The organism is Mastigocoleus testarum BC008 (assembly GCF_001456025.1).
GTDB lineage: Bacteria > Cyanobacteriota > Cyanobacteriia > Cyanobacteriales > Nostocaceae > Mastigocoleus > Mastigocoleus testarum.
The window spans coordinates 1-57,671 of the sequence record NZ_LMTZ01000141.1 but is presented as its reverse complement, the minus strand read 5'-3'; the positions used below and the strand labels follow the sequence as shown (position 1 = coordinate 57,671).

Annotated in this window: 51 protein-coding genes (1 of these 51 running past the window's edge); 29 read left to right on the top strand and 22 right to left on the bottom strand. The window is 38.1% G+C overall.

All coding sequences use genetic code 11. The annotated features are described in order from the left end of the window. Positions 1-378 carry the 5' portion of an AAA family ATPase gene (locus BC008_RS38130; protein WP_058184527.1) on the bottom strand. The gene continues 1,839 nt to the left of window position 1, outside the view, so the window shows 378 of its 2,217 coding nt (coding positions 1-378); its start codon is at positions 376-378; the stop codon falls past the left edge of the window. A gap of 712 nt (positions 379-1,090) precedes the next feature. On the opposite strand from BC008_RS38130, the gene BC008_RS38125 reads away from it, so the two are divergent. Then, a complete protein-coding gene (locus BC008_RS38125) occupies positions 1,091-1,972 on the top strand; it encodes an acyl-CoA desaturase (RefSeq protein WP_082650725.1) in 882 nt (293 codons plus the stop codon). A 268-nt stretch (positions 1,973-2,240) separates the two neighbouring features. Then, positions 2,241-3,533, top strand: coding sequence for a class I SAM-dependent methyltransferase (locus tag BC008_RS38120; RefSeq protein WP_027845189.1), 1,293 nt, complete (start codon positions 2,241-2,243; stop codon positions 3,531-3,533). 274 nt (positions 3,534-3,807) lie between these two features. Here BC008_RS38120 and BC008_RS38115 read toward each other — a convergent pair whose 3' ends face one another. Further along, positions 3,808-4,245, bottom strand: coding sequence for a hypothetical protein (locus tag BC008_RS38115; protein ID WP_058184525.1), 438 nt, complete (start codon positions 4,243-4,245; stop codon positions 3,808-3,810). Between the two features lie 57 nt (positions 4,246-4,302). Continuing rightward, entirely contained in the window at positions 4,303-4,851 is a 549-nt protein-coding gene (gene cobU, locus BC008_RS38110) for a bifunctional adenosylcobinamide kinase/adenosylcobinamide-phosphate guanylyltransferase (protein WP_027846620.1), read from the bottom strand. Positions 4,852-5,061: 210 nt separating this feature from the next. Between cobU and BC008_RS38105 the strand changes: the two genes are divergently transcribed. The 3 genes from BC008_RS38105 (at position 5,062) to BC008_RS38095 (ending at position 8,103) form a co-directional block, all read left to right on the top strand. Next, a complete protein-coding gene (locus tag BC008_RS38105; RefSeq protein ID WP_027846621.1) occupies positions 5,062-5,847 on the top strand; it encodes a hypothetical protein in 786 nt (261 codons plus the stop codon). Positions 5,848-6,152: 305 nt separating this feature from the next. Then, entirely contained in the window at positions 6,153-7,082 is a 930-nt protein-coding gene (locus tag BC008_RS38100; RefSeq protein ID WP_027846622.1) for a glycosyltransferase, read from the top strand. A 73-nt stretch (positions 7,083-7,155) separates the two neighbouring features. Then, a complete protein-coding gene (locus tag BC008_RS38095) occupies positions 7,156-8,103 on the top strand; it encodes a glycosyltransferase family 2 protein (RefSeq protein WP_027846623.1) in 948 nt (315 codons plus the stop codon). On the opposite strand, the gene BC008_RS50030 is transcribed toward BC008_RS38095, so the two are convergent. Next, the gene (locus tag BC008_RS50030; protein WP_161938213.1) at positions 8,100-8,258 is read right to left on the bottom strand and encodes a hypothetical protein; all 159 of its coding nucleotides are present in this window, start codon (positions 8,256-8,258) and stop codon (positions 8,100-8,102) included. The genes BC008_RS38095 and BC008_RS50030 overlap by 4 nt on opposite strands. A gap of 36 nt (positions 8,259-8,294) precedes the next feature. On the opposite strand from BC008_RS50030, the gene hpsU reads away from it, so the two are divergent. The 3 genes from hpsU to petJ all read left to right on the top strand — a co-directional run bounded on the left by hpsU (position 8,295) and on the right by petJ (position 10,064). Then, positions 8,295-8,882 carry a hormogonium polysaccharide biosynthesis acetyltransferase HpsU gene (hpsU, locus tag BC008_RS38090; protein ID WP_058184523.1) on the top strand — a complete coding sequence of 196 codons (588 nt, stop codon included), beginning with the start codon at positions 8,295-8,297 and terminating at the stop codon, positions 8,880-8,882. Between the two features lie 163 nt (positions 8,883-9,045). Beyond that, positions 9,046-9,573, top strand: coding sequence for a DUF3122 domain-containing protein (locus BC008_RS38085; protein WP_058184521.1), 528 nt, complete (start codon positions 9,046-9,048; stop codon positions 9,571-9,573). A 107-nt stretch (positions 9,574-9,680) separates the two neighbouring features. After that, complete coding sequence (petJ, locus tag BC008_RS38080) at positions 9,681-10,064, top strand: cytochrome c6 PetJ (RefSeq protein ID WP_058184520.1); 384 nt, start codon at positions 9,681-9,683, stop codon at positions 10,062-10,064. A 122-nt stretch (positions 10,065-10,186) separates the two neighbouring features. On the opposite strand, the gene dcd is transcribed toward petJ, so the two are convergent. Together dcd and BC008_RS38070 are read right to left on the bottom strand one after the other, a co-directional pair. Further along, complete coding sequence (gene dcd, locus BC008_RS38075; protein WP_027845871.1) at positions 10,187-10,783, bottom strand: dCTP deaminase; 597 nt, start codon at positions 10,781-10,783, stop codon at positions 10,187-10,189. Between the two features lie 174 nt (positions 10,784-10,957). Continuing rightward, positions 10,958-11,494: a P-loop NTPase family protein gene (locus BC008_RS38070; RefSeq protein ID WP_027845872.1), complete on the bottom strand. Its 537-nt coding sequence runs from the start codon at positions 11,492-11,494 to the stop codon at positions 10,958-10,960. A gap of 382 nt (positions 11,495-11,876) precedes the next feature. Here BC008_RS38070 and BC008_RS38065 point away from each other — a divergent pair, with 382 nt between their 5' ends. From BC008_RS38065 to rph, 3 genes are all read left to right on the top strand, one after another. Beyond that, entirely contained in the window at positions 11,877-12,422 is a 546-nt protein-coding gene (locus BC008_RS38065; RefSeq protein ID WP_027845873.1) for an adenylate kinase family protein, read from the top strand. 1,242 nt (positions 12,423-13,664) lie between these two features. Further along, positions 13,665-14,993 (top strand): GAF domain-containing sensor histidine kinase, encoded by a 1,329-nt coding sequence (locus tag BC008_RS38060; protein WP_058184518.1) that lies wholly within the window; start codon positions 13,665-13,667, stop codon positions 14,991-14,993. A gap of 123 nt (positions 14,994-15,116) precedes the next feature. Continuing rightward, positions 15,117-15,857, top strand: coding sequence for a ribonuclease PH (gene rph, locus BC008_RS38055; RefSeq protein WP_027845874.1), 741 nt, complete (start codon positions 15,117-15,119; stop codon positions 15,855-15,857). Positions 15,858-15,871: 14 nt separating this feature from the next. Here the strand turns inward: rph and BC008_RS52350 are convergent, their stop codons facing one another. Then, complete coding sequence (locus BC008_RS52350) at positions 15,872-16,003, bottom strand: hypothetical protein (RefSeq protein ID WP_268768278.1); 132 nt, start codon at positions 16,001-16,003, stop codon at positions 15,872-15,874. Positions 16,004-16,247: 244 nt separating this feature from the next. Here BC008_RS52350 and BC008_RS38050 point away from each other — a divergent pair, with 244 nt between their 5' ends. The 6 genes from BC008_RS38050 to BC008_RS38025 all read left to right on the top strand — a co-directional run bounded on the left by BC008_RS38050 (position 16,248) and on the right by BC008_RS38025 (position 21,510). Then, entirely contained in the window at positions 16,248-16,661 is a 414-nt protein-coding gene (locus BC008_RS38050; protein WP_036268658.1) for a MerR family transcriptional regulator, read from the top strand. Continuing rightward, positions 16,615-17,037 (top strand): carboxymuconolactone decarboxylase family protein, encoded by a 423-nt coding sequence (locus tag BC008_RS38045; RefSeq protein WP_058184516.1) that lies wholly within the window; start codon positions 16,615-16,617, stop codon positions 17,035-17,037. Before BC008_RS38050 ends, BC008_RS38045 begins: the two co-directional genes overlap by 47 nt. Positions 17,038-17,179: 142 nt before the next feature. Then, positions 17,180-18,301 (top strand): alkene reductase, encoded by a 1,122-nt coding sequence (locus BC008_RS38040; RefSeq protein WP_058184515.1) that lies wholly within the window; start codon positions 17,180-17,182, stop codon positions 18,299-18,301. A gap of 228 nt (positions 18,302-18,529) precedes the next feature. Next, positions 18,530-19,258 (top strand): 6-phosphogluconolactonase, encoded by a 729-nt coding sequence (pgl, locus tag BC008_RS38035; RefSeq protein WP_027846603.1) that lies wholly within the window; start codon positions 18,530-18,532, stop codon positions 19,256-19,258. A 208-nt stretch (positions 19,259-19,466) separates the two neighbouring features. Beyond that, positions 19,467-20,453 carry an FHA domain-containing protein gene (locus BC008_RS38030; RefSeq protein ID WP_058184513.1) on the top strand — a complete coding sequence of 329 codons (987 nt, stop codon included), beginning with the start codon at positions 19,467-19,469 and terminating at the stop codon, positions 20,451-20,453. A 310-nt stretch (positions 20,454-20,763) separates the two neighbouring features. Further along, positions 20,764-21,510 carry a M50 family metallopeptidase gene (locus BC008_RS38025; protein ID WP_027843781.1) on the top strand — a complete coding sequence of 249 codons (747 nt, stop codon included), beginning with the start codon at positions 20,764-20,766 and terminating at the stop codon, positions 21,508-21,510. Between the two features lie 81 nt (positions 21,511-21,591). Here BC008_RS38025 and BC008_RS38020 read toward each other — a convergent pair whose 3' ends face one another. From BC008_RS38020 to BC008_RS38010, 3 genes are all read right to left on the bottom strand, one after another. After that, a complete protein-coding gene (locus BC008_RS38020; protein ID WP_027843782.1) occupies positions 21,592-22,182 on the bottom strand; it encodes a hypothetical protein in 591 nt (196 codons plus the stop codon). Between the two features lie 199 nt (positions 22,183-22,381). Beyond that, positions 22,382-24,259, bottom strand: a complete 1,878-nt coding sequence (locus BC008_RS38015; protein ID WP_027843783.1) for a bifunctional serine/threonine-protein kinase/formylglycine-generating enzyme family protein — start codon at positions 24,257-24,259, stop codon at positions 22,382-22,384. A 167-nt stretch (positions 24,260-24,426) separates the two neighbouring features. Next, entirely contained in the window at positions 24,427-24,915 is a 489-nt protein-coding gene (locus BC008_RS38010) for a gluconokinase (RefSeq protein ID WP_027843784.1), read from the bottom strand. Between the two features lie 14 nt (positions 24,916-24,929). Here BC008_RS38010 and BC008_RS52345 point away from each other — a divergent pair, with 14 nt between their 5' ends. Continuing rightward, entirely contained in the window at positions 24,930-25,061 is a 132-nt protein-coding gene (locus tag BC008_RS52345) for a hypothetical protein (RefSeq protein ID WP_072207808.1), read from the top strand. A 42-nt stretch (positions 25,062-25,103) separates the two neighbouring features. Here the strand turns inward: BC008_RS52345 and BC008_RS38005 are convergent, their stop codons facing one another. Next, complete coding sequence (locus BC008_RS38005) at positions 25,104-27,059, bottom strand: S9 family peptidase (protein ID WP_027843785.1); 1,956 nt, start codon at positions 27,057-27,059, stop codon at positions 25,104-25,106. 203 nt (positions 27,060-27,262) lie between these two features. Between BC008_RS38005 and BC008_RS38000 the strand changes: the two genes are divergently transcribed. After that, positions 27,263-27,910 carry an HAD-IB family phosphatase gene (locus BC008_RS38000; protein WP_027843786.1) on the top strand — a complete coding sequence of 216 codons (648 nt, stop codon included), beginning with the start codon at positions 27,263-27,265 and terminating at the stop codon, positions 27,908-27,910. A 74-nt stretch (positions 27,911-27,984) separates the two neighbouring features. Here the strand turns inward: BC008_RS38000 and BC008_RS37995 are convergent, their stop codons facing one another. Then, a complete protein-coding gene (locus BC008_RS37995; RefSeq protein WP_058184511.1) occupies positions 27,985-28,284 on the bottom strand; it encodes a hypothetical protein in 300 nt (99 codons plus the stop codon). A 154-nt stretch (positions 28,285-28,438) separates the two neighbouring features. Then, positions 28,439-29,560 carry a magnesium chelatase ATPase subunit I gene (bchI, locus tag BC008_RS37990; RefSeq protein WP_027843787.1) on the bottom strand — a complete coding sequence of 374 codons (1,122 nt, stop codon included), beginning with the start codon at positions 29,558-29,560 and terminating at the stop codon, positions 28,439-28,441. A gap of 160 nt (positions 29,561-29,720) precedes the next feature. On the opposite strand from bchI, the gene BC008_RS37985 reads away from it, so the two are divergent. Next, entirely contained in the window at positions 29,721-30,368 is a 648-nt protein-coding gene (locus BC008_RS37985; protein ID WP_027843788.1) for a response regulator, read from the top strand. A 187-nt stretch (positions 30,369-30,555) separates the two neighbouring features. Here the strand turns inward: BC008_RS37985 and BC008_RS37980 are convergent, their stop codons facing one another. Continuing rightward, the gene (locus tag BC008_RS37980; protein WP_058184508.1) at positions 30,556-31,923 is read right to left on the bottom strand and encodes a sensor histidine kinase; all 1,368 of its coding nucleotides are present in this window, start codon (positions 31,921-31,923) and stop codon (positions 30,556-30,558) included. Positions 31,924-32,294: 371 nt separating this feature from the next. Here BC008_RS37980 and BC008_RS37975 point away from each other — a divergent pair, with 371 nt between their 5' ends. After that, positions 32,295-33,707, top strand: a complete 1,413-nt coding sequence (locus BC008_RS37975) for a serine hydrolase domain-containing protein (protein ID WP_058184506.1) — start codon at positions 32,295-32,297, stop codon at positions 33,705-33,707. A gap of 193 nt (positions 33,708-33,900) precedes the next feature. On the opposite strand, the gene BC008_RS50895 is transcribed toward BC008_RS37975, so the two are convergent. From BC008_RS50895 to codA, 4 genes are all read right to left on the bottom strand, one after another. Continuing rightward, entirely contained in the window at positions 33,901-34,005 is a 105-nt protein-coding gene (locus BC008_RS50895; RefSeq protein WP_201026220.1) for a hypothetical protein, read from the bottom strand. 149 nt (positions 34,006-34,154) lie between these two features. Beyond that, complete coding sequence (locus BC008_RS37970) at positions 34,155-37,343, bottom strand: efflux RND transporter permease subunit (RefSeq protein ID WP_027843789.1); 3,189 nt, start codon at positions 37,341-37,343, stop codon at positions 34,155-34,157. Between the two features lie 143 nt (positions 37,344-37,486). Then, positions 37,487-38,803 carry an efflux RND transporter periplasmic adaptor subunit gene (locus BC008_RS37965; RefSeq protein ID WP_027843790.1) on the bottom strand — a complete coding sequence of 439 codons (1,317 nt, stop codon included), beginning with the start codon at positions 38,801-38,803 and terminating at the stop codon, positions 37,487-37,489. Positions 38,804-39,230: 427 nt separating this feature from the next. Then, on the bottom strand, positions 39,231-40,508 hold the full coding sequence (gene codA, locus BC008_RS37960; protein ID WP_027843791.1) for a cytosine deaminase: 1,278 nt from the start codon (positions 40,506-40,508) through the stop codon (positions 39,231-39,233). A 1,140-nt stretch (positions 40,509-41,648) separates the two neighbouring features. Here codA and BC008_RS37955 point away from each other — a divergent pair. From BC008_RS37955 to BC008_RS37920, 8 genes are all read left to right on the top strand, one after another. Next, positions 41,649-42,131, top strand: coding sequence for a hypothetical protein (locus tag BC008_RS37955; protein ID WP_201026219.1), 483 nt, complete (start codon positions 41,649-41,651; stop codon positions 42,129-42,131). A gap of 82 nt (positions 42,132-42,213) precedes the next feature. Then, on the top strand, positions 42,214-42,696 hold the full coding sequence (locus BC008_RS37950) for a hypothetical protein (RefSeq protein ID WP_058184501.1): 483 nt from the start codon (positions 42,214-42,216) through the stop codon (positions 42,694-42,696). Positions 42,697-42,730: 34 nt separating this feature from the next. After that, on the top strand, positions 42,731-44,107 hold the full coding sequence (locus BC008_RS37945; RefSeq protein ID WP_027845440.1) for a hypothetical protein: 1,377 nt from the start codon (positions 42,731-42,733) through the stop codon (positions 44,105-44,107). Between the two features lie 70 nt (positions 44,108-44,177). Next, a complete protein-coding gene (locus BC008_RS37940) occupies positions 44,178-45,659 on the top strand; it encodes a vWA domain-containing protein (RefSeq protein WP_036267328.1) in 1,482 nt (493 codons plus the stop codon). Between the two features lie 233 nt (positions 45,660-45,892). Beyond that, the gene (locus BC008_RS37935; protein WP_235596005.1) at positions 45,893-47,068 is read left to right on the top strand and encodes an ATP-binding protein; all 1,176 of its coding nucleotides are present in this window, start codon (positions 45,893-45,895) and stop codon (positions 47,066-47,068) included. A gap of 218 nt (positions 47,069-47,286) precedes the next feature. After that, positions 47,287-50,193, top strand: a complete 2,907-nt coding sequence (locus BC008_RS37930; protein WP_058184499.1) for a DUF5682 family protein — start codon at positions 47,287-47,289, stop codon at positions 50,191-50,193. Between the two features lie 21 nt (positions 50,194-50,214). Next, a complete protein-coding gene (locus BC008_RS37925; protein ID WP_027845443.1) occupies positions 50,215-50,826 on the top strand; it encodes a hypothetical protein in 612 nt (203 codons plus the stop codon). A gap of 527 nt (positions 50,827-51,353) precedes the next feature. Then, positions 51,354-51,608, top strand: coding sequence for a DUF7219 family protein (locus tag BC008_RS37920; protein ID WP_027844180.1), 255 nt, complete (start codon positions 51,354-51,356; stop codon positions 51,606-51,608). Between the two features lie 202 nt (positions 51,609-51,810). Here BC008_RS37920 and BC008_RS37915 read toward each other — a convergent pair whose 3' ends face one another. From BC008_RS37915 to BC008_RS50020, 4 genes are all read right to left on the bottom strand, one after another. Then, positions 51,811-52,191: a response regulator gene (locus BC008_RS37915; RefSeq protein WP_027844181.1), complete on the bottom strand. Its 381-nt coding sequence runs from the start codon at positions 52,189-52,191 to the stop codon at positions 51,811-51,813. A 156-nt stretch (positions 52,192-52,347) separates the two neighbouring features. Beyond that, positions 52,348-54,471 carry a PAS domain S-box protein gene (locus tag BC008_RS37910; protein WP_058184497.1) on the bottom strand — a complete coding sequence of 708 codons (2,124 nt, stop codon included), beginning with the start codon at positions 54,469-54,471 and terminating at the stop codon, positions 52,348-52,350. A gap of 410 nt (positions 54,472-54,881) precedes the next feature. Next, positions 54,882-57,257 (bottom strand): response regulator, encoded by a 2,376-nt coding sequence (locus BC008_RS37905; protein ID WP_027844182.1) that lies wholly within the window; start codon positions 57,255-57,257, stop codon positions 54,882-54,884. A gap of 183 nt (positions 57,258-57,440) precedes the next feature. Then, positions 57,441-57,671 (bottom strand): hypothetical protein (locus BC008_RS50020; protein WP_201026222.1); only part of this gene is annotated, 231 nt, incomplete at its 5' end.

Genomic DNA, 57,671 nt, shown 5'->3' with positions numbered 1-57,671 from the left:
GGGAATATATTGAGCGATCGCAGTAGCTTGTATTTGCGAATAACAACCATCTAGTAATACACAATCCACCCGATCAGCAAATAATTTAAATAGATTTGCTAAAATCTCAGCACTCACTACACTGGTTTTTCCAGTTTCATCTTCAAGGGCTAAACCCTCTTCTGCACCATGTCCCAAAAAATGCACAATCTGAGGTTCGCGATCCAATAAACCGCGAAATAAATCATCAGTCCGCACTGCCCATGTGGAGGTAATTTCAAATCCCTGGCGACGTTTACTACGTCTCAAACCTTCCTGAATTTCCCGTATCTCCTCATCTAAAAGTAGCCGCGTTGCATCCTTAGGATTTGCTGCCAAAATTAAGATTTTTTGCACCATTCACTTAAAACTCATAAGGTTTTCTTACTCAATAGGTTTTGCCAGTCACCAGAACACCTAATTTGGCAATATATTTTTACTACTCACTTACCTTAGTTTCTTGAACTCGTTACCTTCCAGCCATTGACCAATCAATTCAGTTACTGCTTAACTCATTTTTGCTATGTAACGTTTAATCAGCATTTAAATGTTTCTTCTGTAACTTCAATAGCATGGATAAATATTACACTTTATCAGGATTTAATAGCTAATTATACTGAAACAAAACTACAAATGCACAAAATCTGATTCCGGACTATCTTATATTTCACGCATATTAATATTTTATTGTCCGAACTGTGCCGTATGTTATCTGCAAAGTATAAACCTTACCAATAATTTTATTTTTCATAAACGCTGTTTAACTTATTTCTGATAGACAGCTTGAAATTGAAGTTGATAATATTACCCAATCGCAAATCCCTAATCCCCAATCCCCAATCCCTAGTCGCCATATGCCGCTTGCGGCGGCACGCAGTGCTATCCCCAATCCCCCAAACGTACAGCAGTTGTCAGAGGTAATTCCTAAACAAAGCTATACTTAATACCGACTCCCGCTCCTAAACATAAACGTAACCCCCTACAAACGGTAGGGAACAATTATGCTTAGGTTTTTAGTCCGTGTCAGAAGTGGGAAGAACTCCAATTTGGTGTAGGGTGAAAAAATAACTTCATGAATAGTAATTTATCTCAAGCTTCTTTATCTCAAGCTTCTTTATCTCAAGATAATTCACCTTCTCCTCGACCGGCGGTGATTATTTTTACTAGTGTACTTCATCTAGCAGTACTATTGGTATTCCTACCCCACACTTTTAGCTGGGCTGCTGTAGGGGTCGCAGTCTTATTACACTGGATGACAATAGGTCTGGGAATTTCCTTTGGCTTTCATCGTTTAGCAACCCACCGCAGCTTACAGACTCCCAAATGGTTAGAGTACTTCCTGATTCTTTGTGGTACTTTAGCCCTGCAAGGAGGTGTGTTTGGCTGGGTTGGATACCATCGACTACATCATCTGCATTCTGACCAACAAGGAGACCCCCATAACTCCCGAGAAGGTTTTTGGTGGAGTCACATCAACTGGTTAATGCACACTGTTCCCAGCAAAAATGAATATCCACGTTTTATCAAAGATATAGCTGATGACCCGTTCTATCGTTTTTGTCATCGGTATTATATTGAACTTCAGGTAGCATTAGCAATTATCTTATATTTTCTTGGTGGCTGGTCTTTTGTTATTTGGGGAATATTTGTACGCTTATTTGTCGGACTTCACTCTACTATGTTCGTCAACAGCGCTTGCCATATGGTAGGGTATCGCAGTCATGATTCAAACGATACTTCTACTAACTGTTGGTGGGTTGCTTTCCTAACCTTCGGTGAAGGCTGGCATAATAACCATCATGCTTTTCAGTATTCTGCGCGTCATGGTTTGAAATGGTGGGAAATTGACATTACTTGGATGACCATTCGATTATTGCAAATCCTTGGATTAGCTACCAATGTCAAAGTTGCACAAAAGTCATCAAGTACAAGCGACCGCAAATTAGCAGATTAAAAGGGAATGGAGAAGGGAGAACACAGAAAAGAAACCCGATCCAAAATACTCTAGTTAATAAATAAATCCGTAGCTTTTTTGCTTCCCTAAACCCTTTAAAAGCGATAAAACTAGCTCAAAGTCCCCCTTCCTAAGGGGGTTTTCAAATAATTTTGTCTTTCAAACATGCTGCACTTACACCATCTTTCCTTTACAATTAGCAACTAAAAAACAATTCCCTTCTATCTCCTGCTCAAACTTCCCTTCTCAATCAAAGGATATTGAATATATGACCCCAACCCAAGCACCAGAAAAAAAAGAACAAGAAATCATTACTCCTTCTAGCCCTAATTGGAGCGATCGCATTTCTCATCTACCAACCGGAGAACGCTATCTTTACCAACTTTTTAGCTTGATTAAAGAAGGTAATTTAACAGTAATTAACCCAGCAGGTAAAGTTTTCCATTTTGGTCGGACAGATATTTTACCAGCCCTACGTTTGCGGGTTCGTAACCCCGGTACCTACGATCGCGTCTTGGCTTTCGGTGCGCTTGGGTTTGGTGAAGCGTATATGGAAGGTTGGTGGGATGAGGAAAACGATAATCTCATTGAACTTCTTGGTTTGTTTTATCGTAGTAACGTATACGCAAAAGCGAACCAAAGAGTAACAATTCCCCTATTGTTCAAAGTATTAACACAACGTCTGCGCACATTACCCACTCAAATTCAAAATAGTCGTAAAAACGTACAATATCACTACGACTTAGGAAACGATTTCTATCAACTTTTTCTCGACCCAACATTAACCTATTCCTGTGGTTATCGGATTCAAGAAACCGATTCCATAGAGCAAATGCAGCTGCAAAAATATGAATTAATTTGTAAGAAACTAGCGCTAAAACCCGGAGAATCCCTAATTGATATCGGTTGTGGATGGGGTGGAATGCTGATCTACGCTGCTGAAAATTATGGCGTTACTGGAACGGGTATTACTCTGAGTGACGAACAAGCAGCACTAGCAAAAGAAAGAATTAAAGCAAAAGGTCTGAGCGACAAAATAAAAATCGAGATTGCTGATTACCGAGAAATAAAAGGACAGTACGATAAATTTGTCAGCATCGGGATGTTTGAACATGTTGGTAAAGATAGTTTTGCAACCTTCATGGAAAAAACATCAGAATTATTAACTCCCGATGGAGTAGGTCTGTTGCACACAATTGGGACCGAAGGTAATGAACGAATCGGTACTTGGACTGCTAAATATATTTTTCCTGGTGGTTACATTCCACAGCTTCGGGAATTGACGCAAGAACTTTGGGGCGCTAAGCTATCTGTTGCCCATTGTGAAAATCTCAGACCTCACTACGCAGAAACTCTAAAATATTGGGCTGAAAATTTTACTGAAAATAGGGAAAAAATTGCATTGTTGGGAGAAACATATAATGAAAAATTCCTACGTATGTGGTATCTCTATCTACAATCTTCCGAATCTTCTTTTAGGTATGGTAGCTTACATGTTTATCAGCTACTTTTTTATAAGGGTAAGCAATGGAAGTTAGATTATCCTTTAAGGTTTAGTTAAAAGCTAATTGGTAATTGGTAATTGGTAATTGAAGATTTCTCAATACCTGTATAAGTTGCAGATTTAGGAATGTATCGATAACAGTCAGCAACGAATTAAAGGTATTTTGTTACATTTAATTGAATAATACCAAATAAAAATTAAGAATAGGTTCTGACTTTTGTTTAGCTTCATCATTGCCAATTACCCATTACCCATTACCCATTACCCATTACCCATTACCCATTACCCATTACCAATTACCCATTACCCATAAAGCTCTAGATAAGGAGTATTAATCAATACATCCTTTTCTTGACCCTTGTGATTTTGCAACTTTGCTACAAATTTCTTGGAGTTTCTCCTGAGAGTTTACCGGAATACGTGGTTGTGGTAAGTCAGTGTTAGGCCAGTTCCCTAAATCGTGACAAGGACATATATGTGATGATACACCCGCATCAACTATTGCAACTGGCATAGAACAGCGGGCGCAAGAAACTATCTTCCAAGAGGGTTGGAGCAATTGAGAAATAGTTTGCTCCGTTGTTTCTAAATGCCATTCATCACTCTCAGAAGACATGATTAAATTCCAACAGTTCTCAAATTCCTGACTGTAGCCACGATCACTAAAAATCTGACTAGGTAATAAAACTTGAGAATCACTACTTATAACTCGCTTATTTAGTTGAAACCAACAAGCAAGATATTGTTTAACTTCATTTGTATTTGCCATATACTAATTTTAATTTTGTCAGCCAATGATTTGGAGCAATCAAATCGGAATTTTAAGTTAAGATTTGGAGTTTGGCAGGGGATAACCGAGTAAGCTCAAGTTAAGAACATGGCCTCCAGTAACTAAATATACATCTTCAGATACGGTGCCTAATTTTCGCACCAAAGAACCGAGACGATCGCGAAAAATCCGACCAACAGGGTAAGCTGGTATGACACCCCAACCTGTTTCCTCGGCAACAAAAATCATCTGGGCTGCAACTAAATCAACAGTATCTAAGAAATCTTCAACGATTCTTTCCCAGGTAGATTCATCTTCCTCAAGAAGATTGGCGACCCAGGTTCCCAAAGAATCTATCAACACACAGGTGTTGGCTGTCGCATCTGCAAGAGATGCTGGGAGATCCTCCGGTACTTCCAAGGTAGACCATTCTGGTGGACGACGTTTTTGATGTTTTTCAATGCGTTCATGCCATTCTTTGTCGTCCAGATTATTAGTTGCTGTTGCGATATAAACAACGGGTTTCTTCGACTGTATGGCTAACATTTCTGCCCACTCACTTTTTCCTGAGCGACAGGGTCCGGTCACAAGAATGACTTTACTCAAAGTTATTTCCTTAGTATCTTAAATAAGCTGGGATTGTATTTTTTATTTTCCCTCTTTAGGGTTAAGAATATATTTGTCCGATAACTGTTAAAAAGTAAAACGATCGCCGGTATCTTTGATGTACTTGTCTGGCACATACCAAAAATCCCATCAAAACAATCAAATCATCACCAAGCAAGATCTAGAACTGCAAATATTTGGGATGTAATTATGAACGCAAGGTTAAAACGGATTGAGGCAACTTTACATAATTTAGATGACACGGAGAACAATAAAGTGTCTGAAGTTACACAGAATCCCCAACAATCCTTTTCGTTTACAATTGACACCTCTGTCCCTACAGAAGCAGATGTCACTCGAGATTCTTCAGTCTCTCCAGAACAAACTGTAGAAGAAAATATGTTTGTTGAGAATAACGGAGTACAGGCATTTAGTACAAACAAACACGATTTTCCCATGCCCAACCTCCCCAAATTCAAGACTCCTAACTTTACTAGTCACCACAATAGCGCTAATCCTGCATTAGCTACCAATATCCTACAAGAGATACAGCAAATGGCTAGCTCCTGGCAAGCAGAATTACAACAAATAGTCCGCCAAATTCAAGATCTTTATTTGCAGGGACCGATCATAAATGGCTGGTTAGAATCAGACGTCAAAGAAAAGCCAAAAGGTTCTAGCAGCGAAGGGAAAGCAAAACTACGTCATGGTGATGTCGATCAACTAATGGACTATGTGGAGAAAATTTGCGCTGCACAAACAGAAGCATTAAATAAAGGACCTACCACCGGCTACCGCCTGTGCGGTTTAGATTCCTCCGGTAAAGTTTGGTCTCGTCCTTGTCCTGCAGAACAGATTCCCAGCATCAGTATGGGAATTGCCAGGTATAAAAAACTAAGGCAAATGTTAGGGCGCAAACAGTACTTAGAAAATCGCCTGAATCAATTAGCTCAAACATTAGTAGTTTTGCACGGTCATCTTAAGTCTGAGGCGTAATAGATCGCTTGTTATTTACCTTGCATTTGTTCTGATGGATTAAACCGTATCTTTCAGGATTCCTCAGCGCGCTCGCGTAATATAAATTCTGCTTATTCTTTATCCTCCTTAATATTTATTCCATTGTATTCCCTATTACCTCTAGTCTTATTTTTGACAAATACATAATTTCCGAAAAAACTCGGTTGGTAGGTATGTATCTTCTGGTTTAGATTAGCTCTGAGCAAGCAGTTACTGGTTAATTATTTTGTCACTGACTCAGAATATTTATCGGTAATTATACTAGCATTAAAAGTATTTAGCTTATGCCAGACACGCAAATCTCTGCCATTATCTGCACTCACAATCGAGATACTTATTTAGGAGCAGCGATTGACAGCCTACTAGCGCAAAACTTTGCTGCTGGCTTTGAGGTGGTAGTTGTCGACAACAAATCTAGCGATCGCACTCGTGAAGTTGTCGAGAGAAAATTATCTGATCCCCGTCTCAAATACGTATATGAGCCACAAATAGGTTTGTCCGTTGCTCGAAATACGGGTGCTAAAGTTTCTTGTGGGAAAATACTAGCATATCTTGATGATGATGCTGTAGCTAGCGAAAGTTGGCTGCAGATTTTATATTTAGCCTACGAACAAAACCCAAAGCTAGCAATTGCTGGTGGTAAGGTGACATTATTATGGCCCCCAGGAAAGCAAGCACCTGTATGGCTGTCAGCTAGCTTAGCTGGAAATTTAGGAGCATACGACCTGGGTGAAAGCACTGTTTACATTAACAATCCCGGTTTAACTCCCAGAGGTTTAAATTATTCAATTCGTCGCTGTTTTCTGGATGAAATTGGCGGTTTCGATCCCAATCTCGGTCGAGTAGGTAAAAATTTACTATCCAATGAAGAATTACAAATGACGGAGTTAGCCCTTAGTAAGGGTTGGGAAGTGGCATATCTACCTGATGCTTTAGTTGCACATAATGTCTCTGAAGAACGAATCAAGCGTTCCTGGTTTTTCCGTAGAGGTTGGTGGCAAGGTATTAGCGAATGTTATCGAGAGCAATTGGCTGGAACTGCTGGTGTCGGTCAACTGGTACGTGGTAGTGAAAGATTTTTGCGCGGTCTATATAAAGCATTGCAATGTATTTGGAACCCAGCAGAACGCTTTGACAAAATTGTTTATACCTATGGTCAAATTGGTTATTTGAATGCAGCTGTTCGGGGTCTCGTCTCAAAAAATAAACACTAAAGAGAAATTTACAACTTAAGAAATACTAACTAAGAAATAACAACACAAAGATAAAATAAAAAATAATTATATTATGTCTAACAAAATTCCCGTTTCTGTCTTAATCCCAGCCAAAAATGAAGAAGCGAATTTACCTGCTTGTTTAGAGAGCCTGCAAAAAGCTGACGAAATCTTTGTTGTTGATTCCCAAAGCGACGATAAAAGTGTTGAAATATGCGAAAGCTATGGAGCAAAGGTTGTCCAATTTCACTTTAATGGACGCTGGCCAAAGAAGAAAAATTGGTCTTTAGAAAATATAGAATTTCGTAACGAATGGGTATTAATTGTTGACTGTGATGAACGGATTACTCCCGAATTATGGCAAGAAATTGCTTACTCAATTAATAATCCTGAATTCAATGGTTATTACCTCAATCGTCGCGTCTTTTTCTTAGGTAAATGGATTCGCTTCGGTGGTAAATATCCCGATTGGAATTTGCGATTATTTAAACATAAACTAGGTCGCTACGAAAACCTAAATACAGAAGATATTCGCAACACAGGTGATAACGAAGTTCACGAACATGTAATTTTAAATGGGAAGGTGGGCTATCTCAAAAACGATATGCTTCATGAAGACTTCCGGGATTTATACCATTGGTTAGCGCGACATAATCGTTATTCCAACTGGGAAGCTCGCGTATATTACAACTTACTTACAGGTAAAGGTGATAGCGGTACAATCGGCGCGAGTTTGTTTGGCGATGCAGTTCAACGCAAACGATTTTTGAAGAAAATTTGGGTGAGATTACCGTTTAAACCATTGCTCCGCTTTATTTTGTTCTACATTCTTCAGGGTGGTTTTTTAGATGGGAAAGCCGGATATATCTACGGCAGACTTTTGAGTCAATATGAATATCAAATCGGCGTCAAACTCTTCGAATTACGTAACTGTGACGGTCAACTCAATACCGGAAATAAAACAGTCAATCGCGATCGCTCATCATCCCTGACTCAAAAAATCGAACAAACTGCTACTTAGGAATGTGGATTAAATAAAGACAAAAGTAGGGTGCTGTTAGCATCGCGTAACGCACCATTCCAAATTTCAGAATTACTATTACCATCCCAAAATCGCCATTCACCGTAAGGTGCGGGCTCACCCCAGTCGCCAGTCGCCATATGCCGCGGCGGCACGCGGTGCTATCCCTAATCCCTAATCCCTAATCCCCAATGAATACTGCACCATTCTCAGTTAGTGATACAAAACCTTTTGTAGATCTGCGTAAATACGACCAATCTTGGTTCGACCGAGGGCGTCCCGGTTGGTTTGTATTGTTGTGGTGGTTTGTACAAGCAATTGCTTTTCCCTTGACACCCCATCCCATGAATGGTTTACGCTGTGCTATTTTACGGTTATTTGGCGCTCGTATTGGTAAGGGAGTACTGATTCGACCTACAGCACGTTTTACTTATCCTTGGAAAGTTACTATTGGTGATTACAGTTGGATTGGCGATGACGTTGTTTTATATAGTTTTGAAGCAATAAATATCGGTAATCATAGTATTGTATCCCAAAAAAGTTATCTGTGTACTGGTAGCCACGATATTCACGATCCAGCTTTTGGATTAAAAACTGCAGGTATTACCATTGGTGATGGAGCATGGATTGCTACTGATTGTTTTATTGCTCCGGGAGTAGAGATTGGTGCTAACGCTGTAATTGGTGCTCGGAGTAGCGTTTTTACAAAAATACCTGCAGGACAAGTTTGTTGGGGAAGTCCTTGTCGTCCTCAATATCCGCGAAAAAACATTGGTTAAAATTCTACCAAAATAATATTTAATAGCTGACTGTAGGGGCGCACCGAAGTGCGCCCTTAATTTTGGTATTATTTTTGATCGCTGCAATGGGTGACTTATTCTTCTTCGTGAATGACATGATTTTTGGTACTGTACTATTGGAGCAGAGCAAAAGATAAATATAATGATAGGAAGTCGCAATTGGGACAATTTCTGGCGACTTTGGCATTACTGGTTAATTGTTTTATTTCTAATAGTAATTAACTTAGTATCAATGCCAGGAGAAGCATTAGCATTACTACGCCAGCATCATGAAACACCTGGGGTTTTACGGTATCATTCCCAAGTTTCGATTAAAGATGATTCGGGAATGGCTTGGCAAGTGGTACTTTATAAAAAAAACAATCCTGGCGCTGCAGAAAATATTAACCTGCGTTTAGTAGGCTTTCCAGGTGTGGTAGAAATTTCTCATCCCCAATCCTTGGAAATATTAACTAGGAATGGGAAATTACTCAGTGCGATTGATGTTTACGCCAAAACCTCTCCTGCGCCCAACGTGGGGGAATACAGACTGACAAATATATTAAGTCAGTTATCCACAACAGATTCTTTAGAGCTTCATATCCCATTGCAATTTCAGGAAAATCTTACTTTGAAAATTCCTAGCAACGTAGTTACAGAATGGCAGTGGTTATTAACTGATTTTGATTGAATTACAACAGGAGCCAGAAGTCAGAATGTAAGAGTCCAATGCTATATAAAATCTATTTATGTTAAAGTCCAAAATCTGCGAACGAAAAATCTGCAAGTAAAAAATTTATGTATTCACTCAAGCAATTATGGAAATCGATAAAGCCTTTAAAGTTACTCTATATTTTGTTTTTTCTCCTATTACTTTCCAACACAGTTTTCCTCCCCAGCGCTTCAGCAATGAATATCCCAGCAGATATAACCAATGGCGAGAAGATTTTTAAAGCTAATTGTGCTGGTTGTCATATCAACGGTGGAAACATTATTAGGCGGGGAAAAAATTTAAAATTAAGGGCGTTGAAAAGATACAAAATGGATTCAGTAGAAGCAATTTCTGCGATTGTGGCAAATGGCAAGAATAATATGTCAGCCTACAAAGACCGTTTGAGTGTAACAGAAATTAGAGATGTTGCAGCTTATGTCCTAGGAAAAGCTGAAACTGGATGGAAGTAAGTTTTCACTATCAATTTTGTCACTATCAATTATTTACTATCAATTTCCAACTATTCGTCATACAAAACCAAAGCCCTGGTCATGGAACCTGTATAGGGCATTGGAAACTTCTTATTTAAATTTTAAACTCTTGGGAGTACAACTTGATGAGGTTGGTCTTGATATTTTCCTAAACGATCCTCATAGGTGACATCACAAGGTTCTCCCTCAAAAAATAATAGTTGAGCAATACCTTCGTTTGCATAAACTCGACAATCTGCGCTGGAACTATTACTTAATTCCAAAGTTAAATTGCCGCGCCAACAAGCTTCAGCAGGAGTAGCATTGAGAATAATAGAACATCTTGCATATGTTGACTTACCAAGACATATGATGGTGATGTTCGGCGGTACAATTAATTTTTCTAGGGCAATTCCTAGTCCATAGGAATGTGCCGGAATAATAAAATAATCTCCATTTTCATCATGATGTAAAGGTACAGATTCTAAATTATCTGGATTAAATTTTTTTGGATCTACTACCGTACCTGGAATATGTCTAAAAATTAAAAACTGCTTGGGACTTAAACGAATATCATATCCGTAGGATGAAGAACCATAGCTTAAAACTTTTCTAAATTTTTTATCTGGTAATTCTATTTCACGTACTAAAGAAGATTCAAAGGGTTCAATCATGCCTGTCTTGGCTTGCTCAATAATCCATCTGTCATTTTTCAACATATATATTCTTTTTTGTTAACAAACACAGTTTCTAATCGTATCTCAAAAATTTTTGCGATGGAACAGAGCTTTTAAGTTAATGAGAGTTTAAGAGTCTTCTTTTTTCGGTAAAGTGGGCATTGCCCACACTACACCTTAGTTAACTCCACGTACTATGGAACTTGTCAAGCAGTTTTATGATTCATGAGTGCGTCGAATTTCTGTAATTTGGTCTGCTAAATCTAAAATTGATTTAGGCATTTGAGCACCTGTAAGTATGATGTCCACATGTGGCGGACGCTTTGCCAAAAATTCTAAAACCTCTGCTTCAGGAATTAAACCAAAGTGAATTGCTAAACTTAACTCATCTAAAACAACGAGAGAATACTTACCCTCCCGTACTACTTTTTGTGTATGTTGCCACAATTGATGTAACGATTCAGTTTCAGCCTCATCTAAATGGGGTGTGTCAATACAACGGGGTAGATCGCAACGAATCCAATCTAACTTTTGTCCTAATCGAGTCGGCTTTTCATAGCCTTGTCGTATACCACCTTTGAGAAACTGGACTATTAATACTGAAGTTCCTTGACCAGCTATCCTCAGTGATTGAGCGATGACGCTTGTAAAAAAACTACGATGATTACTAGTGAAAACTTGTAGTAAACCTTCTACTGAATATGGTAAGCTGTTGGTTAAATTTACGTTTGGACTTTCCAGTTGGGCGACCATGATTCCCTGTTAAAAAATTACTAGAGAGTAAAGAGAATTTACTGATATCTATTGTTCTAAATATGCTTGTTTAAGCAAGCTATATCTAGTTATCTGTAGTTGATTGTGCTTACAGTGCATTATTAGTCAAACACTTGCTTTGCTGTTAAGTCAAGGTCTTTCAAAATTTGTATGAGTTATTATCGTTAAAGGTTTTTAGTAAAAATTTAAACATTATTACAGCAGTACAAATTAATTCAAAATAATTAGGAATATGACATTAGTATTTTGATTTCTTGTGTTTTGCAAATCCTAACGAGATATAAATGTTAAATTTATCGTTTATTTGGGAAAAACTAATTTAGATAGCTGTTAATGTAACATTTGATAGGAGCACTTTGTTGTGAAATTGGTAATTTTAGGAGGTTCGGGTTCTGGTAAAAGTACGCAAGCAGAGATGCTTTGTACGAATTTGAATGTTCCTATAATTTCCACAGGTGAGGTTTTACGGAAAGCAATTTCTAATTCTTCTAATTTAGGAATTCGCGCTCAACCATATTTAGAAGCTGGGGAGTTAGTACCGGATGAAATGATGATTGAGTTTATTAAAAATCACCTCAAAGAACCAGAATTCCAGGGTGGTTGGTTATTAGAAGGTTATCCTCGTACAGCTTTTCAAGCAGAAGAACTGGATTTTTTGTTGGAAGAATTGGGACAACAACTGAATTGGGTTATTTATTTGCAGGTAACGCAAGACGCAATGATCGCTCGTTGTTTGGACCGTTCGCTTCCGGATGACCAACCAGAAATAATTCAACGTCGCATTGAATTATTTTACGAGCGTACTATTCCTATTCTTGAATATTATGACCGGCGTTGTCGTTTGTTGAAGATTGACGGTGATCGAAGCTCTGAAGAAGTGCAGCAAAGTATCAAGAATTTGATTTAAATCTATTTGATTTTATTTTCATAATGCCTCAAGCATTGATCCATAAAGCATTTAGGCTTATTTTATGAGTTTTATATAATGATTGCATCAAAAAATCAAATTATGAACATACGGTAGTTGATGATTTCTATATCAAAAGATAAATGTACACAATTCTTACCAAAAGAAAGACCTTGAAGTATTTTTGATCTCAATTAAAACTTTTCTTAACTTATTTATTTGCTGAAGTGTGTTTGGCTGAAGTGTGTTTGAGAGATAAACTGCTTTTCCAAACATCAAAATATAAGCTGCAAAATATCGACTTAAAATATTGACTTAAAAATATAATATTCAAAAGATATTCAGACGTAATAATACATTGATATATAAAATATATAGTTAATTTTTTTTGTAAGTATTCTGAGTATTTACATTCATCAAGGTTACCAAAAGATTAACAAGCAATAAATGACATCAAATAATTTTAGATATAATTCACTTATTTAAGTATATTCAAACTAAGCTACAAAATGTTGAGTTTAGTAACAAAAATAGCTATGAAATTAATCTATAATTGGATTGTAAGCTTGTCAAGTCACTTACATTCTTGGCATTTTACTTTTTAGCGCAGCTAAAAATCGTTGTTTCTTCAAGAGTTAAATAAATTTAAGAATTATTTTAGCTAATTTTATTGAGAAATCCTCTTGGATGTGTAGTAATATTTATAACGCAATTTAATTTGTTAACTCATAAATCAACAAATTAATTACTATCATTGCAATGGATAAAGATTTAAGACATTAATTGTAACCTACTTACATATTGGAATAAAAAGGGTAAATCGATATATACACTTAGAGATACAAGAGAAAGACAATTGTAGACAAAAGTCAGAATTTTAGAAAATTATAAGTTTTTATCGATGGGAAAAGCTTTAAAGTTTTAATACAGAGAAACTAATTTTTATACACAATCTTCCAATTAAGTAAATATCCATTGTTCTTACTAACGATCATTGGGTGCGTTAATAAAAGTTTTGAAAGTTATTAGAACTTTTTAATCGCTATAAATAGAATCAAGTCTCAAAGATGTCTTAAATATATTTAGGTAGTATTTCTCACGGCACTGTCAGAAAATATGAATAAAGTGAAAATATTTTAACTGGGAGGATTTAATTACTTAGGGAGGAGGAGAATGAAAAAGAAACAGTTATAAATTAGTCATTTTTAGTCTGTACCCAAACTAACTTAACACTACAAAAAAATGCGTCGATGTCTTACAGTGAAAAATCGGAACGAACTCCAGGATAAACTTCAGGTTCGCGAACAAGTTACATCTCAAATCCAGGAAAAAACTTGTCCATTACAACAAGCACTCAATTTTGAGGCATCAATCAGACGGATTACTGAAAAAATTCGTGATAGTTTAGATGAAAGTCAGATTTTACAAACAGCGACTGAAGAATTAGCCAGAGTACTTCATATTGAGAGTTGTCATATTGAGCTTTACGATCAATATCATACAACTGCGATTGTTGCTTATGAATGCAGTAATATAGTATCTAAATCCCAGGGAATCAGTATAAGGATTGCAGACTTTCCTGAAGTTTATCAACAATTATTACAAAAAAAATCTTTACAATTTGTTGAAAATATTCCAGATTTAAATCATAAAGTAATTCAATCAGCTTGCTTAGCTTGCCCTATTTTTGAAAATCACGGAGTGGAGGGTATTTTAGGTAATCTATGGTTGCTCAGACCTAGAGAAGAAATATTTAAAGATGTTGAAGTGCGTTTGGTACAACAAATCGCTTCCCAGTGTGCGATCGCTATTCGCCAAGCACGACTTTATAAAGCTTCACAAATACAAGTTGAGGAATTAGCAAAACTGAATCGTCTTAAAGATGATTTTCTCAAAAGTGTTTCCCATGAGTTACGAACACCTATGAGTAGCATTCAACTTTCTATCCAAACTTTAGATAAGTTATTCGAAGCAGAAACTAATATCAAAAAATCACCTAAACTAGCAAAAGTTATAGATATATTTCATCACGCTTCCCAAAGGTACAATAAGTTAATTGATGACTTACTCACAGTGTGTCATATAGATGCAGAAGCTGAAAGTTTGACTTCTGAATTTATCGATTTAAATATTTTGATTCCGGAAATTGTGGAACCATTTTTTCCGGTAAGTAAAAATCAACAACAAGAATTAATAATTGACATAGAAGATAAATTACCTTTGTTAAAATCTGACGTTTCTATGTTGAAGCGGATTTTACATGAATTACTAAGCAATGCTTGCAAGTATACGCCAAATGGAGAAAGAATAATTATTATTGCTAAGTCAAATTTTTCAAAATTAGAGATTAGCGTTTTTAATAGTGGTGTAGAAATACCCCCCTCAGAGATAGAACATATTTTTGATAAATTTTACCGAGTTCCCAAAAATGACCCCTGGCGTTATGGTGGAACAGGTTTAGGGTTAACACTTGTCAAAAAAATGGTAGAACTTTTAGGTGGCGAAATTAATGTAGAAAGTCAAGATCGCCAAACAAAATTTTCTGTTTGCTTCCCTAGGGATATAACTTAATTTAGTTAAAAGCGATGTATAGTAATAAACCTTGTAACAAAAATGCTTGAATAGTTTACAGAGATTTTTGTGAAAAGATTGTCTTTTCGTTGTACCTTGTATTAAGTTTTTGAGGCATCTCAAATGGTTTGGCAGCGTCCGGACAATCGGCAACCCTATCAACTTCGTCCAGTTAATTTTGAAAAAGGTTTTACTCGTTTTGCTCCCGGTTCTGTGCTAGCAAAATGTGGTGATACTAAAGTCCTTTGTACTGTCAGCGTTAATGAAGGAGTTCCCAAGTTTCTTGCAAATACAGGGAAAGGTTGGTTGACAGCAGAGTATCGCATGCTACCTTCTGCAACTTCACAAAGACAAGCAAGGGAATTTTTAAAGCTATCTGGACGGACACAAGAAATTCAACGTTTGATTGGACGTAGTTTAAGAGCGGCGATTAATTTAGAAGCTTTAGGAGAGCGAACTTTAATAGTTGATGCAGATGTATTGCAAGCTGATGCAGGAACTAGAACCACAGCAATTACAGGTGGTTTTGTAGCATTAGCAGATGCAATTTCTTATTTGCTAAAACAAGGAATTTTAGAAAAATCTCCACTTGTCGGACAGGTCGCAGCAATATCTGTAGGTTTGTTGGAGGGAGAACCTTTTTTAGATCTCAATTATGAGGAAGATGTGGCTGCTAGCGTTGATTTTAACGTAGTCATGAACCAAAATTTGGGAATTATTGAAGTTCAGGGAACTGCTGAAGAAGGGTCTTTTAGTCGCAAACAATTAGGTGGACTTTTGGACTTTGCAGAAAAAGGTATTCAGCAATTATTAATTGCTCAGCAAGATGCTATCCCTGATTGGAATAACATTTATCAAGTTTAGTTTTTTAATTGGAATTAGTAATTGGAATTGGTAATTGGTAATTGGTAATGGGTAATGGGTAATGGGTAATTGGTAATGGGTAATGGGTAATGGGTAATGGCTAATTGGTGATTACCAAAACGGCTGTTGCTCTTTTTGCATTTCAATACACTGATGAATCTTCCTATTGCGATCGAGATAATATGCGTTCGAGATAATAATACCAAATCCGATTTTTAAAATCCCTTTATATTTTTTGGGATTTCCCCCCACACTTTCCACTCCCCCACACTTCTCTCTCTGATTCTAAAAGGGGTAATTAACCCGGACTTAGTATAATTTATTAATTTACTTCATCTCTATTTTTTTACCCTTGACTTAGAGTGTACTCTAAGTTGCAAACTAAGTTTTATGGATGCAGAATTGACCATTCAACAAGTTGCAGCCCTAACTCAACTGAGTACCTATACCTTGCGCTATTACGAGCAAATTGGGTTGCTAGATCGGATAAGCCGCGCTCCAAGCGGTCACCGTCGTTATTCTAAGCAGGATATCGCCTGGATAAATTTTCTTACCAAGCTCAGAGCTACAGGTATGTCGATTGTTAAAATGCAGCAATTTGCTAAACTTAGACGACAGGGAGATAGTACAATTCCTGAGCGAAGATTTTTGCTGGAAGTTCATCAGCAAGAGGTGCAAGAACAGTTGAATCGGCTCAATCAAAATTTAGCACTCATTCAAGACAAGATTAAACTCTACAAAAAAATGGAGTTGGATTATGACGACACAGGATCATCTGAAGAAAGCGGAAAAGAGCCGTTATGAGCGCGGTTGGGAAAAACTGTTAGAAATTGATGGTGATGCAGGAGAAAGTGTTATCAAAAGTCTGAAAAACATCGCACCCGATTTGGGACGCTACATAATTGAATTTGGATTTGGAGATGTTTACTCGCGATCGGGATTGGATTTACAGAAGAGAGAAATTGCGACAATTGCAGCATTAACAGCACTGGGTAATGCTCAACCCCAACTCAAAGTTCATATTAACGCTGCATTAAATGTCGGTTGTAGTCGCGAAGAAATTATTGAAGTAATTATCCAAATGGCTATTTATGCAGGTTTCCCCGCAGCATTAAACGCAATGTTTGTCGCCAAAGATGCTTTTTTCGAAAGAGATAGAAATAATATTACCTCTGCTTAATTATGCGGTAATGAAATTCTAACTACATCAACGCTTGTTGCATATGGATCCTAATTGCGATATATTTCTTTTATTCGGTATTATCGAATAAATATTGAGAACAAACTTCTTATCAATGCCATAAATATATTGGAGATCCATTATGTCATCAGTTGTACCAGTAGTAGATAATAAAGTTGCCTCGTTGTTCCAGCCCTGGGAACTAGGTGCAATCCGTTTGCAAAATCGAATTGTGATGGCACCTCTAACGCGAGGTAGAACTGGTGTTGAGAGAGTCCCCAATGACTTGATGTTAGAGTATTATACTCAACGTGTAGACGCAGGTTTGATTATTACGGAAGCAGCACAAATATCGGAACAAGGTATAGGTTGGATTGATACACCAGGAATTCATACCGCGGAGCAAGTGAAAGGCTGGCAAAAAATTACTGATGGAGTTCACAAGCAAGGTGGAAAAATTTTCTTGCAACTATGGCACACTGGTAGAGCTTCACATCCAGATTTTCAACCTGATGGTGCAATACCAGTTTCAGCCTCAGCAGTAAAGCCTGCGGGTGAAGTCCATGTTCCTGGAGGTAAAAAACCTTATGTAACTCCTCGTCCTCTGAAAACCGAAGAAATACCCTCAGTTGTACAGCAATATGTTGATGCAACAAAAAGAGCCCAAGAAGCTGGGTTTGATGGTGTAGAGATTCACGCAGCTAATGGTTACTTAATAGATCAATTTTTACGAGACTCTACTAATCAGAGAACAGATGCTTATGGTGGGAGTATTGAAAATCGTGCTCGATTTATGTTGGAAGTAACAGAAGCCGTAGTGGATGCTTGGAGTTCGGACAGAGTAGGTATTAGATTATCGCCAACAAACGCCTTTAATGATATAAGCGATCGCGACCCTATTGCCCTATTCACTTATGCGACCGAAGTGCTCAACCAATTCAATTTAGCTTATCTTCACGTTCTGGAAGCATTACCAGGTCACGTGTTAGCAAATGATATTGGAGAACGCGTAGCTCCTCATATGCGACGAGCATTTAAGGGTACATTTATGATTAACGGTGGTTATGATGCTCTCATGGGTGCTGAAGCGATTGACAATAGTAAAACAGACTTAGTCGCCTACGGCGTTCCTTTCATTGCAAATCCAGACCTAGTGGAACGCTTTCGCCGCAGTGCGCCGCTAAACCAGCCCGATCCTTCTACATTCTATAGTCCAGGTACTAAAGGTTATACAGATTATCCAGTGTTATCAGTTGTCAGTTAACAGTTATTATTTTATGGCTTACGCCATACCCTTACCGACTAGAACTCCTTATCCCCATATGCCGCTTGCGGCGGCGGCACGCAGTGCTTATGGGTAACGCCACGCTTCCGCTAACACCAGTCGCCAATCCCCCACTTTCCTTAAAAGTTTCAAAAAGTAAAGCACATACCATAATAATTTCGCTATCGTATTGCCAGAAGAGAAGTCGGCAATATAATGACAATAGCGATGAACAAAAAGATCGAAGTTTTATCAGACAAACCAGCATTAGTAAACAGAGCCCTGGAACTAATTTTGTCTAAGATAGAGCCAGCTATTCAACAAAGAGGTCAATTCACCATCGCCCTGTCTGGTGGTAGTACACCCAAGCCGTTGTACGAAGCGATCGCAAATCAAAAACTACCATGGGATAAAATTCATGTGTTTTGGGGAGATGAGAGATATGTTTCCCCAGAACATCAAGATAGCAATCAATTGATGGCTCGCCGTGCGTGGCTAGACAAAGTGGAAATAAGCGAAAGTAATATTCATCCAATGCCTACCGATGCAGCACAACCAAGTCAAGCAGCTGTAAAATATGAGGAACACTTACAAAAATTTTTCCAAGTATCTCCTGGAGAGTTTCCAGCTTTAGATGTTAATTTGTTAGGGATGGGCGACGATGCTCACACAGCTTCTTTATTTCCCCATACAGAAGCACTCGCAGTAAAAGATCGCCTAGTAACAGTAGGTAATAAAGATGGAAATTCTCGCCTCACCTTTACATACCCATTTATTAATGCTGCCAGGTGCGTAATTTTTTTAGTTGCTGGTGAAAATAAAAAACCGGCGTTAGCACAGGTCTTCGCTCCCCAAGCTGACTCGTCCACCTATCCGTCTCGCTTAATCCAACCCCAAGGCGAACTTTGGTGGTTATTCGATCAAGCAGCAGGCAGTGAAGTCGCCCACCAAAAATAGGGTTTGATCCGCGCAATTTAAGCGTAAAGTTTATTTTGTGAATATGAGTCATGCTAGCGTTTCCTGCAGGGTGTATTAGCCCATAGTTTTGCGAGCATAGCATGACCCTAATTGTTATGTTTGGAGTTATGAGTATCGAAAGCTAAAATTGCTCAATACTGTGCTTGCACAACTTTAAGATTAAGATGATGAATAAGGGCTTAATTCCATGATTGTCTGTCCAAATTGCAGCCATCCCAACCCAGATGGTGCAGTGCAATGCGAAGCTTGTTATACTCCTTTACCAATGACAACAAGTTGTCCTAACTGTGGAGCAACAGTTCAGGCTGATGCTTCCTTCTGTGGTCAATGTGGTTATAACCTTCGTTCGGCTGCTAGCGCTAATGCTGCACCCACAATTGCTCCCGATATTCCTCCTTTAGAAGTACCGCCTTTGGTATCTCCCGATCCAATTCCATCATCAGAGCCAATGGTGGTAACCACATCTAGCGATCCCCAATTTCCAGATCCTTCACCTTTACCGCCCACTGCAGTTGCAGCTCCTAACTCAAATCCAGAACCTTTTCCAGTTAATCCTGAAGAAGCTGCAGAGTCTTTATTGGACCCGATGTTTCTGGAACAAGAGGAAATCTCACCACCAGAACCTCCAAAGCCAGAACCTCCCGAAGCAGAAGCAGAAAGTTATAGTTCTGAGGTTCCTGACGATTCATTTCCACAAATTCCAGAAGGTAGTGTTCCTCCGCCAGTAATTAGTCCAGAAGTACCAGATTTTCAGGTAGAAGCACCATCTCCAGATCCAATTCAAGCACCACTATCATCCCCAGCACCTCCATCACCCGCACCAGCAGCAAGGACACAACTGCAACAGGTGTGTGGAAGATTAGTTCACTTGCAAAGCGATCGGGAAATCGAACTACCACAAAATCTTTCTGTAATTCATATTGGTAAGCCTAACGACCGTATTCCTCCGGATATTGATGTATCAGGTTTTCCTAATTCTGAGATTGTTTCGCGAATTCATTCAGATATTCGCGTTGAAGGAGATGCCTACTATATAGAAGATGTGGGTAGTTCCAATGGAACTTACATCAATAACTTACCCTTGTTACCAGGAAATCGGCACCGTCTCAGACCTGGCGATCGCGTAAGCTTGGGTAAAGGAGATTTAGTAACTTTCTTGTTCCAAATTTCCTAGCAAATTGTATTTTTAATTCTTGTCCCCAAAACAACTCTGGTTGAGAAATATATATTTTCTCCAGATGTTGAGGGGATTTGTTATTGGTAAGTCAGAAGTCAGGAGTCAGGAGTCAGGGGTCAGGAATTGGAAATTAACAATCAGGAATTAAAAGTGATAATTTACTCGGGAAAAATGTAGATTTAGTATCATAAACAACAAAATAACAAAATAACCTTATTAATCAATTCCGACACACAAAAAAACAAAAGTTAGGATAGAAAAAAGTTCACTATTATTAATTGGGTTAAAAATTAAAGGTTACCAACCCATGAAGGAATCAAAAAAATATTTAGAATATTTATATTCTAGTCAAGCTCCCAGTATTGTAAGTCGCATGGGATTTACTTGGCTGATTGCAGCAGCGTTTGTGACTATTATTTTGTGGCAAATACCTGCAGGAGACTACATTTTATACCCATTTTCAATTTTGGCAACCTGGTTCCATGAAATGGGTCATGGTTTGATGGCATTATTATTAGGGGGAAATTTTCAGCAGCTACAAATTTTTTCTAATGGTTCGGGTGTAGCAACTTACAGTTTAGCTAGATCGTTAGCACCGATTGGTCCATCACTAGTTGCAGCAGCAGGACCTATGGGACCACCAATTGCTGGTTCTGCTCTGATTTTGGCTTCCCGTAGTTTTAAAGCAGCTTCTTTAAGTTTAAAAATTTTAGGTGGATTTCTCATAATTTCAAGTCTTTTATGGGTAAGATCGCCTTTTGGTTTGATCGCAATACCCGTTTTGGGTTTAATTACTTTATTGGTTGGTTTGAAAGCACCTCGTTGGTTACAAGGCTTTGCAATTCAATTTTTGGGAGTCCAGGCTTGTATTAGTACATTTCACCAACTTGACTATTTATTTAGCTATTCCGCTGGGAATTTGGGACTTTCCGATACAGCACAAATTCAAAATAATTTGTTGTTACCTTATTGGTTCTGGGGAGGATTAATGGCGATCGCATCCTTCGCAATGCTGTTCCAAAGTTTGCGGATCGCCTATAGCAAAGGACAGTGAACAGGGAACAGTTAACAGTTCACAGAAACTGATAACTGTAGCCCGTAAGGGCGTGGCGTTAGCCATAAACTGACAACTGATTCACCCAAATGGTTGACCCCAATATTGCCAATTTTCCTTATTAAATGGGGGCTTCCATTTTTGAATTAAGGCTAATTCTAGTTCTTGTCTGGGTCGGGTTTTTTCTGGTGCGTCCCACCAAAAAGCTATGTTGACTGCTGTATTTAACTCATATTTGTAATGTAAATCTAGATACTTTTCAATGTAACGCTTACAATCGTGCGTCCCTTTCCATCTTTTATTTGATTTACAAGTTTCACCAATATAAAGCAGTAGATCGGTAGCCATATCTATAACGAAATAAAGACAAGCCTGACCGGGACTATCCGTTGGTAAACGATAAAATGACAGGGGTGATGGTTTGAGATTAAAAGGATCGATAATATCTGGATCTACATGTTTTGGAGATTCACAAAAAACCACAGCCGGTGAAAGTGCAAATAAACTTTCCTGCTTTACTGGTTGAGTTTTTTTAATCCTTTGTTGGTGGGAAAATATTCGCATTTTCCACTTACTTAAAGCAGCAACATCCATGGTTAAAACCGGTGGTTTGTTGCTGGAAATAGTATTAATCTCTGATTGTGAGAATAAGTCGAGCTGATTGGGTTTCAAGGCATTCCCATTGAATGCATCTTGGGAATGTTAGCATAAATGGGGATTGGGAATTGGGGACTGGCGTTCGGAGCGCACGCTCCGCGTACGAACAGGGATTGGCGACTGGGGACTGGCGATCGGGGACTAATAAATTAATTACTTCTTACTTCTTACTTCTTACTCCTGACTCCTGACTCCTGACTCCTTACTTCTTACTTCAGTTCAAAACATAATCGCGATCGCAGACAACCCGAAAGCCACAAGTATAACCAAAAATATCCGGTTTGCGTAAATCTCGAGCTGCAGAACGACACTTCTCAGGAGCAACATTCCACGAACCACCCCTTACCACTCGGAAAGAATCAGGTTTACTGATCCAAGGGCGACTATCAGTAGGAGCTTTTTCATAATTTGCATGCCAAGTATCTTGACACCACTCCCAAACATTACCGTGCATATCATATAACCCGAAAGCATTAGGCAGAAAACTTCCTACAGGTGTAGTTCCCTGAACATGCTTACTTCTGGGTCCAGAAGCATAAGTTTTAGTACTGTCATAATTGGCAAGCTTAGCATGAATTGTTTCACCGAAATGAAATGGTGTAGTCGTTCCGGCTCGACAAGCATATTCCCACTCAACTTCACTAGGTAAACGATAGGTTTTGCCGGTCATTTGAGTTAATTTTTCACAAAACTCAACTGCTTTGTGCCAATTCACTCTATCTACGGGTCGCCTTACTCCTTTAAAATCAGAGGGGTTTTCACCTATTATTTTTTTATATTGCTCTTGGGTAACTTGAAATTTACCCATGAAAAAAGGAGCGACCTTAACGTGATGTAGTGGTGCTTCATCATTTCTTCTTCCTTCCTCGGTTTGTGGTGAACCCATGCGAAATTCACCGCCGGGAATTTCCACCATCTCCAATATGAGACCATTTCCTAATTTTTCCGCGAAACACCTCGTACGAGCAGGACGACGATTAGTAACTTCTCCACGGCTATTAACTGTTACAACTTCAAAGTCAAAAGTCTCAAGATTAAATCCCTTATTATTTGCAGTCGGAGTTAGTTGAGGAAATGCTTTTGGGGGAATTTTTGCTGTAGATTCCTTGGGTTTGCTCGCAGTCTGAGCTACTTTCTTATTGCGTTCAGAATTTGCTCTGATGATGGTTTGTCCTCCAACCGCAAGCAAAAAACCACCTCCCGCTAAGCCGAGAACTTCCAGAGTTTTGCGACGCGAAAGATATTTCCCTTTCCCAGATAAAGGCAAGGAAGGTATTGATACTTGATGGTCGTTGAGGTCGGAGCTTAAAGCTTTTAATGCATCACGTGCAGAAGAATAACGTAGGCTATGATGACGCCGCACCATCGTGTTGATAATTTCTCCAAAGCGCCGACTAACTCTCGCTTGGTTTCGCCAAATAATTTCCCCTGTCTCGGGATTTTCTTCTAATTTAGAAGGCAAAATTCCAGTTAAAGCCTGAATTGCAGTCATCCCTAAGGCATATATATCACTTGCCAAACAGGGTCTACCCAAACTTTGTTCGCTGGACATATATCCTGGCGTTCCAATGATAACACTCGAAGCAACTTGACCTTGAGTGTCTACCAACAAACTTCCTATTTCTTTTACCGCGCCGAAATCTATTAGGAAAATTCTGCCATCAGCATTACGTACCAAATTTTGGGGTTTAATATCGCGATGAATGACTCCGTACCGATGAATAAAGGAAAGTACCTCCAAGACTTCTTTTAAGAATTTAATAACATAACCTTCACTTAGACGTCTTCCTGGAGATATTTCTTGACTTAAATTTTGTCCATCAATAAATTCTTGAACAATATAAAGACTTGGACCTTCTCGAAAATGATTTAGCAATTGAGGTATCTGAGGGTGCATCCCCAACTTGCTCAAGGTAGCTGCTTCCTTCTCAAAACAATCTACAACTTCAGGGTAAGCTTGATTAGGACGTAGTTGCTTGACTACGCATGAAGGATTATTTGGTTGCAAAATATCTCTTGCAACGTAAGTGATTGCAAAGCCTCCCCCACCTAATTTACGGGTAAGTTCATAGCGTCCTGCCAGTATAGTCACGGTTCAATCGAATGTTTCAGACCTTGGTTAGTTCAGAGTATAAATGTAGGTCTGAGACTCTGACAAGAAGATAAAATGAAGAACAGTAATTTTTATTTCATTAAATTTTATGTATTAAATTAATTTTCAATTAATATTCTCAAAGTAATGAAAATCATTATCGCTAATTAACTGCTTCTTAATATTTCTCTAATAGTTGCCACTATTTTTTCTGGTGGATTTGAAATATCTATTGTTGGGATATTAGAAGGTTCTTCCAAAACATCAAATTGATTTTTCAAAAGTCTTTCCGACATAAAATGATTTTCACGTTTTTGTAAGCGCTTTTGAATCAATTCAAAAGATCCTTTGAGGTAAATAAATTGGATATTTTCTCTGTCTATTAATAGCAACTGACGATAACTTTCTTTCAAAGCCGAACAAGCCATTATTATGTTTTGATTTTCCTGCAACCATTTTGCGATCGCATCTGCTATAGCTTGCAACCATGGCATTCGATCGCTATCCTCTAAAGGAATTGCAGCTTGCATTTTTTCAATATTTTTTGCTGAATGGAAATCGTCAGCGTCATAAAATTGCCAGTTGAGTGAGTCTGCGAGTTGTTTACCAATCGTAGTTTTACCAGAACCAGACACACCTATGAGGATTATTATCATGTGTATTAGGGAGTGTGGGGAGTGTGGGAAGTGTGGGAAGTGTGGGGAGTGTGGGGAGTGTGGGAAGTGTGGGGAGTGTGGGGAGTGTGGGGAGTGTGGGAAGTGTGGGGAGTGTGGGGAGTGTGGGGAGTGTGGGAGGAATGTAATACTCATTACCCATTACCAACTACCCATTACCCAACACATATTTATTTCAACAAAAAGCGTTTAACAAACATCACCGTAGAGTAAAACTGAAAGTCAACATTTTTCTTCTTACTAAAGCCATGTCCTTCGTCCTTCGCCATTAAATACCAAACAGGGACATCATTTTTTCTAACTGTCGCTACTATTTGCTCTGCTTCCTTCAAAGGAACACGGGGATCGTTTTTACCATGGATAACAAATAAAGGTACGGTTATTTTATCCGCATTATTTACGGGAGAAATATTCAGTAAAAATTCCCGCATTTTTGGATCCCGTTCGTCTCCATATTCCACCCGTCGCAAATCTCGTCGATAGCTTTCGGTGTTTTCCAGAAAGGTTACAAAATTAGAAATTCCAACAATATCGATCGCCGCACGAATTTTATTACTATATTTAGTTGCTACGGCTAAAGACATATAGCCACCGTAACTACCTCCGGTTACTAGGATCCGATTTTTGTCCAAATTCGGTTGAGTACCGATCCAATCTAACAACGCGCCAATGTCTTTTACTGAGTCTTCGCGCTTATAATCGTTATCCAACTTTAAAAAGGTTTTGCCATATCCAGCAGAACCGCGAACATTAGGAAATAAAACTGCAACTCCCAATTCATTGAGGTAGTAATTTAAACGCCCCAAAAATGTTGGTCGAAACTGTCCTTCGGGACCACCATGAATGTTAATTATTACCGGACGTTTACCTTTAAACTTGGCAGGAGGACGATATAGAAAGCCAGAGATGATTTTATCGTCGAAACTTTTCCAACGTACTAATTCTGCTTCAGGGAAATTTTCGGTGTTCAATCCCCCCGTTTCACTTTCTGTCCAACGTTCAACTTTATTATTAATAATATTCAAAGAATAAACATCTGCTGTTGAACGAGCTGAAACTAGTGTAAAACCTAAATCTTGGTTGTTACGGTGCCATCTTACACCATATATTTGCCCTACAGGTAATTTTGGTAGTGGTTTTTCCTTCCTTGTGGTGGTATCCAATATATGTAAAACCCCCGTACCATCTTCGTTGGTCACAAAGGCGAGATTCTTACCATCTTCCGAAAGGTCAAAATCTTCCACATCCCAAGGAATATCACTGGTTAAATAAGTATGCTCAAAAGTTGTGAGATTCAGATAAGCTAATCGAGAAAATTCTGAGTCGCGATCAGTTATGACATATAAACCTTTACCATCTTTAGCAAAGATCCCGCCATTGTAAGCAACCTTCTCTTTACCCTCTTTTTTGGCTGTAATTAAACTTTTGTCACCCGTACGAGTATCAAATAGCCACAAATAGCTTTCGTTAATCGAAACATACTCGAGCATCAAAAACTGAGAATCATCAGGAGACCAATTCAAACCAAACCAACCACCCCCATCCACCTCAGCTAGCAATTTATCGCTTTCAGGCTTTTGAGGTTGGATAATATATAGATCTCTATCCTTACCGGTGCGTCTGGTGGAAGAATAGATCATGCGATCCCCGCTATTAGACCAAACACCACGACTGTTTTTTGACTTTCCATCAGTCAGTAGTTTAATATCACCAGTTGCAAAATCATAGCGAAAGTTCTGGTTGAATTCATTACCTCCAATATCTTTACTGAAAACAAAATAATTACCTTTTGACGGTTGGAAAGTTGCACCACTAACCCTTTCTGAGAAAAAAGTTAGTTGTTTGCGAGCAGCCAAAGGGAATTCAACTAAATGAACCTGACGGGTATCGCCAAAGCGAGTTGATATTAGCATTTGCCGCTTGGTAGGATGCCAACTAGCAATACTCGCAGACCTAAACTGGGTATAACGTTCGACTGTATCCACTAGCGAAACTGGAATTGGGGGGAGACCTTCAACAACAAGATTGTCTCCAGGAGTAATCGTAGGCTGTTGTGCAGAAACCATGAGAACAGGTAGCAAAAATACTGCGAGCAGGGTAGCAAAAAATCTTGAGAAAAAATGCATCTCATCATTATGCCAAATAGGAAATAAAATTGAGCAGTTTATAGCATATATTGTCCGTAGTGCTGATAGCTATTAGTTGTTTCAAGAGTATTCATTTCTAAAAGGATTGAGGACAAAAAATCCCCCATAAACGGTTTGTGTGAGCGTGCTGCAACTATAAACAACTGATAAGATACTCATTATAGATAAGGAAGCATCGGATCGTGGCTAACAGCAAAATTATTATTTTTGATTGTGATAGTACCCTAAGCAGTATCGAAGGAATTGATGAATTAGCACGAACTGCAGGTGATGATGTTAGTCAGCAAATTGTCCAGATGACCAATGAGGCAATGGGAGGTAAGATCCCCATTGAAAGTGTTTTTGCAAAACGTTTAGAAATTATTAAACCTTCACGAGATGCTGTTGCAAAAACCGGCGAACTTTATGTTCAAATGGTTGAACCTAATGCAAAACAAGTAATTGCAACTCTCAAGCAAAAGGGATGGACGCCATTTATTTTAAGTGCTGGATACGTACAAGCGATCGCACCTTTAGCCAAATATCTTGGTGTTGAATCGTCGATTGAAGCTGTTGAATTATTCTTTAACGAAGACGGTAGTTACCGAGATTTTGATCGCGATTATCCTACAACTCGAAATGGAGGGAAATTAGAAGTCGTAGAAAAATTACGTCATAAATTTGCGCCAGAAAAAATAATTATGGTAGGTGATGGTGTCAGCGATTTGGAAACCAAGCCAGGAGTGGATCTTTTTGTTGGATTTGGGCGTTACGCTGTAAGAGAAAAAGTGCAAGCCGAAGCTAGTTGCTATATATATGATTTTAATGAACTCTTATCATATGTTTTTTAAGCCCCATCACACCTGCAGCACAGTTAAAGTGGGGAACGGCTAAAAAAGCAACACTATAAACATACTTTTAGACTTTAAAGATGCTGTATCAGATCTGCAAAACCATAGATACTGACAACAAGTAATAAAACTGCTGTAATTTGTGTAATCAGGGTCCGGGGCGACGGTGACATCACTTCTCGCACTAAAATTGATAAAGATGCTCCAACTACAAAGCTCAGACCTAAGATTAAAAATGCCTCTTTTCCAGGGAAAAGTGTAGAAATTGCCAGCATAATAATCGCCAAGGATAACATCAAAAGTTCAACAAACCTAGGCGGATTGTGCTGGCTGGATAAAATTACAGCATTTAACCAAAAGCGCCAAAATCTCATGAATAATGGGGATTGGGGATTGGGTAGTGAGTAATGAGTAATGAGTAATGTTAGCGTAGCGGGGCGCGACCTAGCGTAAGCGTACTGTAAGTATTGCGCACAGTAATGAGTAATGGGTGTAGTTACTGCATTGTTGGTATCTGACAACTAAAAGTTAATTTCTAGCTCCAACTTTTCTACTGGTACCATTACTTTGATTTACATCTTCTGGGAGTTCTACCCCGAATACCCGAGCAAATGCTTTTTCAACTTTATAACCAGAATCAATTGACTCGAGGGGGTCTTTCCGGAGTCGGTGACGCAAACACAAGGTAATAACTCTACGAATGTCATCAACTGTTACTTCCTTGCGAGCTTCAAAAGCTGTCAAAGCTTTAGCTGCACGATTAGTAACAATATCGCCACGCAAACCATCCACATCTAATTCCGAACAAACCTCAGAAATCTTCACCCGTAGTTCGTAATCGAGGTTTACTGAGGATAAATTTTCCTGTGCTGTGACAATGCGCTTTTGTAGTTCTTCTTGTTCTGAGTGATATTTTTCCAGAAAACTAGGAGGATTTTGGTCAAATTCTGAACGCTGTTCGACGATTTGTACCCTTAATGCTGGTTCTTTAACAGTATGAATTTCAGCATGCATCCCAAAACGGTCAAGTAATTGGGGACGCAATTCCCCTTCTTCTGGGTTACCGGAACCTACTAAAACAAAACGTGCGGGGTGACGAATGGAAATACCTTCCCGTTCTACTGTATTCCAACCACTTGCAGCCGAATCTAATAATACATCAACTAGGTGGTCGTCAAGTAAGTTAACTTCATCCACGTAAAGAATACCCCGGTTAGCTTTTGCCAAAAGTCCGGGTTCAAATGCTTTAACACCTTCAGATAAAGCTTTTTCAATATCAATTGTGCCGCAAACCCGGTCTTCAGTTGCACCCAAAGGTAAATCTACCATTTGCACTTTTGCTCGGGTTACTTCTGGATCAACCCCTTGCTCTACTTGCTCGCGGACTCCATCGCTCATCAATTCTGGATCTTGAGGATCCGAATTGAAAGGGTCGTTTGCAACCACGGCAATTTCTGGTAATAAATCAGCTAAAGCCCTGATTGTTGTTGATTTTCCAGTACCGCGATCGCCCATGATCATCACGCCACCGATTTTGGGGTCGATCGTGTTCAATATCAGAGCCAGTTTCATTTCTTCCTGACCCACAATTGCTGTAAATGGAAATACTACACGACCTTTCATTGCCGAAGTTTGAGCAGTAGGACTCACTAAATTAACCTTAACCTTATCTATATTTTTTTCTTAGTGTCTTATTATTGTGCCACAATTGTCGTTTTTAAAATTTTTCATATATCTAGAGATAGTAAGCGTGCAAATTATGGGATGCTGTTTTTTGATGTTCGGATAAAGTACCTCTACAGTCTTACAGATGAACGCACAAACCCCACCCCAAAGAATTTTAATTGTGGAAGACGATCCAGTCATGCAGTTAGGTTTGGAGCAGTTCTTTGAGGAATCTTCCCAATACCAAATTGTAGGGATAGCAGCAGATGGTTACCTGGGTGTAGAAACTGCAATAAAACTTCAGCCCGATTTAGTGATTATGGATCTTGGTCTTCCCAGATTGGATGGAATTGCGGCAACACAACAAATAAAGACTAATCTATCAACAGTCAGGGTTGTAATATTAACTTCCCATAATGATGAAACGGAAATGATTGCTGCTCTTGCTAGTGGTGCTGATGCTTGTTGTATCAAAGGTACCAGTTTGGAGCAATTATTGATCGCAATAAATGCTGCTGAGGTTGGTGCAACATATCTGGATCCCCAAATAGCTCGTAAAGTTATTGATAATCTTAAACCGCCTGTGTCCCATAACAATATAAGTGAGCTTTCCAATCGAGAACTAGAAGTTCTAACACTTATAGTTGAAGGTCGAACTAATCCAGAAATTGCAACACAACTGTATATAAGTTTGAGTACTGTGAAAACTCATATCCGCAGTATTATGAACAAACTTGCTGTTAACGATCGCGTCCAAGCTGCTGTTGTAGCTTTACGTAAAGGATTAATTTGATATTTAACGCCCATTACTTATTACTGTGCGCTGTAGACACTAAAGTGTCTCACTTTGTGAACGCGCCCCGCTTACGCTAACATTACTTATTACTCATTACTTGTTACTTATTACTTATTACTCATTACTCATTACTTATTACTTATTACTCATTACTTATTACTTATTACTTATTACTCATTACTTATTACTCAATAATCGGTAGGGTAAACCAAAATGTTGAACCTATTCCCGGTTGACTTTGGACCCCAATATTTCCACCATGAGCGATAATAACTTGTCTGCACACATATAACCCTAAACCTAAACCAGGCATAAAACGAGCATTTTCGCCTCGCGTGTAAAGTTCAAATATTCGCTTACATTGGTTTTGAGTTATACCTACACCATTATCTCGAACTCGACAAAGAATTTTTTCTCCTTGAGGATTTGCATCTATTGTTAAGGTGATTTCGTAAGGATTATGTTTTAGAGCATTGCTAATCAAATTGCTGAATACTCGACTCAACTGGGTGGGGTCAGCACAAATTAAAGGTAAATTATCGCTTAATAAGTTATGAACAGTGGTATTGTTTTCTCTAATAAACGGTTCTAAATCATAAAGAACTGAATTTACCACAGTACTAACTTTTATTGGTTCGCAATGGAGTTTCACACCCTGCACCTCCAAGGTGTAAGCTTCCCGCAAAGATTGAATTAGATTGATTTGGCGGGAGTTACCCTCTAGCAAACGTTTGAGAATTTTTGAACTGACAATTACTTCTGAATCGGACTTTTTGAGCAAGTTTTGAAATACAATTGCGTTACCCATCAATGGGGTACATAGGTCATGGGAAATAGCATGTAGAAAAATTCGTAATTCTCGGCGCGATTCAAACTCATTACGTTGCAAGCGATCGTAGGAATATACACCCAAGTCACAGATAAAGCAGAACCAAAATATGAACAATATAAGTTCTACAGTGATAAGTGGATAGCTCCGGTATAAGTTGGTAAAACCAAGTACGGAATTGACGCCTATATAGTAGCCCAGTAGAAGTAATTGAGATAGGAGATGCAGTCGCCAGCGTACAGGCATAATAGTTGCTTGTGCAGTGAATGTTAAACCCCAACCACCAAGATTGAGTATTGCAACACCACAGAAAGTCCCAATTATTTGTTGGATCAGTGTTAATGAGAAGAATACGCACAAAAAAAGTGCGCCTGGATATTTGCGACCAAATTTGGTTTTGTGAAATTTTAGACAAACCAGTAAAAAAAATCCCATAACCAAGTTTTCTATCACCAAAAGATGTTTTAACTCTTGGGGATAAAATTCAGTTTGATTCAGATAGAAAATACGGTAACAATCTAAGACAAAGCTACAGAAGATGACAGGAAATGCTACCCAAAAGCACAGACCAAGACGTCGCCATAGAAATTGATTTCGCCAAGCTATGTAGTCTGCGGAGTCATTAGAATAAATTAATTGCTTAAATCGCTGGGAAATTTGGCGAAAGAGCCAACTGAAAATAGCTTTACCTGTTAACAATAACTTACTGGCGAGGGATGCCATAAGGCAAAAATAGTAGGTTGCTCAAAAATTCACTGTTCAATTCTGAGCAGTGGAGTATTTTTAGGGGTTTAGCTCGAAATTAACATTAATAGCCATCTGAAAATATCGTCCGGTCGGTCATTTTATCTGGTCTTTTTGGTTTCTCCACTCGGTTGATGTGTAGCCGGAGCACCTAATTGTAAATTGACTGAGGGTGAACCAATAACCCAAACAAACAAAATAGTTAAAGCCTGTGGTTCAGTTCTAAAAATTTTGCTCCTTGCGACCCTCCTTTTTTAGGAGGGCTTACTTGAACTAATCCTATTGAAGTTAACAGCTTCAAGAAACTGTCATACAAGTAATGTCATGCAAGTAAATAGAGGAAAGAAAATATGAACTTATTGTGGAAGATTTCTGTTAGGGCAACTTTAGCATCAATGTTGATGGTCAGTATAGCAGGAACAGTTCAAGTTATACCGATTGCTTTGAGTATGGAAAACATAAATATCAAAGTCAATGGAAAAATATCTAATAGTATTTTTAATTTATCGAAGAAAAGATTTGTAGCCCTAATTGATAATGAGAATGAAGGGGAGCAAACTTGGAAAAATTGGAAACAAAAAAAGCAAGAATTAAAAGAACGAAGACAAGGTCGAAAGAAAGGACGAAAACGTAAAAGAATCAGTGCAGAATTAGCCCAAAAATTACAAGTCACACTAGACCAAGTAGTTGAAGATAATCAACTTCCTGGTGCAACTGTGGGAATAGTCACCCCTCAAGGGATGTGGTTCGGAGCAAGCGGTGTTTCTAACCTAGAAACAAAAGAACCGATGCGAGTAAATGACATATTTGGTGTTGGTAGTGTTACCAAGATATTTACAGCTGTGACAGTACTAAAGTTGGTAGAGGAAGGAATACTAAGTCTGGACGATACCCTGGAAAAATGGCTTCCTGAAGTCGCAAGTAAAATAACTGACGGTAAAACTATTACGATTCGCCAACTCCTAAACGGTACAGCTGGCGTTTACAATTACCCAGATGATGAAAAATTCCTAGCAGATTATATTGCCGAAACTCAAAAGCAATTTGCTACTGGTGAAGTTAAACGTTGGCGTCCGGAAGAATTACTTGAATATGTTTACGGTAAACCGCGCTTTCAGGGAGGGGGATGTATTGGTGGTAAATGGTGTTATACCAATACAAGCAGTGTTTTAGCTGGGATGATTGTGGAAAAAGCCACAGGTTCATCTTTCGCCAGAGTTCTCCGCGATAAAGTTCTCAATCCCCTGCGGCTCAAACATACATTTTTTAGTGGAGATGAGGACATTGTCGGTAGACAGGCTCGTGGTTATCAAGATTTATTTAAAGCTGATGGGAGTTTTGGTCAAGATGGTATCCCCGACGATCTCACCGAAGCTAATTTTTCAGCATATTGGGCAAATGGCGCGCTGTTCTCCAATGCGAAAGACTTAACAAGGTTCATGCTGGCGCTTTCTGGAGATAAGTTACTCGAGCCAGAATCCCTGAACCAAATGCTGACCTTTATAGATATAAGTCAGTTCGGTTTAGGTACAGAGTCCAGGGAATTCCCTTGGGGAAAAGCTTGGGGTAAGGGTGGTGACCACCCTGGATATCAAGCTTATGCTCTACACTTCCCTGATAGTGGCATCACTATTGTTACTTTAGTGAATCGACAATATGAGATTGAAAATCCAGAAAAACAGTTCACAGCGCTAACACCTGCTGTATACACTGCTATTCTCAATACTTTGCAAGCAGAAATTCAAGAAAATAGCTCCCAATAACTAATTTTGCGATATCCCCACAGCCAAATAATCATTACTCCTAAACCACTTACTGCAACTACTATGTTGGGATAAAAAACCATTAAAGTTTCGCTAGTTTCCAAGATGTGATCGCAGTTTTCAGTGGAGAAGTTTTAGCAATTCCCGCTGCTGCATATGCAGCTAAACATACTGGAGGTGTAACATTAGAATCCTAGGAAAGCCAAAAAATAATTAAGTGAGCTAACTGTCCTCCAACGGAAGCCGCTGTTTCCACTCCTGCGGCAAAATCGGCTTTGAAACCAGTCCATTTCATCATTGGAATAGTAATCTAACCAGTAGAAACCGTATTAGGGATAGTCCTAAAAAAATCACAATGGCGATCGCATCTAATCTGCAAAATCATCCATTGTGATTTAAAAGTAATAAAAATTACTAGTCATCCCCGTTCCTAGTTACAAACAAACTTTAAGAGATAGGATGTTCCACTTCTCCAGGAACTTCCCCATCTTCTCCTAGTTGTTTGTAAGGTGGTTTTTGATGGGGTGGGCTGAAACTTTCTCGCAGAGAAACAATAATGATGTACAAAACCGGTACAACAAACAAACTTAAGAAAGTAGCAACAAACATACCACCGAACACCGCATTACCAAGAGATTGACGGCTAGGAGCACCCGCACCCGTTGCAATCATCAGGGGGAAAATTCCTAATAGCGTAGAAAAAGCAGTCATTAAAATTGGTCGCAAACGTTCCTGGGATGCTTCCAGTGCTGCTTTAACTATGGGAAGTCCTTGTTCTTCCCGTAATTGATTGGCAAATTCAACAATCAAAATAGCATTCTTGGAAGCCAAACCAATTAACATCACCAAACCAACTTGACAAAATATATCGTTGGGTACGCCTCTAAGTGACTGTGCAGATAATGCTCCCAAAATAGCTAAAGGTACCGAGAGCATAATAATTAACGGGTCCACATAATTTTCATATTGGGCTGCTAGGACCAAAAATACGAATACTAGACCCAAACCAAAAATTAAAGGTGCTTGTCCGCCAGATTCTTTTTCCTCAGCAGAAATACCCGACCACTCAAAACCCATGGAAGCTGGTAATACTTGATTTGCCAATCTTTCCATTGTATTCATTGCTTCTCCCGAACTGAATCCCGGAGCTGCTGAACCGTTTATTTCAATTGACCGGAATAGGTTGTAGTGGTTAATTGTTTGCGCTCCCGTGGTCTGCTTGATTCTCACCAAATTACTCAAAGGAATCATTTGGTTAGTTGCAGAACGGACATATAGCTTTCCTATGTCCTCAGGATTGGAACGATGTTTTGCATCTGCTTGGACATATACCCGATAAGTACGTTGTCCGAGGTTAAAGTCGTTGACGTATCGAGAACCTAAATATGATTGCAGGGTATTAAATATATCACTAATCGATACTTGTAATGCTTTAGCTCTATTGCGATCAACTTCAACCTCTAATTGAGGCATATTCGCTGCATAAGTACTGAGTACACCCTGTAATTCCGGCTGCTGATTACTTTCCCCGATTAGCTGGTCTTTTACTTCCAGCATTCTAGGTAAACCAGTAGTTCCCCTCCGGTCTTGTAACTGAAACTGAAAACCACTAAAGTTACCCAAACCTGGAATCGCTGGCGGATTAAATGGGAAAACATTCGCATCGGTAATGCTAAAAAACTTTGGCATTAATCGACCCATAATTTCTTGGGCTGATTGTCCTTCACCGGTACGTTCGCTCCAAGGTTTGAGTGTTGTCCAAATGACCCCTGTGTTTGCAGTTGCACCGCTAAAACTAAAACCACCAACAGCAAATGTACCAACAACTTCAGGTAATTTAAGAATTTCTTCTTCCACCTCCAGCATTACCTTGCTGGTGTAGTTGAGTGAAACTCCTTCCTTTGCTTGAATTACGGTAATAAAATAACCTTGGTCTTCATCAGGAACGAATGCAGTAGGTACTGTATTATACAGCCAAGCTGTAATCCCTAACAAACTAACAAAAACTGCCAAAACAACAAATCTAAGTCTAGCAATCTTATTGAGAGCCCAACGGTAATTTTTGCGCAACCCATCGAGGAACCAATTAACTCGACCAAAAACCCAACCAAGCAATCCTCGTGGTTTTGGTTTCTTTCTTAACAGCAACGCTGAAAGAGTAGGCGTCAAGGTCAGAGCGAGAAATGTGGATATGGTAATTGAAAAGGCTATTGTCAAAGCAAATTGACGATAGATTTGACCCGTTGAACCAGGAAAGAACGCAACGGGAACAAATACAGCCATCAATACTAATGAAGTTGCAATCACAGCCCCAGATAGCGATCGCATGGCGCTAGAAGCAGCTGACTGAGCTGACATTCCCTTCTCTTGAACCAAACGAGAGATATCTTCTACAACAACAATCGCATCATCAACAACCATCCCGGTTGCTAATGTCAGACCAAATAAAGTTAAAGTATTGATGGAAAAACCAAAGGCTTTAACAAAGCCAAATGTTCCAATTAAAGCCAAAGGAATGGTAATAACGGGAATAATAGCCGTCCGCCAATCTTGTAGGAAAATAAAAATTACTAGAACTACGAGAAAAATCGCTAATAACAGTGTTTTTACGACTTCTAATAAGGATGCTTCAATAAACATGGTGACATCAAATGCCACCTGATATTTCATCCCGGGTGGAAAATCTTGAGCCATTTCAGCCATGGCTTTTTTTACGGCTCTAGCGACTTCTAGGGCATTACTTCCTGGAGTTTGTAATACACCAATACCTATACCATCTTTAGCTCTGAAACGAAGAAAAGTATTATAGTTTTCTGCACCCAGTTCCGCCCTACCGACATCTTTAAGCCTGATCAGCGAACCATCAGCCCCTGTCCTAATAACAATATTTTCAAACTCAGACGGATCTTCTAAACGACCAGAAACCCGTATATCTTTAATATACATCTGGTCCTCTGGAGCAGGCTGTTGACCAATTTGTCCCGCACCGACCTGGAGGTTTTGCTCGTTAATTGCATTGACCACATCTTGAGCCGTCAGATTACGACTTGCAAGGCGATTTGGATCGAGCCACAGACGCATTGCATAGCGCCGTTCGCCAAAAACCTGTGCGTTACTGACACCCTCTATCTTTTTCAGGTTGTCTGTTATATATAAATCTGCATAGTTACTAAGAAATACATTATCAAACTCTTTATTGTCACTATATAGCCCTATTCCCAAGACAAAGTTACTTGACTGTTTACTGACGGTAACGCCTGTTCTTTGTACCGATTCAGGTAGTTGGGGTTCAGCAAGAGATACTCGATTTTGAACGTCGACCGCAGCAATATCTTTATCTCTTGAGGGGTCAAATGTGACTGTAATAGTGCTTGTACCATCATTAGTACTGGAAGAGGTCATATATTTCAGACCTTCAACGCCATTAATTTGACGTTCTATGACGGTAGTTACTGTTTTTTCTACAACTTCAGCACTAGCACCTACATAGTTAGCAAGTACTTGAACTTGGGTTGGACTAATCTCTGGATATCTGTCTGTAGGGAGAGTCGGAATACTGATAGCCCCTATCAGCAGAATAATAATCGCGCAAACACTGCTAAACACAGGGCGCTTAATAAAAAAGTCAGCGAACATAGGTGTTAAGGAATTGGGGATTGGCTATTGGCTATTAGGGATTAGGTATTGGGTATTGGATATTGGGTATTGGATATTGGGTATTGGATATTGGGAAGATGGATTATCAATTATCAATTACCAATTACCAATTACCGATTACCTCATTTCTCAGTTTCTTGCTTTGGCATAATTGGTATTCCATTTCTCAGATTAAGTAAACCCGAGACAATAAGTTTCTCTCCGGCTTCCAAGCCATCTAAGACTCGGTAGCTATTACCTCGAACATCTCCTAATTTGACGCGTTTCTGTTTCGCCTGCATTTGGACCTTACCATCGGCAGATTTTCCATTTTCAGCGACATAGACAAATGTTTCTCCAGCTACTCTGACGACTGAATTCACTGGAATCACAACTCCTTGACGCTGTTCCCAAATGATTTTGGCGTTTACAGATTCCTCAGCCCGGACTTGACCTTTGGAATTGTCGAAAAGTGCTTTAATTAGAATAGATTGCGTATCATTTATGACACTAGGAGAGATAAAAAATATCCTAGCCGTACCAATAGAATTTCCCTGGGCGTTGATAACTTCAACTAACATACCCTTTTCTAATTCCGGTGCACGTTCAATTGGTACTGAGATATTGACCTCTAACGGTTGATTCTGAGTAATAGTTGCAAGTTGGGTAGAAGTATTAACAAAATCACCAACTTTGACCGGTATATCTCCTACTGTTCCAGTAAAAGGAGCTGCGATCGTGTAATACTGCAACTGAACTTGTTGTTCTTTAGCATTGGCTTTTTCCTGTTCTAGTGCTCTTTTTGATTGGGATATAGCTGCTTTTTGAGCTTCAATTTGAGCATTAATTGTACCGAGACTTGCTTGTGCGGCATCCAACCTATTCTTTGCTTGGTCTAAGTTTCTTTGAGATAGCGCCCCTTCTTTTTGGAGTTGTAAGTCACGCTTGTATTCTTGTTGGTTTAACTGCAGGTCGGCAACTTTAGATAACTTATCAGCCTCTAAAGATTTCAAGGTAGCTTGAGAATTTTCCAGTCGAGACTGTGCTACTCCTATTGCTGCTTTGACGCTATTGAGTGATGCTTGTTGTTCTCTTGGATCTATTTGGATAATTGGAGTTCCAGCAGGAACTCTGGTTCCCGAACGAGTCAAAATTTGGGTGATTTGCCCTTGAACTCTTGGTTGAAGTGTTATGGAGCGTCGTGATTCTAAACGAGCTCTGTAGGTCTCGGTGTTACGAACCAAGTCAGTTCCTACGGTAGATAGTTCAACTGGTACCCCAGGAGGTTGATTAAGATTAGCAAATCCTTCTTGTCTGTTGGATGAAAGCACATACCAAGTTGCAGTACCACCACCAACTAAAAATATTCCTAACAATAACCAAAGCCACCTTCTTTGTAATTTTGGTGGCTTCAATGTATTTTTAGATCCAGGATCTGTTTGGGGAGCAGAATACTTCATGATGTCAGAGATACCCACTGTAGATGCGATCGATTTCTTTTTTTGAGAGCTATTTGACTGTTAATTCTTAGTCATCGGAATAAAAAAACAGGTAACAATATCGCAAAACAGCACTTTTTCTTACTTTATTAATATAAATATATAATTTTACAGGTTTTGGGTTACTCTACCCAAAGATCAGTCTTTCTTAAATTGAAATAGCACTCAAAAAAATAAAAACTTTTGTTATTCAAAGCTTACAGCTAAAGAGTTTCGCTTGTCTTTCAAATTCTTGCTGAAAACTTTCGCAAATTGCGAGCATGAATTTGACATAATACGCTTTTTAACAGTTTAACAGCACATCTAACTCTTTTTGCATCTTTTCTTTAAGTATGCTTGAAATTTAGTGTTTTCGTTGTAAGTGAGAAGATTTAGGTGGAAATATTTTCTATATGCGAAAAGTTTCTACCCATTCTATTTGCTCTGGTTTTGTACTAGTCAGCAATTTGCCTTGGGAAATGACGTATCGTGGATTAGACCGACAGCGTATCGCATCATAAGGATTACTAACATCCAAAACAATCATATTTGCTACATCGTTAATTTTACAACCATAGTTATCTTTAATACTTAGGGTTTTAATACCATTAATTGTCACCATATCATAGCAGGCGTTAACTTCTGACATTCCTGTCATTTGACAAATATGGGCTCCCATATGTGCAACATCTAACATGCTACCCGTACCCAAACTATACCAAGGATCCTGAACGCAGTCATGTCCGAAACTAAGATTTAATCCTTGTTCCCAAAGTTCCTTGACTCTGGTGACTCCACGGCGTTTGGGATAACTATCTCCCCGACCTTGAAGGGTAATATTAATCAAGGGATTAGCAATAAAGTTAATTTGAGCGCGTTGCAGAAATCCCATTAATTTGTAAGCATAGGCGTTATTGTAAGAACCAAATGCTGTGGTATGACTTGCTGTCACTCGCGAACCCATTCCGGAGCGAATCGCACAAGCAGCAATAACTTCTAAAAATCTAGATTGCTCGTCATCTATTTCATCGCAATGAATATCAATTAAACGGTTATATTTTTCAGCTAATTCAAATATCCTATAAATCGAACGCACTCCATCTTCACGAGTTAGTTCGTAGTGGGGTATTCCACCAACGACGTCAGCACCCATTTCTAAAGCTTTCTCTAAAAGTTTCTCATTATTTTTTTGAGAGTAAATACCATCTTGAGGAAATGCGACTACTTGTAATGTCATCCAATCTTTGACTTCTTCCCTGACCTCAAGAAGTCCTTGTAAAGCAATTAATTTTGGTTCGCTCACATCAGCATGGGTACGTACAAATAAAGTCCCCTGTGCTGCTTGTTGCTTAAGCATTTTTTTCGCACGGGTTTTAACATCTTCTAGGGACAGACTTTGTTTGCGATCGCCCCAAATTTTTATTCCTTCAAATAATGTTCCGCTCTGATTCCAACGTGGTTCTCCAGCGGTCAGTACAGAGTCTAAGTGAATGTGAGATTCTACGAATGGAGGAGAAACTAGTTTCCCTTGCAAATCTAGTTCTGTTTCTCCGTATTCAACTATATGGGGGCTAATTTCAGCAATTATGCCGTTCCTAATCCCAATGTCTACTAGCGAATCGTCCTTGTCGGTGTATCCTAACAATTTACCGCGACGCAGTAACAAATCGTAGGTGTTGTGGGACATAGTAGTTTGTGCTGGAGATGAATGACATGAACACTTAGTATAAGTTGTATTTTAACTTTGCGATCGCAAGCGTAGCAAAAAAGTAATTTTTATATAAAAAAGTAAAATAACAGGAAACATAAAATAGTATCAGATTCAAATTGCAAACTAGTTATTTAAATACTGGATAGATAGTATTTAAAAGCACCTATATTCGAGGACTAAATGTTTATTAATATACCCCTGAGCAAAATTATTAAAACCTCTTTTTAGGTGAAATTACTTAAGCGTTTTAGCTCTGTAATTACTTCTATAGCTAGTTTTTATTAGAAAATATAATACCAATTCGATAGATAATTGCAACAGATTCTCCGGTAGAGACGTTGCATGCAACGTCTCTACAGAGATCTATCTGTCTCATTATTTTTCCAAATTGGTATAAGATTCTCGTTAAGGCGTATATAAAAACCCCTAATTTATAGTTTTGAACAAAAATATTGCGATCTAGATCACAACTTCGAGGTGTGTCGTCGCACAGATCTGGATGGCAATAGGAGTGTTAACTAAGGATGTAGTCATTTTATAGCTGATAACATATCGACAAACCTGGTGTTGCACAAACACGGAAGCAGAGCGTTTCTTCGAGTTATGAAGATTTCGTAAATATGCTTGCGACATCATGCCATTATCAAATACAGTACTTATGTACTAAAAATATAGTTCCTGTACTTTGTGATTCAAAACTAAAAGTAATATTATTGACGCATTTTTATGAGGAGAATGTCAGTAATAATACTCCTGTGCGTAAAAATAAATGATTTGCTGCTGTAAATTTGTACAAATTGATTGATTTTGTATCTCAATTCAAGTAATAGAGATAGTGTGTTAACTTTAGTGCGCCAATAAAATGTAGATATTTATAATAAAATAATTTGGCGTTTTGTACCACTAAATAATCAATCTAGATCAAATTTAAAGTCTTGTTTTTGAAGTCTAAAAATAGTTTTCAGACTATTTTCAGGCTAGTCTGAAGAATATTTGTTTAAATATTTTTCTATGCAAAACAATAAATCATTTGCTTACCCACCGATATTTTTTGAATTATTAGGTCTGGAATTATTAAATAAAGTGCCCAAATACTAGTATTTGATTTTGACAGCTATGATGTTAAATATTTCCAGTTCGTCCTTTGATAATCGGAATGAATTACTTACAGCAACCCAACGCAGTGTTAAAACAGTTCCTTTTGTCGAATTATTCAACGGTCGATTGCAAGGAGTGATATCTAGCGGTTCTAACTTAGATAGAGTATATGTTTCTTTTTTTGAAGCTGGAACATTGAATTATTATTGTAGTACGAATAATAATCGTCCCTGTGGTGGTTTGCGTGGATATCCTTGTAAGCACCTCTATCAGTTACTAGAAGAAGCTACTTATACTTATGGAGTTAAAGAAGTGGCTAAATATTTAAAAATTTCCGGTGATATTTCACAAATCAATAATGCCTATGATTTTCCCATCAATTCAGGCATAATTAAAAAAGAATCTGCTAGTAACGTTTTTAGTCGTTTCCTAAATTATTTACATTATTTAGAAATTAAATCTTCCTCACAGCCGATTCCGGAAATGAATTGGTTTGTTTAAGATAATATTTAAGCTAAAAAATCAGAGTTTAAACTTATTTTCAATAATCTCAAAAAAATTGAATAATTCATACTTAGTGAATATGATTTTAAAGTCTTCACAATCATCTTTTGATGCTCGCAAAGATTTATTTAAAGTCACAAGGACAAATATTAAAAAAGTTCCATTTGTAGAACTTTTCAATGGTCGTTTACAAGGAGTCGTTTCCAGCCGTTCTAGTGACAAACTAGTTTATACCGCTTTTTTTGAAGCAGGAACATTAAATTATTATTGCAGCACAAATAATAATCGTCGCTGTGCAGGATTATTCGACCATCCTTGCAGTCATTTATATCATCTACTCAGGAAAGGAGTTCATGCTTATGGAGTTGAAGCTGTTGCTCAATATTTAAATGTTGCTGGTAAAGTTGCGAAAATCAAAAATATTGACGATTTTCCCATTCGTTCCGGCAAAATAAAAAAGAAATCTGCAAGCGAAATTTTTAGTCGTTTTCTCAACTATTTACGCTATTTAGAACTTGAATCTTCTTCCCAACCAATCCCAGAAATGAGTTGGTTCATTTAAATATTTTCATCCTCTGTATTTCGATGTATGTTTTATGGCTTTTCCCCACAGACTAAAGGATATCCCTGAAGGAATTGAATCAACATATGATTTAATTGCTGAATTTGACCAATGTTTTTTAACTGGGTTTGCAAATTTAGAGTCTCAGCATCAAGAAACCTTAAAATCTTGGCAATATATATTTATAGGTACGCCGTTAGAAAAGCCTGTAAATGATGCTTGTAGGGCAATAGAAAAAAATGAATTTATCGAAAAACATTTTTTAACTTTAGCAGCAACAAGGGCAGCTTTACAAGGTTCAATATTTGATGGGTTACAACATCAACTTCTTGATGTATTGGAACGTCCGCAAGTTATGGACGCAGATCTGAAAATTACATCAATAGACATACCTTCTCATATTCAAGTTTGCCAAGAAAGTATTCTTCAGTGGTTAATGGAAATTGCTTTGGTTGGTTTTTCCTGCTTGGATAGATCGACTTTAGTTCCCTTTATCCCTAATTTGGAAAAAATTCAGGAAGAACCGTTATTAATTCGTCAAGCAGCATTATTGACAGGATATTTTAATGAATTAATCCGTCAAGTTCCCGTTAAGGATAGCAATTCAGTCTGTTTATATCGTTGGGTGGATTTGTGGACGCAAGCTGCGATCGCAGGATTGGGAACGACAGTAAATTCTCAACCACAAACTGTTTCTGGTAGTTTCACCGCGTTGGGAATGGATTTAAAAACCCATGCTAATTTAGTTAGTTTTACTATTTACGGTTTATTGCAGGATGAAAATCGCACCCAATTAGCTAAAATCAGTCAATCTGCATATAAAGTCGATGCAATTTCTAGCGACGAGATTTGGTTATTATTTCCCGATGCAGAGATTTTATTACAAGCTTTTGCAAACAATAAGATATTGTATTTGAATAACATACCCATGTTACCGACGGGAGATTTGATTTGGGAAGACACAGCAGAATTTGGTTGCAAATACAGGTTAATGGAAAAAGCAGCAGAGTATTTTGCTCCTAGTTCTCAGATTAGTGGATGTTATACAAACCCAGATACTCGTCATCCAATTCAAATTGGCGAACCTGTTTATTTAAATAATTATCAGATTGTTCGACAGGATGGTGAAATAGTAATTGATTTGGGAGAAAAAGGTTCTTTAAAGATAGATCGAAATCGTATGAGTCAGTTTTCTCCAATTACTGACGAAAATATCCTGAAATCTAGTGAAATATTTGGATTGATACGATTTGACGATCGCAGTTGGAGTCTCCAACCTTTGGCTGTAATGGCGAATCAAAAGACTATTTATACGGGAGAAAATGCAGCCAAAATCCTGAGAAATAAATCGAGAACAACAACGGTAAGTATTTTACGAGAGCGTGCTAGCAAGTTATTAAGGAAAAATTAGTAAAACTTAAAAATTGAGGTTCATAAACTAAAAACTGAATATCGCAAATCCATAATCGAAGATCCACAAGATGAAAGTGCAAATAGTCCAACGTCGTCAGGTTATTTATTGGCGATTAATAACTACAATGTTTGGTTTAAATGAGCAGGGGGCTAATTTTGATCTGATGTCCAGTGAGATTGTTGATGAGTTATCCTTACCCCAGCTAATTCTCGATCCAAATATTAGTATTGAAAATTTACTACAACGTTACCCCGAACTCGAAGCAGATTTTAAGCAAAGAATTACTCTTCAGGAAATTATGGGAGAGTTAAGCGAAGAGTCACAAAATCTGGGGAATCAAAATCTGAAGAATAAAGATCCAGAGAAAAAACATCTAGAAAAACAAGAACAAGAAACTGATACTCTACGACGCGGTTTAGTGTTCTCAAAAATATTGCTCAATACCTTTGGTCCCAACACCCAAACCAATACAGTTACCGCTCAACAATATTCCCAATGGCTCAAAGATGTGGGATATTTAGAGCGATCGCTAGGTTGTAGTTTGCGTGGACAAGCTGCAAAGATAAGTTACGGACAAAAAAATCAGAACGAACCTGGAAAATTAGGAAATACTCAAAATAGTTTTACGACATCTGACTTTAATGCAACTGAAGAACAGTTAAGAGCAACTGTGAAGACTTTAGAAGGGGAATTAATTCAACGTATGGCTCTACGAGAAGTTCTTCAAGACGATCATCTAGCAAGTCAGATTAACCCATCCATGGCTTTAGTCGAGCAATTATTACGGGACAAAGCTAATTTATCAGGAAATTCCCTCAAAAATGCCAAACGTCTAATTCGTCAGTATATTGACGAACTTGCAGAAGTTTTACGTTTGCAAGTCACTCAAACCGCAATTGGTAAAGTAGATCGTTCAGTTCCACCAAAAAGGGTATTTCGTAATCTGAATTTAAAACGAACAATTTGGAAAAATCTTACCAATTGGAGTCCCCAAGAGGGGAGATTATATGTAGATAGACTTTACTACCAAAATACAGCGAAAAAGAAAATACCCACAAGAATGATAGTTGTTGTCGATCAATCCGGTTCGATGGTCGACGCGATGGTTCAATGTACGATTTTGGCTTCAATTTTTGCTGGTCTTCCCAATGTTGACGTCCATTTAATTGCATTTGATACTCAAGTTTTGGATCTAACTCCTTGGGTTAGGGATCCCTTCGAGGTTTTATTACGGACACAATTGGGTGGTGGAACCCATATTTATAGTGCATTACAGGAAGCAGCACAGAAAATTTTAGCTCCACAAAATACAGCTTTAGTATTAATCTCTGACTTTTATGAGGGAGGGAGCGACCAAGTTTTATTTGACTATATTAAATCTTTGCAAGAGTCAGGCGTCCATTTTATTCCCGTAGGAGCGGTGACGACTAGCGGTTATTTTAGTGTCAATCAATGGTTTCGAAACAAGTTGAAAGAACTAGGTACGCCAATTTTAACTGGAAGTCCCAAGAAATTGATTCAAGAGTTGAAAAAGGTAATTGTTTCTTAAAAGGTGTTTATAAATAAATAATTATAGCCCTACGCGCAAGTTAAAAAATGACCTGCGGTCACGCAATAGCTATAGCTTAATATCCCTCTAAATTCCGGGTTCACGTAGTGCATCCAATGTATTGGGAGACTTTGACGCTGTTCCCTATTCCCTTTTATAAACGTTCGGCTTGTCGCCTTTTAAGTGTACCAATCTTAAAGGAAATTGGTATTACAAATTTGGAGATCAATAAAATGAGAAGAACAAGAAATACTATGGCGAGAACTAGCAGCAAAACAAATAGTAAAACACATAAAAATGAAACTATCTTACGTCAACCAGCAGAAGTAAAATATCGCCAAGAATTAGACTATTTAGCTTCAATTGATAAAGGTGCAAAACCTTTTTCTTGGAAATTATCCCCTCACATGGTGCGAACATTTCTCTTGGGTAGTACCCCATCCCAAAAACTCGATTGCTCCATCGAACCAAAATGGTATGGAGATAGCGCGATCGCAGAAAGGGCGATTGTAACTTTAGCTTCCGACCGGGGTTTACTATTAATTGGCGATCCGGGTACGGGTAAAAGTTGGTTAGCTGAACTATTAGCTGCAGCTATTTGCGATAATTCAACCCATGTCGTCCAAGGGACTGCGGGAACAACAGAAGACCAAATTAAATATTCTTGGAATGTGGCGATGGTAATTTCTGCAGGACAATCCCAAGAGTCGCTGATTCCTTCACCTATTATGACCGCAATGCAAAATGGAACTATAGGTAGGTTTGAAGAGTTAACCCGTTGTACCTCTGACGTACAGGATGCATTAATCTCTATACTGAGCGAAAAGTATATTTCAATTCCAGAATTGAAGAGCGATAATGTGGTTTTTGCCCAACCAGGATTTAACACGATCGCAACTGCGAATAGTCGTGATCGTGGAGTGAACGATCTATCTTCAGCATTAAAACGGCGGTTTAATTTCGTACATATGCCGGTTATAACCAATAAAAAGCAAGAAAAAGAAATTATTTTGTTCCGTACCCAAGAGTTAATGAAACGTCATGGCTTTGAAGTAGATATTCCACCAACTTTATTAGATGTATTAATACAAACCTTTGCCGATTTGCGAGAAGCAAGTAATTCTGCAACTTCAGATGACCAGAGACTAGAGTCAGCCCTATCTACAGCGGAACAAATTGGTGTATTGGAAGATGCGATTTTACACAGTCGTTATTTTGGAAATACCAGTTTAGAACCAGCCATTTTAGCGCGATCGCTTGTAGGTACTTTAGTGCGTCGTCTTCCGGAAGATGTATCGGTTATCAACCAATTTTGGCACGCAACTGTAGAAAGACGCAGTGAAGAAGAAAAAGGCGAATGGAAAGATTTCTTACAAGGAGGGAAAGAGGCTATGGGGTTGATTCGGTAGGAATTGGGAGGTGTGGGGAGTGTGGGAGGTGTGGGGAGTGTGGGGAGTGTGGGAGGTGTGGGGAGTGTGGGGAGTGTGGGAAGTCTAGTGATTAATGACTCTTAACTCCTAACTCCTGTACAGACATAGCATCCTACGTCTTTACGAATCCTGACTCATTACTCATTACTTATTACTTATTACTCATTACTTATTACTCATTACTTATTACTCAACTCATGAAACTACCTCAATCTTTCCAGCCTCTCCAAGAACAATTACTGACCACAGCAGAACAATTTGCTACTGATTCCCAACCTTTAAGCGAATTTTTGACAGCTTTGGTTGGGGATGTCGAAAAAGCGATCGCCGAACCTTTAGAAATTTTTCCCGTATGTCATCACTCTCCTGCTTCAGCTTTACAAATTTTGCGACGTTTACGTTTGAGCTCCAATCCTCCCAAAGCGATCTATATGGAAATGTGCGAGGATTTGCGACCTATTACCGAAAATCTTCATAATTGTAAATTACCTGTAGCTCTACAAGCCTTTGCAGGTGAGTCACAGACATTTTCACCCCAAGAAATACCCTTAAGTGTAATTGCACCTTTAACTGAAGCTTCGGCTGAATATCAGACTATCGCTTATGCTCTCCAACATCCTGAAACTGAGTTAGTATTTGTTGATCGGGCTGTAGATTATGTATTTCAGTGGGAAGAGCAAGAAACAGAAAACCTAGAAGAAAAACAAACTGATGTACCTGAAGAAGCTAAAAGACATGGTACGGCTTTAGGATTAGAAATGGGGAATATGATTCCTAAATTTGATGTTTTTCTGGAACTTATTCTCAAAAATTCTAATACTCGACATTTTTCTGAGTGGTGGGATCGATATGTCGAACAAGCAATTATTAATGCAGATTACCAAACCTACCGTCAAGTAATGTTCCTAATTGGTAGTTTAATGCGACGCTTGGGAAGTCGAACCAAAGATTTAGAAAATGACCGTTTGCGCGAACGCTATATGTGGACGCGAATCAAGCAACATATGAAAGCAAAGAAAATTCAGCCACAAGATGCAATTTATATTTGTGGTGCAGTTCATGCTGCAAGTGATGTTGCAGAATTTGGAACGGAAAATGATACAATTTGGCAGATTCCAGAGTTGAGTCAAACTAAGTGGTTATATGGATTAATTCCTTCTAGCTTTGCCGCAATTGAATATCAGTTTGCTCATCATCCCGGTACTGTTTCTATAGCGGAAACAACTTGGAAGAAGAATATTAAATTATCTAATATCAAACCTTTCAATCTAAATAAAAAGACTAAATCAAAAACTAAATCATCTAAGAAAAAAGTCAAAGCAATTGTAACTAATAACACTCTTACAGGCAAGCAAAATGTCTCAGAACTAGTATCTTTTCTCAACATTCCCCCCGCTCAAGCAGAAGCAGATACAGAACAATTACTACAATGGTGTGCAGATATTGTTAATTTAGCGCGCAAAAATGGTTATTTAGCTAGTACTGCTGATTCCATCGCAATTTATCAGACTTCCATGTTACTTGCAAGAATGCGTAACCGTCTTCATCCCACACCCTATGATTTTCAGGATGCAGCAATTACCTGCTTAGAAAAAGACCGTACTCCAAAGAAACGTAATATTTCCCAAATTTGTCAAATTCTTTTGGGTGGCGATCGCGTGGGAAGAGTTGGTTATGCTTCCCTTCCACCCTTAGTACAAAATCTGTACGACCGACTCGCACCCCTAAATATTAATTTGCAATCCCAAACGAAACAACGGGTTTTAATGGATTTCAAACAAAAACCACAATTGTTTGACTGCTCCGATGTCTTGTGGAGAATCAATTATTTATTAGGCGATCGCATCGTTCAACCAATTATGGGCGATCGCAGTCTTGGTTTCAAACCGGTTCAAGAATCATGGGAAGTTCGGATTGGGAAACACCAACGTCCATTAATTATGCTGGGTTATGAAGGTGTTAGTCTCGAACAAGTTATCGAGCAACATTTGCGCAAAGCTGTATTTGACAATAAAGGAACAGCAAAAACAGTTCTGAACGCAGTTGAAGATAGTATTTTATATCTTAACAATCCTCGTTTGACCGCTGAACTAGGCGAATATGGAATTTCCCTACTCCAGCAGGAAACGGGTGCAGAGGATGCAATGGAAATATTTACGATTGTTCGACGCTTAATCCATTACTATCGCACCACCCCCAAAGGTTTACCCAAATGGATTGAAAATTTTGTCACTGTAGGGTATAGACATTATGCAAGCCTTTTAGCGCAAGCATTTGCAGATAGAGGTACGAACCCCGAACAAATTGCTGGAATGTTGGGCTTTATTTTCACCTTAGAAAGTCTAGCTCTATCCCTTGGATGTAACCGCAGTCAATTATTAATTAGTGTCAAACAAGCCACCAGAGAAAAACAAGACCCAGCTAAACTCGGTTTATTATGGACGACCGAATGGCTATTATCATTACGTCATTTAGAAGAAATGCGGGAATTTTTTCAGCACGTATTAGAAAACGAAATCTTGATGCGTACTTTTCCCTATTATCTCAACGGTTTTATTTTATCTCTTACCTTTGCACCGCGAATTAAAGGTTTTGTAATCGAATTGCTTGCAAAATCATTTGCTTCGATTCCTGATGCAAACCTATTATCTTGGTTACCAAATTTAATCTTACGCCTTCGTCCCCACAGCCAAATATTACAAAGTTTGATTGCAGAAGCAGCAAATATTTATCCCGACCAACTAAAAGGTTTTCAAAATTGGTTTCCCTTCTGGGAAAAAACTCAAAATTATCAACCTCGAAATCCTAAAACTATCAAAAATTCATCAAGTAAATCTCAAAATAAATTAATAGAAAGCCATAACCAAACACGAAAATTACTGTTTACTTATCAAACAACTACAAATAGAATCGCCCAATTATTACAAGTAGAAAATATCTATTGGCAAAAATTTGAAAATCACAATAATTCTTCAAGTTTTAAATTACTTTCTGAAAGGGAAATAGAAGTAAAAAAACTATTAACTTCCAAGCCTGCTACAATGAAGTTATTAGCAGTATTGTTTCCCCACTGGCTAAGAAGTATAAACATCTTAAAAACCTAAGTAACTAGCTACTTATTGGGTATGGAATTACAGGGATTTAATAAATTTCAAGAGATTTTGCATCATAACCATAGACCACCAAGTATAGGATTTGCAGAAAATGTTTCTACGGGAGATATTAATCGTTTCGCGAGTAGAATCAGGGTTGCAAAAAATTTTCGAGGTATCAATCTAGATGGCTACGCAGAAAACACAGTCTATGGATACGATGGTTTTTTTCAAGTTTTCCTAACACATTCAGCCTTGGAAGTGTTTATGGAAATTATGTCAATTAAGAATTTAGGTCTTCTTGAAGCAAAAATAGAACAATACAACCCAGAACAAGTAATTCAGTTATTTATAGAAAAAGACCCAAAGAATTTACTATACGAATTTTTATATCAGCGATTAACAAGTAATAAATTAAAAGATAATTTAAATAAATGTCATACTGGGAGCAGTAATAATGTAGCTTACATTTCTGCCTCAATTCGACATATATTTGCTCATGGTTATTTGTGTGCTTATTCTGGAGGAATTAAACCACGCCAAGTACATACTATCTGCACATCAATATCTGAATTTCTCTTATGTTTTATGGATCTTGAATTTGCTAAAAAAATAGAATCTTATTACCAGAATATTTTTGGATAATATCGCTTTACTTACTTTTACATAGGATTTACGCAAAATGAACGTATTTCCGTCATTACGTTAGCGCTTAGCGGAAGCGTACCGTAGGTATTGCGTTTTCTTCAGGAAAAGCGACAGCGTTAGACCGCAGCAAAGCTGTTAGCCTTAGCGTGACTTTAGTCATACGCAAAGCGCGTCCTCAGTAATCGCCAAAAACTCTGAGATTGCTATCTCCTAAACGGAGACGCTCCGCTAACCCTACACTGCGTTCCGGTCGCAATGACAAATCTATGTCCTACGGACACGCTACGAAGACCGTTGCGTAAGTCCTGTTACACTCAAATTTAAGTTTAGAATTGCAAAAAGGTTGGTTATATTTTAAATAAAATATCGCAGTATAATATTTAATTTCCAGAGAATGAGGTATAATGTATACTTTTGTACAATATACTGTTAACTGTACGACCTCCTCACAATTTCCTCAAATTTATTCTTTAATTTTGGAATAAGAACGACAGGATACGTATAGATAATCCCAGGAAAATTCTATGAGTACTAAATTTGATTTTCTTTATCCCCACAGTTCCTATCACGGTAAGGTCAAGCCTGAAAATTTAGTGTTTAATGCAAATCTACAGGAATTCGCTCAAAAGGTTGGATACATTTGTAATCTAGAAAGTAATGGAAAAATTTCCGGGGAAGAAGCTTTCAAGGAAATAAAAATTCTTTGGAAACAACTCAAAGAAAGTAAGAAATTACTGAAGGTTGGAGAGCATCCATTTCAAAACGACGAAGCTAAATAACTGAGGAATTACATAAATAACGCGGATTATTTTGAATATAGAGAATAAAGTATCAACAATCAAAAATCAATAATCAAAAATCTAATATGGCTCGTTAGTAGTGCTTTTATGCTATTAGCATTATTCTGTTCCCATAAATCAACTAAAATATTAATTTTGGTTGATTTATCAAATATTTTTTGTGAAATATAATTAATTAGATTTATACATCCCAATTAAGAGCTTTGGCGATTTGAACTGGTAGTTCTAAGGGCTCGAATGGTTTAGGAATAGTAGCCTTAATACCAATTTCAGCTAATTCTTGGTCTTGAGTAACTTCTGCTTTTGCTGTCAATAAAACTATAGGTATATTTTTAGTTAATTGACTTAGCTGTAATTTTTTGAAAGTCATTATCCCATCCATTTCAGGCATCATAACATCAAGCAGAATAGCGTCAGGTTGTTCTTTCTCTGCTATCTCAATACCAGAAATACCAGAATTTGCAGCGATAACTTCCCATCCGGCTACAGTCTCTAAACAAATTTGAACGACTTCCCGAACATATTCTTCATCATCAATTACTAGTATACGTTTATTTTCCATCTTTAATTATAGAGTGAATGTTTATAAGTATTAAAATACTATTCAATATTCTAATATTGATATTCTTACAGAACTTTACTCAAGAAGCACTTTTAACTAGAATTAATTTACGTTTTTTATAATAATTGTTGAGGTATTTTGATATTCATCTATATATTACTCCTCATATAAATGTAGGGGCAAAATTAAATAGAAAGTACTACCTCGATCTAATTTACTTTCAACCCATATTTTCCCTAGGTGCTGTTGCACAATATGCTGACATATAGTCAAACCTAAGCCACTACCCTCTTTTTTCCGAGTGTCAGAAGTATCAACTTGATGAAATTTATCAAATATATTATCTAGCTTATCGATGGGAATGCCACATCCTTCATCTTTTACTTGAAAGCTAACGTAGGTACCAGTATACCTGCGGGAGAAATATTCAGATAAATTCTTATTGTTACCAATGCAAGTTTCTAAATCTTCACAAATATAAGCACTTAAGCGCACATTTCCTCCAGATGTGGAGAATTTGATCGCGTTACTCAGTAAATTAGTTAGAGTTTGAATAATGCGATCGCCGTCAGCCCAAATTTGAGCGGAAATAGTCGATACGGATAAGCTGACTCCATAACGTTGCGCCATATTTTGCATTTTATTTGCAGCATAAACAATAATTTCAGATACTTCACAAATTTGTTTATGCATCTTCATTTTGCCGTAAGTGATGCGCTCGATATCTAGAATGTTGTTAACCAGCTCCACCAAGCGTGCTGTACTGTCAGCAGCAATATGTAGCAAGCGTTTACCTTTGGTTGAACTCGTATCTATCAACCCGCGATCTAAAATACATAAAGACCCATGAATTGATGCAAGGGGGGTACGGAGTTCGTGACTGACAACAGAAATGAACTCATCTTTCATCCGTTCGATAATTTGACGATCGCTAATATCTTTAAATGCAATAACCGCTCCGACAACTTTACCCCGATCTAAAATTGGATTATGAATATATTCCACTGGAAATACCGAACCATCTTTTCGTCGAAATATGTCGTTGCTGACTTCTTGTATTTTGAACTTTCTCACCACACATTCAATATCTGCGTCAGGTTTTGCTATGCATGGGTTATTTGCTAGCAGCATATCTATGTTTTGACCGATTAACTCTTGTTTTTCATATCCAAGTAAACTGATTGCTGCAGGGTTTACAAATGTGATTTTTCCCGATTTATCTAAACCAAATAAACCTTCTCCAATAGAATTCAGAATTAATTCGTGTTTTTGAGAAAGTTGTGATAAAGCTTCCTTTGATTTTTTTTCTTCGCTAATGTTACGTAAAATCGCCGTAAAAATAATATTTCGATCTAACTTTAATTTAGAAATTGAAGCTTCTACTGGAAATTCTTCACCGTTCTTTCTTCTGACAAATATTTCTTGACGTTTACCCATTCTCCTAGCTCTGTCGTTTGATTTTTCAAAATCGACAACATATTTTCTATGACTTTGATGGTATTTTGTTGGTAAAAGTATATCGAGGGGTTTTCCTATTACTTCTGCTGCGGTATAACCAAAAATTTTTTCTGCACCTTGATTGAATAAAAGAATATTTTGCTCTTTATCCATAGAAATAATCGCATCGTCAGCAATATCAACAATACCAGAAAGATACTTGTGAGATATTTGCAAAGCTTTTTCTATTTCTTGGCGTTGATTGACCTCTGATTCCAATCTTTGATTGATTTCAATAAATTCTGCAGTTTTACTCAATTCCTGTTGTTGAATTTTTTCTGACTTCTGTTGAACGTCAATGGAATCTCGTCTGAGTTCCAAAATCATCATCACCTGCTTCCCAAGTGCTTTGAGGCTTTCAATCTGCTTTAAGCTTAAAGAACGTGGTGTATAGTCAAGTACGCATAAAGTTCCAACAGAATATCCAGCAGCATTTTTTAAGGGAACACCTGTATAGAAACGAACTAATTTCCCATTGATCGTGAAGGAGTTTCGCTCAAAACGTTCATCTTCCAAACAGTCTGTGACAATTAACAGATCAGGGTAGGAAATAGTAAAATCACAAAACGGTATTTTCTTTTTTACTCCTTCCCAACCGATACAAGATTTAAACCAGTGCTTTTTGGTATCAATCAAATTAATTACAGCTACAGGGGTTTCACAAATATTTGTAGCTAGATAAACCAGATTATCAAACACTGGCTCTGCTTCGGTATTTAAAATTTTATATTCATAAAGAGCCTCAATACGTTCTGTCTCATACTCAGAACTAGAACTGTTCATTCTTAAATACTTTTTTGATTAATTAGTTAATGACTAAATTCTCTACTTCGTAAAGACATAAATTCGCTAATATGGGAACTTTTTATAAACTTGAAAAGAAAACGGTATTCAAAGTTTTTAAATCAGGTTTTAAATCTAAAAATAGTTACAGTAATTGCTAAATGCAAACCGTAAATCTGCTTTCTATATTTTTGTAAGAGCGGGACTGTGAAAAGCTATACATAAAATATTGCCCCAAAAATTTTTGAAGTTAATCTAATCCTTGTGAATGACCTTGCTAAAGCCATAATTTACCTGATTTGCTTTTTTTGAAATAATAAAAGGTTGTAAAAATGGGAAATTAATCCAATTATACTTGTTCAATATCCTCTTATTAAATCTACTTTGTTTAATGTTTCAATTGATTTTCGCTAAACATGGGAACCTCTAGCCAATTTTGCATTGGACAAATCCCGGACTGCGGATACATATAATTTTTGCAATTCAGTACCGTCTTCAGGATATAGTGCCAACCCTACACAAGCATTTACTTTGAGCTTATTACCATCTGGAGCGAAAAACTCTTGTTGATTTAAGCTTTCTAAAATTTTCCCGATCTCCTTTCGTGCTCGATCGCGATCCACACCATACATACATATAATAAACTCCCCCCCTCCCCAACGGGCAACTACATCTTCCTGATTAAAAGATTTTCTTAAAGTTTGCCCTACTTCGCGCAACACAGAATCACCAATTGCATAACCAAATGTATTGTTAATGTGTTTAAAGTTTTGCAAATCTAAAATTGTGAAACATAAAGGTTGACGACATCTCTGGCTTAGATGCAAGAACTTTTCTATTTCCTGGGATGACTTATGACGATTGGCTAATTTTGTCACAGGGTCGGTTTCTGCAAGAGTACGGACTAGTTTTATTCTTTCTAAACGATTAATAATCCGAGCAACCAGTTCCGGACCAATAATTGGTTTGCTAACAAAATCATCAGCACCAACATTAAATACTTGATTTACGCTGTCAATATCCTTATAAGCAGTGAGGAACAAAATTGGTAAACCACCCCAACGAGCATCATTCCTCACGACCTGACACAACTCAATACCATTTACATGGGGCATTTTAATATCTAAAATTAATAAATCTGGTTCCGTTTCTTCTAAGGTCTCCCAAAATCTTTGTGGTTCGCTCAAAGTTACAATTTTTAGTCCCCAAGGCTGTAGTAAGCTTTGCAGCATTGCTAAGGTTTGTGGGTCGTCATCAACAGCTAAAATAACTGCTTCAGAAGTTTGGTCATTTTGTCTTAAAGCTCGATCTACTACTTCTAAAACCTCATTTGCAGGGAGGGGTTTATGTAGAAAAACTTTGCTTCCCTTGCGAGCAACTTCAACGCGATAATTTAAGCTATCTTCAGATGTGAATACAATAATCGGTATAGGTTGCTTAAAAACACTAATTTCATTTAAGAATTCCAAACCTTTCTCGATTGTTCCCGCAACGGAAGGATCGAAAAGTATCAGGTGAGGTATTTGATTGTATATTTTTTTTAGTGCCGTTTGTAAATTTGTTGCAACTTCCGCTCTAATTCCCCGCACATCAGCCTCAATAAATAGCTCGCTTATAAGTTGGCGGTCTTTTTCAATTATTAATAAAAATGGTTTTTCATCAGAACTAATTGATGAGGTAGAAGTCGGGCTAGAAATGGATATTTCGGTATTGTTGTAGTTATTTACTTCTTGACGCAGGGCGATCGTCAACAGATTCAGCTGTTTGATTGCTTTTGGTTGTAAAGATAATTGTTGAGACTTGAGATTTTCCGGGTCGAGCAAACTTTCAATTTTACGGGCTAAACCGGAAGCTTCACTTAAACCAAAGGTACCTAAAGAACCGCCTAAAGTATGAGCTTCCCGATGTGCTTGTGCGAGTAAATCTCGATCAATTTTATTTTCTTCAATTGCAGCAGTGGCTTGTAGTAATGTATCTATTTGTTGTTCAACTCTACCTTGAAATTGCCTCCAGACTCCTGCTAAAGCTGCTAATGTTTGTTGTTGAGTTTGTTTGCTAATTTCAGATAAGTCATTCTTGGCAGACTTTTTCGCAGTTTTTTTCCGTTTCTTGGTGTCGGAAATTTTCAGACGATAACCGATTCCATAAACTGTTTCAATTGCATCGACCACACCAACAGCCTTTAACTTTTGTCGCAAACCCTTGATTTGGGTTCTCACAGCTTCTTCCCCTGGGGTACTATCAAAAGACCAAACCCGATCTAAGATGGCGCTACAACTAAAAACCCTACGGGGATTTCGCATGAAAAGCTCAAGCATGGCATACTCTTTGGGAGTAAAATGAATTATCTTCCCGTCATAGGTTACTTCACAACTTCTGGGGTCTAAACGTAAATTTCCCCACTCTAGCACTGGCATAGAAGTAGCATTGCTGCGACGCAGTAAAGCCCTCACCCGTGCGACCAACTCTTCTGGATCGCAAGGTTTTACAAGATAGTCATCTGCACCTGCATCTAAACCTACAGCTTTTTCATGACCACTGTTTTTACCTGTCAGCAGTAGAACAGGCATTTGATATCCGTACTTACGTAATCGCTGACACAGAGCTATACCATCTAACTTCGGTAAAATTACATCCAACAAAATTAAATCGTAATCAAAAGCTTGTACTAGATCCCAAGCTGCTTCACCATCATGTGTCATTTCTACTACATAGTTCTGCACCTCAAGAAAAGAGCTAAGTGCTTGTGCAGTAAATTCATCATCATCTACTACCAGAATTTTCATGCGAAAAAATAAGCCAAACTATTGCTGATTTTAAAGCAGCCATTATAAGTTTAAGCGCCTGGGCAAAATTAATTTACGTATTGTGTGAATTAGAAGTTGAAATAACGGAAATTTGTAAAAATAATTACGAACATGACTTAAACCGGTTCTTGAAACCCTTCATATTACAAGGCTGAATTTAATTCACATTAGCCGTAATTTAATATTTCGTGGTATGAGGAACCAGAAACATAACTCAGTCAACAGATTTCCCAAACTCCCCACGCTCCCCACACTCCCCACGCTCCCCACACTCCCCACACTCCCCACACTCCCCACGCTCCACACACTCCCCACACTCCCCACACCTCCCACACTCCCCACACTCCCCAAACTCCCCACGCTCCACACACTCCCCACACTCCCCACACTCCC

What these genes read in the sequence shown, in the direction of transcription:
- BC008_RS38125 (WP_082650725.1), top strand. Translation starts at nt 1,091, where the DNA reads ATGAATAGTAATTTATCTCAAGCTTCTTTATCTCAAGCTTCTTTATCT.
- BC008_RS38120 (WP_027845189.1), top strand. Translation starts at nt 2,241, where the DNA reads ATGACCCCAACCCAAGCACCAGAAAAAAAAGAACAAGAAATCATTACT.
- BC008_RS38115 (WP_058184525.1), bottom strand. Translation starts at nt 4,245, where the DNA reads ATGGCAAATACAAATGAAGTTAAACAATATCTTGCTTGTTGGTTTCAA.
- BC008_RS38105 (WP_027846621.1), top strand. Translation starts at nt 5,062, where the DNA reads ATGAACGCAAGGTTAAAACGGATTGAGGCAACTTTACATAATTTAGAT.
- BC008_RS38100 (WP_027846622.1), top strand. Translation starts at nt 6,153, where the DNA reads ATGCCAGACACGCAAATCTCTGCCATTATCTGCACTCACAATCGAGAT.
- BC008_RS38095 (WP_027846623.1), top strand. Translation starts at nt 7,156, where the DNA reads ATGTCTAACAAAATTCCCGTTTCTGTCTTAATCCCAGCCAAAAATGAA.
- hpsU (WP_058184523.1), top strand. Translation starts at nt 8,295, where the DNA reads ATGAATACTGCACCATTCTCAGTTAGTGATACAAAACCTTTTGTAGAT.
- BC008_RS38085 (WP_058184521.1), top strand. Translation starts at nt 9,046, where the DNA reads ATGATAGGAAGTCGCAATTGGGACAATTTCTGGCGACTTTGGCATTAC.
- petJ (WP_058184520.1), top strand. Translation starts at nt 9,681, where the DNA reads ATGTATTCACTCAAGCAATTATGGAAATCGATAAAGCCTTTAAAGTTA.
- dcd (WP_027845871.1), bottom strand. Translation starts at nt 10,783, where the DNA reads ATGTTGAAAAATGACAGATGGATTATTGAGCAAGCCAAGACAGGCATG.
- BC008_RS38070 (WP_027845872.1), bottom strand. Translation starts at nt 11,494, where the DNA reads ATGGTCGCCCAACTGGAAAGTCCAAACGTAAATTTAACCAACAGCTTA.
- BC008_RS38060 (WP_058184518.1), top strand. Translation starts at nt 13,665, where the DNA reads ATGCGTCGATGTCTTACAGTGAAAAATCGGAACGAACTCCAGGATAAA.
- rph (WP_027845874.1), top strand. Translation starts at nt 15,117, where the DNA reads ATGGTTTGGCAGCGTCCGGACAATCGGCAACCCTATCAACTTCGTCCA.
- BC008_RS38050 (WP_036268658.1), top strand. Translation starts at nt 16,248, where the DNA reads ATGGATGCAGAATTGACCATTCAACAAGTTGCAGCCCTAACTCAACTG.
- BC008_RS38045 (WP_058184516.1), top strand. Translation starts at nt 16,615, where the DNA reads ATGACGACACAGGATCATCTGAAGAAAGCGGAAAAGAGCCGTTATGAG.
- BC008_RS38040 (WP_058184515.1), top strand. Translation starts at nt 17,180, where the DNA reads ATGTCATCAGTTGTACCAGTAGTAGATAATAAAGTTGCCTCGTTGTTC.
- pgl (WP_027846603.1), top strand. Translation starts at nt 18,530, where the DNA reads ATGAACAAAAAGATCGAAGTTTTATCAGACAAACCAGCATTAGTAAAC.
- BC008_RS38030 (WP_058184513.1), top strand. Translation starts at nt 19,467, where the DNA reads ATGATTGTCTGTCCAAATTGCAGCCATCCCAACCCAGATGGTGCAGTG.
- BC008_RS38025 (WP_027843781.1), top strand. Translation starts at nt 20,764, where the DNA reads ATGAAGGAATCAAAAAAATATTTAGAATATTTATATTCTAGTCAAGCT.
- BC008_RS38010 (WP_027843784.1), bottom strand. Translation starts at nt 24,915, where the DNA reads ATGATAATAATCCTCATAGGTGTGTCTGGTTCTGGTAAAACTACGATT.
- BC008_RS38005 (WP_027843785.1), bottom strand. Translation starts at nt 27,059, where the DNA reads ATGCATTTTTTCTCAAGATTTTTTGCTACCCTGCTCGCAGTATTTTTG.
- BC008_RS37995 (WP_058184511.1), bottom strand. Translation starts at nt 28,284, where the DNA reads ATGAGATTTTGGCGCTTTTGGTTAAATGCTGTAATTTTATCCAGCCAG.
- BC008_RS37985 (WP_027843788.1), top strand. Translation starts at nt 29,721, where the DNA reads ATGAACGCACAAACCCCACCCCAAAGAATTTTAATTGTGGAAGACGAT.
- BC008_RS37980 (WP_058184508.1), bottom strand. Translation starts at nt 31,923, where the DNA reads ATGGCATCCCTCGCCAGTAAGTTATTGTTAACAGGTAAAGCTATTTTC.
- BC008_RS37975 (WP_058184506.1), top strand. Translation starts at nt 32,295, where the DNA reads ATGAACTTATTGTGGAAGATTTCTGTTAGGGCAACTTTAGCATCAATG.
- BC008_RS50895 (WP_201026220.1), bottom strand. Translation starts at nt 34,005, where the DNA reads ATGATGAAATGGACTGGTTTCAAAGCCGATTTTGCCGCAGGAGTGGAA.
- BC008_RS37970 (WP_027843789.1), bottom strand. Translation starts at nt 37,343, where the DNA reads ATGTTCGCTGACTTTTTTATTAAGCGCCCTGTGTTTAGCAGTGTTTGC.
- BC008_RS37965 (WP_027843790.1), bottom strand. Translation starts at nt 38,803, where the DNA reads ATGAAGTATTCTGCTCCCCAAACAGATCCTGGATCTAAAAATACATTG.
- codA (WP_027843791.1), bottom strand. Translation starts at nt 40,508, where the DNA reads ATGTCCCACAACACCTACGATTTGTTACTGCGTCGCGGTAAATTGTTA.
- BC008_RS37955 (WP_201026219.1), top strand. Translation starts at nt 41,649, where the DNA reads ATGATGTTAAATATTTCCAGTTCGTCCTTTGATAATCGGAATGAATTA.
- BC008_RS37950 (WP_058184501.1), top strand. Translation starts at nt 42,214, where the DNA reads ATGATTTTAAAGTCTTCACAATCATCTTTTGATGCTCGCAAAGATTTA.
- BC008_RS37945 (WP_027845440.1), top strand. Translation starts at nt 42,731, where the DNA reads ATGGCTTTTCCCCACAGACTAAAGGATATCCCTGAAGGAATTGAATCA.
- BC008_RS37940 (WP_036267328.1), top strand. Translation starts at nt 44,178, where the DNA reads ATGAAAGTGCAAATAGTCCAACGTCGTCAGGTTATTTATTGGCGATTA.
- BC008_RS37935 (WP_235596005.1), top strand. Translation starts at nt 45,893, where the DNA reads ATGAGAAGAACAAGAAATACTATGGCGAGAACTAGCAGCAAAACAAAT.
- BC008_RS37930 (WP_058184499.1), top strand. Translation starts at nt 47,287, where the DNA reads ATGAAACTACCTCAATCTTTCCAGCCTCTCCAAGAACAATTACTGACC.
- BC008_RS37925 (WP_027845443.1), top strand. Translation starts at nt 50,215, where the DNA reads ATGGAATTACAGGGATTTAATAAATTTCAAGAGATTTTGCATCATAAC.
- BC008_RS37920 (WP_027844180.1), top strand. Translation starts at nt 51,354, where the DNA reads ATGAGTACTAAATTTGATTTTCTTTATCCCCACAGTTCCTATCACGGT.
- BC008_RS37915 (WP_027844181.1), bottom strand. Translation starts at nt 52,191, where the DNA reads ATGGAAAATAAACGTATACTAGTAATTGATGATGAAGAATATGTTCGG.
- BC008_RS37910 (WP_058184497.1), bottom strand. Translation starts at nt 54,471, where the DNA reads ATGAACAGTTCTAGTTCTGAGTATGAGACAGAACGTATTGAGGCTCTT.
- BC008_RS37905 (WP_027844182.1), bottom strand. Translation starts at nt 57,257, where the DNA reads ATGAAAATTCTGGTAGTAGATGATGATGAATTTACTGCACAAGCACTT.